The sequence below is a fragment of the Bacteroidales bacterium genome, from assembly GCA_021648725.1.
GTDB lineage: Bacteria > Bacteroidota > Bacteroidia > Bacteroidales > JAADGE01 > JAADGE01.
Genome location: JAKISF010000009.1, coordinates 57,672 through 108,130 on the forward strand (window position 1 = coordinate 57,672; position 50,459 = coordinate 108,130).

Genomic DNA, 50,459 nt, shown 5'->3' on the forward strand with positions numbered 1-50,459 from the left:
CGCACAAAGATGCCCTTGTGACAATAAAAATCTCGGTAATTTTCCGAAAATGTTTAGTTCTTCAAAGTCATTATATGCTTTTTCAACCGCAAAAGGTCCCGTTCCGCCGCTTAATGCTTGGATGTAAACGTCAGGTGTTTTACCCGTTACTCGCATCATTTCAAATACTTGTGTTTTTTTAGCTTCTAAACGTAAAGGGTCTAAATTTCCGCCGGTAATTAATAAACCGTGTTTCTTTGCATATTCTGCTGCTACTTTTTTAGCATAAGCATAGTCGCCTTTTACTCGAAATAGCTTTTGACCGTAAGTTCCGATATGTGCTTCGCTGTCGGGTAAAGAATCCTCAGGAACAAATACCGAACATGAAACTCCTGCTTTTGCTAAATAATGTGCAAATGCACTTGCCGTGTTTCCGGTGCTTACAACCACATATTCTTTAATACCTTGCTCTTTAAGAACTGATGCAGCAACCGCACCGCCTTTGTCTTTAAATGTTCCTGTTGCAAAACTTTTATCGTTTCTGTTAATGTAAACTTCAAGATTTAAATTGTACTTTCTTTTGGCATAATCTTCAAAAAAGTCCCAACGTTCAATCGGAGCAACCCCTTCACCTTCTGTTACAATATTTTCTTTGTTTTCAAGCGGTAAGAAATCGAAATAATGCCAAAGACTTTCAGGTTTTGCATCTTTACTGATAAGTTCTAAAAGTTTTTTCTTATCTGTATTATAAACTGTATTGATTTTATTATCCCCACATTTCGGGCATTTTTGTCCGTGTGAAAACCATTCTTTAAAGCCGTTTATTCTATGTCCGCATGTGCGACATTTGAAGTGGAATTTTTTGTTCATTTTATATTTGTTTTTTTGTTTATCTGCAAAGTTATTATTTTCAGAGTTATTCCAAAGGTTTTATTGAACACTGATTATTTCAACTTTGCTCAATATAAATTCAAAAATCACACTACCTTTTGACAATAAAATACGGATTTAAAAGATTCTCTTTATTATAAGCCAGCGGACTTCCGTCAATTTGTGTAAGTGTTGCTCCCGATGCGTTTAAAATGGCATGACTTGCAGCTGTATCCCACTCCATTGTAGGGCCGAAACGCGGATAAATATCGGCTTTGCCTTCTGCAATCATACATTGTTTTAAGGAACTTCCGACCGGCATCATCTCAATTTCTCCGTGTTCTTTTTTAAGTTCTTTTATGTATTCAACTGTCTCATCTGATAAATGAGAACGACTGCTGACAACTGTATAAGGTTTGTCTACTGAAGGAAGCGGTAATTTTACAGCATCAAAAGATAATATTGAGAAGTTTTCTTTTTTGAAACCGGCTAAATCAATGTCTTCAATTTTAAAGGCTCCGGTTTCATTATCACCAAAATAAAGTGCTTTTGTAACAGGCACATAAATAATTCCCATAATAGGATTTTGTCCTTTTATTAAAGCAATGTTTACGGTAAACTCTCCGTTTCGTTTAATGAATTCTTTTGTGCCGTCAAGCGGATCGACCAACCAAAAATAATCCCATTTTTTCCTTTCTTCATATGGTAAATGCTTTCCTTCTTCACTTAAAACGGGTATATTCGTTTCTTTTAAAAATTCAAGAATTTTAAGGTCGGCATTTCTGTCTGCTTTTGTTAAGGGTGATTTATCTTTTTTTGATTCAATTTGAAAATCATCGCTGTCATAGACATCCATAATTTCTTGTCCGGCATGAATTGACGCTTCAATTGCAATTTTTAAAAAATTGTTTAAATTCATTTTATATTCTGTGTGTATGTGAAGAATTTGCCTGGTCAGTCGGCATAATTAACATATCATTTATGGTTACGTGCTTAGGTCTGGTAACTGCAAATTCAACTGCATCTGCAATATCTTGTGCGTATAAAGGTGTTAAGCCGTCATAAACTGTGCTTGCTGCTTGTTTACTACCCAGTCTGACTTCCGAAAATTCGGTATCAACCATTCCGGGGCTAATTGAGGTTACTCTTATTCCGTGTGGTAACATATCAATTCGCATGGCTTTTGTAATAGAATCTACGGCATGTTTTGTTGCACAATATACATTGCCCTTAAAGTAAGTTTCCTTACCTGCAATTGAACTTATATTAACAATATGCCCGTATTTTCTTTCGACCATTCCGGGCATAATTGCACGAGAAATATAAAGCAAACCCTTAACGTTTGTATCAATCATTTTTTCCCAATCATCAATATCGCCTTCGTGTATAAAATCTAAACCTGATGCTAAACCGGCATTATTAACAAGAATATCAATATTTTGCCATTCAGAGGGCAAGTTCTCAATTTGTTTTTTAGTTTCTTCTCTGTTTCTGATATCAAAATTTAAAGAACGGACTTTTGTATTGAATTGTGTTTTTAATTCTTCTGAAAGTTTATTTAAGCGTTCTTCTCTTCTGCCTGTTATAATTATGTTATAATTAAGCTTTGCAAGCATTATTGCCGTTGCTTTACCGATACCGGAAGTTGCTCCGGTTATGAGTGCTGTTTTATTCATATTAAAAATACATTAAACTTAAAATTGTAATTGTAACTATCATATACAGTAATGTTAAAGGAGCGCCAATTTTAAAAAAATCTTTGAATTTATATCCTCCCGGACCGTATATCATTAAATTTGTTTGATAACCTATCGGTGTCATAAAATTTGCGGCGGCAGCATAAGCAACAACAAGAATAAACGGCATCACATCAGCATTTAATTCTAAAGCCAAGCTTAAAGACACAGGGAAAATTACTGCAACTGCAGCTTTGTTAGTAATATAAGCTGCAAGTATAGTGGTTATAAAATATATTCCGGTTAAAATACCAATTTTTCCGAATGGTCTGAAAACAGAAATAATCCCGTCTGAAAATAATTCTGCAACACCTGATTTCATCATTGCCATACCTAATGCCAAAGACAATGCTATCACAATAACCAGCTCATAATCAATGCTTTTTTCAAGATCTTTCGGTTTTGTAACTCCCATTACAACTAATCCGGTAATAAGAACAAGAAGTCCGTTAAAGAACTTTATTAAGCCGAATGCCGATAAGAAAATGACTAAAAATGTTCCTCCGACTAAAAATACAGTTCGGGGAATTCCCAACCGCCTTATTTCTTTAACTCTTGAAATTAGAATAAAATCGGATGTATCTTTTAAACGAGCTTCAAAATAAGTTCCGGCAAGAAGTAAAACTGAATCGCCTGCTCTTAATTCTTCCGAACCGAGTTTTCCGGCAACTGTTTCTCCGTCACGATTTATCGCAATTGCAGTTGCATCATATTTTGCTCTGAAATTAACTTCTTTAAGTGTTTTTCCTTTCAAAGTTGAATTATGTGAAATTACAATTTCAATAACTTCCGTATTCTTCTTTCGCGAAAACATACCGACTGACGGTATCTCAATCCCTTTTTTAGATTTTACAAAATCAGCAACTGCTTCCGTTGTTCCTGTAAACAAAAGAATATCTTCTTCAAGTAAAATTGTATCATGCGGAACAGCAGTTATTCTGATATCATCTCTTAAAATTTCAAATAAAAATAAACCTTCTAAGTCTCTTAAACCTGCTTCATTAATTGTTTTACCAATTAGTGAGCTGTTAGTTTTAATTCTTCCCTCAACTATATAATTTCTGGTAATAGAAGGCAGCTTATCAATTACATTTTCATGATCTGGCAACATTTTTTGTCCGAAAAATAAAATATATGCTATCCCGATTACAACCATCGGTAATCCGACTGCTGCAAAATCAAAAATACCTAATTCCGGTAAATTAGGAATGATTTTCTGATCTGTAACTAAGCCATTTACGATAAGGTTTGTTGAAGTTCCTATTAAGGTTGCACACCCGCCTAATATAGCAGCAAATGATAGGGGTATTAATAGTTTTGAAACCGGAGCTTTAAATCGTTGAGCACTGTTATGAACATAAGGCATCATAAGAGCAACCAAAGGAGTATTATTCAGAAAAGCAGATAAGGGGGCAACAATTAACATCATTCTTGCAGAAAAGTTTCTGACTGATTTTGATTTTTTGAAGATAAAATCGAAAAAAATATCCAAAACCGAAGTTCTTCTGTAAATATCACCTAACAAAAGGAGCATAACAATAACTGCAACTTGCTCGTTTGCAAAGCCTTCTAATATTTCAGACGGTTCAAGAACATGAGTAATCCCGAGTACTATTACTGCAATAATAAATGTCATTGCAGGACCTACAATTTCCTTATATAAGGATATCATAAGAAAAACAAGAACAATTATAACAACTATTGCATCAAATGACATTGATAGTAATATTTCTTCAATAAGAAAATACTAAAAGTTGAAACTTTATTAATATTTTGTTTCAACTTTTATATAATTTATGTCAAATTTAATTATTTTTTGTTAAAACTTTATTTTTTCGAGCCCTATTAAAAAAGTTTTAACATTTTTTTAGATATAGTACAAATTTAAATTCTTTCAACAATCATTCCTGCACCTACGGTTTCATTTGTAACTTCATCAACAAGAACAAAACTTCCCGTAAATCTGTTTTTTCTGTATGAATCAAAAAACAAAGGCTTTGTTGTTCTTAAATGGATACGTGCTATATCGTTCATCTTTATTTCTTTATCCTCATAATTTCTGTCAAGAGAATTAATGTCCATTTTAAAACGGACTTCTTTAATCATACATCTTACTTCATTTGTTGTATGTTTCAGTGCATATTTCCCCCCTATTCGTAACGGACGTTCATTAAACCAAGATATCATTGCAGTAATATCCTGACTTTGTTGCGGAATATTATTTGATTTTACAATCATATCTCCTCTGCTTACGTCAATATCATCTTCTATTGTAATAGAAACTGATTGGGGTGCAAAAGCTGTTTTTAAACTTTCGTTTAATGTATCAATGGATTTTATTTTTGATTCAAAACCGGAGGGTAAAACCTTAACTTTATCTCCTACGCTAAATATTCCTCCGTCAATTCTTCCTCCGTAGCCTCTGTAATCGTGATATCCATCGCTTTGAGGTCTGATTACGTATTGAACAGGGAAACGTGCATCTACATGGTTATGGTCACCTGAAATATAGACGTTCTCTAATAAATGAAGAAGTGTAGAGCCTTCATACCAATCCATTTTTTCTGAACGATCAACAACATTGTCACCATGTAAAGCACTTATAGGTATAAAATCAATATCTTTTATATCTAACTTAGGAGCAAAACTCATAAATTGCTTCTTAATTTTAGTATATGCTTTTTCATCATAATCAACTAAATCCATTTTATTGATACACACTACAATATGAGGTATCTGTAAAAGAGATGCGATATAAGAATGACGTAGAGTTTGTTCAATTACACCGTGACGTGCATCAATTAAAATAATTGCAAGATTTGCAGTTGATGCTCCTGTTACCATATTTCTGGTGTATTGAATGTGTCCGGGTGTATCTGCAATAATGAACTTTCTTTTTGGTGTTGCAAAATAGCGGTATGCTACGTCAATTGTAATACCTTGTTCTCTTTCTGCACGCAAACCGTCAGTAAGCAGTGCTAAGTCTGCTTCTCCGTTTCCTTTGTTCTTACTTGCTTTTTCAAGAGCCTCAATTTGATCCTGAAATATTGATTTACTGTCGTATAAAAGACGACCAATTAATGTACTTTTCCCGTCGTCAACGCTTCCTGCCGTTGTAAACCGAAGAAGTTCCATGTCAAGATATCCGTTGGTACTGTTATTTATATTATCTTTTACCATGTTTTTGTTTTTCCTGAATTAAAAATAACCTTCTTTTTTTCTGTCTTCCATTGCTGTTTCGGAACGTTTATCATCAAATCGTTGTCCTCTTTCTGTTGTTCTTTCTGCTGCTATTTCGTCAATAATGTCTTCCAAATTATCAGCTTTTGATTGTGTAAGTCCTGTATTTGTAATATCCCCTATTGTTCTGCAACGAACATCTAAGACTTCGGATTTTTCATTAGGTTTCAGTTGCATAAATGAAGCTGCAGCTAACAACACACCGTCTCGTTTAAATACTTCTCTTCTGTGAGTGAAATATAAAGTCGGAATTTCAATGTTTTCCATATAAATATATTGCCAAACATCAAGTTCTGTCCAATTACTGATAGGAAATACCCTGAAATGTTCACCCATTCTTTTTTTACCGTTAAATAAATTCCAAAGTTCAGGTCTTTGATTTTTAGGATCCCATTGTCCGAACTCGTCTCGGTGTGAGAAAAAGCGTTCCTTTGCTCTTGCTTTTTCTTCATCACGCCTTCCTCCGCCCATTGCCGCATCAAACTTATTTTCTTCAATTGCTTCAAGCAATGTTGTAGTTTGCAGCACATTACGACTTGCATTATAGCCGGTTTCTTCTTGTGCTTTTCCTTCGTCAATTGTTTTTTGAACTGAGCCTACATACAATTTTACTCCGTATTTTTCAACGAGGTCGTCTCTGAACTTAATTGTTTCATCAAAATTGTGACCGGTATCAATATGCAACAAAGGAATAGGTACTTTTGCAGGATAGAAAGCTTTTCTGGCTAAATGAAACATTATAATGGAATCTTTTCCGCCGGAAAACAAAATAACGGGGTTATCGAATTGTGCAGCAACTTCTCTGAATACAAAAATTGATTCTGCTTCTAATTCTCTTAAATGATTGAGGTTGTATTTATTCATTTTTAAAATATATTTTCTTAATTTATCTTTTTAATATTAAAAGAGGGTGTTTGGTCAATATGCAATCCGCACTCTTTTTTATCTTTGCTTTCCCACCACCAACGACCTGATCTAATATCTTCGCCTTCTTTTATTGCTCTTGTGCAAGGTGAGCAACCGATGCTTAAAAATCCTTTATCATGCAGTTCATTATACGGTACGTTGTTTTCTTTTAAATACTCTAAAACATCATTATACGTCCAGCCTGTAAGAGGATTAAATTTTATTGTGTCAAAACTTTTGTTTTCTTCTAAAAGTGCTAATTCGGTTCTGGTAACAGATTGCTCTGCACGAAGACCGGTTATCCACAAATCAACATCTTTTAAAGCTCTTGTCAAAGGATAAACTTTTCGGATGTTGCAACATTCTTTTCTGTCTTCAATTGAATTATAAAAACTGTAAATTCCTTTTTCTGAAATCATTTTTTCAACCTTATCTTTTTCGGGAAAAAATGCTGTTATTTTTTTGTTATATTTTTTATTTGTTATATTCCAAACTTTATAGGTTTCTTCAAACATACGTCCTGTATCAAGAGTAAAAACTTCAATAGGGATATTGTTTTTGAAAATAATATCAGTTATAACTTGGTCTTCTTGTCCGAAACTTGTGGAAAAAGCAATTTTTCCTTTAAATTCTTTTGCAAGAAATTCAAGTTGTTCTTTTATTGATTTTAATTTTATTTGTTGTGTTAATTTTTTTATCATATTATTAATTATTTTACTCTGTTCCAAGCCAATGTTTTCAACATCCAATCAGGCAAAGCTTTTTCAGGATTTCTTTTCATTAAATTAAGATTCCAACTTAACTTTTTAATAATAGGAATTTTATGCGTTTCAACAAATTCGATTAATGTTCCGTCGGGGTCTTCTGTATATGTAAAATGTCCGGCTGCATCTCCCATATCAAATATTTTTCCTCCGGTTTCATAAATTTCAGGATTGCTGTCTATTGTAAAAGGATGTCCGTTTTTTGCACAATGTTCTTTCAAAGCTTTCATGTTGCTTACATCAAAACAAATTTGAATGAAGCCGGGATCACCCCAATATCGCCCTTCATACATCTTTTTAGGTTCAGCATCATATATTTTCACAAGTTCAATTTGGCTTTTCCCCAACATTTTGCTGAATGCTCCTTTGCGAGCTTTGCTGTGTGATAATAATGCTCTGTCAAACTTAGAGTCTCCTCTTTTTAAACCGTTAAAATCTTCAAATATACCGTTTTCTTTATATTCAACAACATCGTATCCTAAAACATCGGAATAAAATTTTATTGATTTATCAATATCCGTTACTCCGATTATTGCTCCGTAAACACCGCCGTTTACTGAATCGTTTTTTGCAAAAACAGAATCTTCTTCCACAACTTCAAAAATATTGTTGTAAGGGTCTTCGAAAAAGAAATGTTTATTTCCTGCAGGGTCTTTTACAAGTTTGCTTAAAAGGTTAATGTTTTTTTCTTTAAAGTTGCTGTAAGCAAACTCAATATTTTTACTTTTAATTTTTGCGGCAAATATTCCTAAATCGCCAATTTGAATCTCAAAATCAGCATGTTGCGGCTCTCTTGTAAGATGTTGCCATACTTCTAAACCTCCGCCGCCCTGAATATTAAGTGCAATTATTGCATGTCTTTTTTGTGGTTTGTTTCCGGTATAACGTAACATTTTTTCAGCAGTGCCGAGATCATCAACAACAGGAATGTTAAAATCTAAATTTTCTCGATACCATTTCCATGAAATGTTAATATCTGTTACCCCTATTCCTACTTGCTGTATTCCGCTTATGATGTGCTTCATTTAATGTTCCTGTTTAAAATAATTCGCAAAGATAATAATTTACATTCTTACATAAAAAATTAACTTTCGATTATCATTCATTTAAGAAAAAAGTTTTTTTTATATTTGCAAATTCCTAATTAAAAGTAAGTATTAATATAAAAACGAAATCGTGGATATTTTCAAAAAATTAGACACATCAAAAACCGACTTGGGTAAATACCAAGCATCAGTACACGGATATATGACTTTTCCGAAACTTGAAGGAGAAATCGGACCGGTAATGAAATTTCAAGGAAAAGATGTAATTACATGGAGTGTAAATAATTATTTGGGTTTAGCAAATACTCCGGAAGTAAGAAAAGCAGATGCAGATGCAGCTGCAAAATACGGAATGGCATATCCTATGGGAGCAAGAATGATGACCGGAAATACAAAATACCACGAAGAACTGGAGCAAGCTCTTGCAGATTTTGTCAGTAAAGAAAGCGGTTATTTATTAAATTACGGTTACCAAGGAATGGTTTCGATAATTGACTCTTTGGTAGACAGAAATGATGTAATAGTTTATGACTCAGACTCTCATGCTTGCATCTTAGACGGAGCAAGATTACATATGGGCAAACGTTTTGTGTTTAAACATAACGATATGGATAGTTTGGACAAACAACTTGCTCATGCAACTAAATACTTGGAAGGTAATGATAAAGGCGGAATTTTAGTTATTACGGAAGGTGTTTTCGGAATGGAAGGAGATTTAGGCAACCTGAAAGCAATAACTGATTTTAAAGATAAATACGATTTCAGATTATTTATCGATGATGCACACGGAATAGGCACAATGGGTAAAACAGGTGCAGGAACAGGAGAACATTTCGGTGTTCAAGATAAAATTGATGTGTATTTCGGAACTTTTGCAAAAGCTTTCGCAGGAATTGGAGGTTTTGTTGCAAGCAATAAACAAATAATTGATTATTTGCGATATACAATGCGTTCACAAATTTTTGCAAAATCATTGCCGATGCCTATGGTTCTGGGAGCATTTAAACGTCTTGAAATGCTCAGAGATGAACCTAAACACAAAAAGAAACTTTGGGATATAGTTAATGCTCTTCAAAAAGGTTTAAAAGATAACGGTTTTAATCTTGGTGTTACAGAATCTCCTGTTACTCCTGTATTCTTTGAGGGAGATGATACTATAGTAATAAAAATTACAAAAGATTTAAGAGAAAACTACGGTATTTTTTGCTCTGCTGTTGTTTACCCCGTTATTCCGAAAGGTAAAATAATGTTAAGATTAATACCTACTGCTTCACATACACAAGAACACGTTGACATTACAATAAAAGCATTTTCTGAAATTAAGGTGAAATTGCAAAACGGAATGTATGATTAAAATCAAATCGGAAGAATAAAAAAAGCTGACAAAATTTAATATGTCAGCTTTTTTTATATCCTTTTTAAAGAATTTACAATTTTGTATCCTATCAATTCATCATACTGATTTGCAGGATTTCTGAAATAAACATAAATTACATAATTATTTTCTGTTTGATAGTGATTTCCTTCCGCATAAGAAAAGTCAATATTCTTGTTTTCATCATTTACAAAAACATATTGATAATTATAAAAACCCTGTTTTAACAACATTCTTAATTTATAAGATTGTTCGGAATAATCATAATACATTTCATTATTCTTATCATTATTCCAATCTGACAAAGCACCGAAAACATAAAACTTACCTGACACAACAGGATTATTATATTGTAATTTAAAATCAACATATACGTATTCCGCTTCAAGCTTATCATCACTTATATTATCTGCCGTTATTAACATTTCACCATTAATATCCTCTGCATAGGAATATGTATTAAAAGCCTCTCTTTTTTCACTTACTAACTCAAAAATATAATATGGCTCATTGTATTTTATTGTACTGATTCTGTCATTTACATATTTCGTATTCTTAACATTAAAATAACGGTATTCATTTCCTCCCTTAAATCTAAGCAATCTAGGGTTATTATACTCATATAAATTACCTTTAATATAATCCGGTTTTATATTGCTTATGTTAATTTCAGGAATATTATTCTGATAAATTATAACTTTTAAATTATCCTGAGAATCAAAAACAGATTGCAACTTATCGTTTAGCGTAAATACAAGTTCTTGCGAATCATCAATAGTATTTACAACAGAAGAACGTTTTACTTCAGCATCAATATCGACTTTAGAATCAACAACAAAAAATCTTCTGCTGAATACAATTTCTTCTCTGTCAAAATTTTCATAAACAAGCAAAATATAATTCCCTGATAATTTAGGCATAACATCTTCATTCGGGAATAAAAGTTCAAAATGTCTGTAAAAAACCAAAGTATTAAAAGAATCTTCAAAATCTTCAACTTGATTTTCCTCAAATCCCTCAATATATTCAATAGAATTCAAATTTGAAGGTTCCCAGTCAGAGTTGCAATGAATTATTGTATAAGAATAGTCGTTTCTTTCTTGACTCAAATCATCAAATTCTAAAAATAATTTATTCTGAACGGCTAAATCTATAATAGGGTAAGAAAATCTTTTTTCAAGTTGGTGGAATAAAATACTTTTTATATTTTCTTTATATATTCTGTTATCATATTGTAGCTCAATCTGCGAAAAAAGAGGATTGGTAAAGAAAAGAAATATAAATAAACAGGCATTCTTTATAAAACCCATGACATTTACGGAATAAAAATAACTATTAAATATTACTTAATAACACAAAATATTTGCAAAAAGTATAAATATTTCATATTTTGCAATAAAATTAATATAAAAATTTGATTATGGAAGGATTTATTTGTCTTGAAAAACAAGAAAGATTAGTACAATTTGAAACAGGCGGAAAAAAAATGAAAGAGCTTATTCTTTCTGATGCGAACCCTTACCCCGGATATTATTCAGAAACACCAGCCGATACGCAGGCAACTAAGCCTAAGTATATTTTTGCCGCAATGAAACAAGGCGACGGGTGTTATGAAGATATTGTTTTAAGAGCAGGTTTTAATTTAAAAAACAAAGTTGATTATGAATTTGAAGCTAATTACGGCAGAATTTCTTTGTTTAACAAAACAAAACCGTGTGTAAGAATAAAAATAGATGATTTATCAAAAGTTCCGGAACTTATTAAACTCCTGAAAGAAGAAGGCATTCAGTTTCAGCCTGCCGAGAAAGTAAGTCCGTATGACAGTATTATCAGAATCAGAAAGCACATGAGTTTTAACAAATTAGCAGAAGATGTTTATTCCGGAGATAAAGAAAACCATTACTACATTCAAGTTTCTGAAAAATTAGAATGGAAAGATTTTGAAAAACTAATTTTATCAATAAAAAGTTCCGGAGATTTCGGTATTTTTGATGCTGCTCAAACATCATTGTACCAAAAAGATGAAATCATTGAATTTGTCAGAATATATACTAAATCATTTAAAACAGAAGATTTTGTTAAATTAAAAGATGAAATTTGCAAACGAATTTCTTAGCTTTTTAAAAGCACCATATATAATATTAATAGAGATTGATTTTTCAGTCTCTATTTTTTTGCAATAAAAATAAAATTGATAATAAAAAGTTAATAACTTTTCATTCTAAGCCCTTTTAAGTATAAGATTTTTTGTATTTTAGCAGATTAAATAATTCTATCTGAAAACAGAACATAATGAATAATAATAATTTAATAAAAAAAATATTTTTGCCGATTGTTGTATTACTCGCATTTATACTTAGCACATCGGAAACATCTGCTCAACAGCACGATGCATTTAATTTCGGCATCTTAAAAAATAAAAGTTACTACACAACTGTATTCTCACAAGCCGAACAAATAGAATTGGCAAAAGCTGACGAAGACTATTTAAAAGGAAAAACAGAGTTGCTTAACGCCGAAAAAAACTTTAAAAAAGCTGACGGATATTATAAAATCTCTAAAAATTACGGAGGAAAAACAGAAAAAAAAGCAACCCGCTATGAAAAAAAAGCTATAAAAAGTGCTTTAAAGGCTTATGATTATTTCTTCAAAGCTTCTGACAGAAAATTCCACATTTATTCTGACAAGCTTAAGAAAATGGAAAACAACAACAGTAAAAAACATTTAAAAGCCGAAGAACTCGGCATTGATGCTCGCTCAATATATATGTCGGGGACAGAATTAAATACAGAAGCAAAATCTTTAAACGGAAAAACAAAAGTAAACAAACTTGAAGAAGCATTTAACTCTCACTTAAAAGCTATTAACCAACAAGAAACAGCTTTCGGAATATTCATGAACGACACCGATGTTGAATATAATGAAACAAATGATGCAGTTACAAACAACAACGATACATCATCTGACAATAACTTAAACGACAATACCGAAAACAATTATAAACCTGACAAAGATCCCAATATTTATATCTCAAAAGAAGAATCAATTATTGCAAAACTTAATATCAGCAATTCAGATAAATCATTGCTTGATGATGCATCCGACAAAAGAACATATGCAGAAACATTAATGAAAGAAGTAGATGCCGATTACTTAAAAATTGATAAAATAAGAAATCAAGCCGACAATATTGATGATGAATATGAAAAAGATTTAAAAAACAAAATGGCGTCCGGTTTGGAAAAAGTTCTTTTTGAAAAAATGATTAAAGCGGCAAAACTATTTTTTGAAGCTGGTAAAATGAAATACGAAGTATATGCAAAATATCTTCCGGAAGCTCGAAATTCAAAAAACTTTCAAGAAGGTAAAATATATGAGGACAATGCATCTTCTCTTCATTCAAAAGCATTAAAAATCTATAATAAAGCAAACTTTTATTCCGGGCATCAATCAAACCTGTATATTCAACTTATGAATGCAGTTCAAACCGAACTTTCGGCTATACAGGAACAGGAAAACGCATTCAGCACATATTTCAAACTTGAAGTTACACCTTTAGAAGAAAACGTTGAAGTTATTGTTGAAAATAATAACCAAGTTAAAACAAACGACAATAAAAATTCTTCTTCAAAGTTAACTTATAACTACAGAGGTTCATTTGTTTATTCAAAATACAATCCCGAACCGATTCCCTTAGTCCATAAAGAAGGAATCATATTTAAAGTTCAATTAGGACTTTTTAAAGGCTTGCTTCCCCTAAAAAAATACGGAAAATATTCTCCCATAAGTTACGACACCTTTAAAAACAACCCTTACAGAAGATTTCTGCTCGGAGAATACAGAAGTTACAAAGCCGCAGAATATGTATTAAACCAAGTGGTTACAAAAGGCTTGACCGACCCTTTTATTGTTACTTATGAAAACGGAGAAAGAAAAACGGCAACATACGGAATTTCAAAAATTGTAAGAAATGACGAATTTGAAAAAACAGAAGCAAAAGAAATGTCTTATCTTACCGGCAATGCAGTAGATATTAATACTGAAAATAACACAAATAATTATTCAGAGAATAATACCGATATTTCAATCGACAATACAAAAATCAATAAGATAAAAGAAGTTATGCAATTAGTATATTGTGTTCAATTAGGAAATTTTTCTTCCCAAAAAAAACTTGAAGATTTTAAAGGAGCTGAACCTGTATTTATTGAAAAAACCGAAACATCCTACCGATACATGACCGGAACTTTTTCAACATATAACGAAGCAAAAGAGAAATCGAAAGAATTAACAAGCAAAGGGTTTGAAGGAACATTTGTTATTGCATATTATAAAGGAGAAAAAATATCTTTAAACAAAGCAAAATCAGTTGCCGAAAATGAAACAATAGTCAACACACATACAAAAAAAGACGAAGTATATTTTGCAGTTCAAATAGGAGCTTATTCAAGTGAATTAGAGGAAAATGAAATGAATCAATTTGCAAGTGTATCAGGTAAATACAAAATAAATACAACTAAAATTGACGGCGGATTATACTTATACACAATAGGAAAATACAAAACTTACAAAGAAGCGGCAGAAGTTAAAGATTACATTAAAAGTATGAGTACTGACGGTTTCGTAATTGCATTTAAAAACGGAAACAGAATAAGTGCACAAGATGCAATTAAATTTCTTAAACATAATAAATAGTCAAAGTAAAAATGTCAAAACACAAAACCTTTAATCAAGAAGATGAAGTTACTTCAGTTCAGAAATCACTAAATAAATTTCTTATACTTCATAATGATGAGTATCATACATTTGATTACGTTATCGATGCATTAATTGATGTATGCCGGCATGAAGTTGAACAAGCAGTTCAATGCACATATATTGTTCATCATAAAGGAAAAGCTGATGTAAAAAAAGGAACTTACGACTTCTTAAAACCTATGATGAAACAATTAAAAGCAAAAGATTTAAAAGCAACTATTGAATAATATTAAATTAAATGTAAATGGACCTAATCATTATAATCGTTTTTATTATTTTAATATTATCATGTATGATTGCCGCTTATGTGCCGTATGAACTTCAACCTTTGGCAACCCAAGCAGGATTCAGCAAATTTTCACTTCGCTTTTTTTTATTACGAGTTCAAAAAGTTCCGATAAAATATTTATTCGAACAATACATTAAACTCATTGATTCTGATATTGATATTGAATTTGAAGAACTAAAAAAATATTGGTCGGCAAAACCCGATAAACTTGAAAGTACAATAAATATTATTATAAATGCGAAAAATGCAGGATTAGAAATACCCATAAACGAAATTGATAAATATAATTTAAACGAAACTAATTCTTTAAGTTTTTTCTCTGTATTAAAAAAACTGAAAAAATTCAAAATTACATTCTCCGATTCTGAGATTTTTGAACTGATAAATTCAGACATTAATATTGACGAATATTTTCAATGTATTACTAATGCAAAAAAACACAATATTAACCTTTCCGAGTACAATATTAAAGAAATTGACATTGACAAAATTAATGCCTACATTAACAATCTCGATGAAGTAATAAAACTTGGAAGTAAACCCGATTTAATTATTGAAAGCAACTTTTCACAGGAAATAAAAAACATTTTGCTTACAAACATTTTGCAAATTAATCGATTAAATATAAATATATCAGAAAAAGAGCTTATTGAAATATTCAATTCAGGAATTAACACAACAGAATATATCAAAGCAATTGAATTATTACAATCCGAAAAATTTGAAGGCATAAATCAAAAAAAAATAAAAGAACATTTTATAAAAGGCGGAAATGCCGCAGTTGTTTTAGATTCATTATTATATGCAAAAGCAAACCAAGCCGAAATAGACCCAAAAATCCTCTTTAAAATTGATTTAGATAAAAACGCAGACCTTCAAAATATCATTAAAAAAGCCGTTATTCCTTATGAAATTGATTTACTCGAAATATTACCTGTTGTTTTACCTGACGGCATACAAATTACCCCTAAAATAAAGTTAAACATAAAAAATAACATCAATGCCTATTCTTCTTATACTGACGAAACTGTTTTTTTTAATATGATTTATGATATAATTTCTGATGAAATTCTAAAATTTAAAACATATCAAGATGTTTTAGGCAATATAAAACCTATTATTAAAAATACTCTGAAACAAATTTCGAGTAAAATAAAAGAAACGGAAAATACGCCCTTTTTTATTACAAACTTAAAAATCATTGACATTGATATAAACTCAGATACATTGTCTGAAATAAAAGAAAAGGAAAATAAAGCAAAAAAAGAAGACGCAAGATTAAAAATTCTTGAAGCTAATGCAAAACTTCAAGAAAATATGTCGGAAGCATTAAAAAACGGAAGTATGAGTTTTAAAGATTATCAAAAAGAAAAACATATTTTCGGTTCTTTCGATAACGATGAATTACCTTACAGCGACTAAATCATAAATTAATACAACAAAAATGGTAACAGCATTAATTATTATACTTGCAGCATTAACAGCTCTTTTCTTTTGGTATTATGCACCGATAAATTTATGGTATGAAGCAAAATTATCGGGCGTAAATCCCGGCTTATGGAATATGACAAGAATGAGGTTGCAAAACATACCGCATAAATTAATAATTTCGACATTAATAAAAGCACATAATTCCGATTTAAAACTACTTTCAGAAGATTTAATGCGAAAATATCTCGCAGGTGTTGATATTGAGAACATTACAGACACTGCAATAAGAGCAATAAATTCAGGTTTAGATATTTCATATAACGAATTAGCAAAACAATATCTTGCAAAAGTTGATGTTGACCGAGTAATTCACGCATTAATAACTGCACATAACGCAGGTATTTCAATTAATTTTAATGAACTGTCATCTTTTTATCTTTCAAACGTTGATGTTATTAAAGTTACCGAAGCACTTGTAACCGCTCGTAATGCAGGTTTTGCCGAAATAACTTTAAATACCCTGAAAGAGCATCATTTATCAAACGGAAATGTTACAAAAGCTGTTAATGCCTATATTACTGCAAAAGAAACAGATGTTAAAGACATTACTTTCAAAGATGTAGCAGCAATAGACCTAACCGACATTGATGTAACCGAAGCCGTAAATTGGGCAGTAAACCCGAAAGTTATCGAAACTGAAACAATATCAGGTATTGCAGAAGACGGAATTGAACTTTTAATGAAACTGAAACTTACACTTCGTGCAAATATTAAAAATATGATTGGCGGAGCAACAGAGCAAACTGTTTTAGCAAGAGTTGACGAACATTTATCAACTGAAATTGGTCGTTCCGAAAATCATCAAAATATTTTAAGAAACCCTTACGAATTAGCTGAGAAAGTTCAAAAAAAAGAACTCGGAAAAGAAACTGCTTTTGAAATTTTATCAATTGATGTTTCAGAAGTTAAGGTGGGAAAAGACGTAAAAGCTGAATTACTGAAAGAACGAGCAAAAGCAAATGCAGAAAGAGCAAAAACAGAATATATAAAAGCCGAAGAAAAAGTTCAAAAAGCTATGGCAGCAGCATTTATTGACGGTAATTTGTCAATTCACGATTATCATAAAATTCAAAATACAGAAGCCGACACCGAAATGCGAAAAAAAATCGGAAATTCTGTTACAAAAGATAATAAAGAAGATTCAAAATAAAAAAAGCGGTACAAAAAATACAGCTTTTTTTATTTTATCAAATTTATCTGAAACATTATTTTAAAAGTCGTCTTAGCCACATTTCAGCAGCATATACTTTTCTTGTTGTCCAACTGTTTATAGGCACGGTTAAACCTGCTTTCAGCACTAATGTTCCGTTCGGTTGCCCTGTAAATGGTTTTAAAACACTTCCGTCAGGCAATTCTTCTTCATAAGTTTTGCTTAAGAAATTTCCGAACACATAGTCTGCTTCAAAATTAAAAAACATATAATTAAACCCTATAATACCGGCAATATTGCTTTTCTTAAGCATATCTTTGTAATTTTCAGGTTGTGTATTATAATTAACTTCCGAATAACTCACATCTTCACCTTTGGTCAAGAATAAGTTGTAGCTGTATGAAACACCGCCGTATATATACTTTTGCGAATCATAGAATTTCTTACCGTATTTAACATACACAGGAATAGTTACTTGTGACACTCTATATGTTTCTTTTAATGTATATGAAGGAATAGATTCAGTATAATAATTAGCTGCAATACCATACATTTTATATTCTATACCCAATGAAACACCTGCATTACCGCTCTTTAAATCATGGTTATAAATCAAAGAACCGTAATATCCCGGGGAATAATTCAGGTTAAAACCGGTATCAGGGAATAAACGCAAATGATCTTCTCCGTATTTCGATAAAAGCATCTGATTTAGTAATGTATCCGGTTGAGGAGTAAAAATAGTATTTGTTGCACCGAACTTTAATGAAAAATAATCATACTCACTGTCCCATTGTGAAAATGAATATGTACTGATAAAAATAAATATTAAGATTATTGACTTTTTCATGTCTTATTTTTTTGAACTTTTTATACTTTTAACTTTATGCTTTAAACTTTATCTTTCTAAGGTCTGTATTGCCAGAAATCACTAAACAAATGTGCATCTCCTGCAATACCTGCCCAACCTGTTCCTACATAACCTCTGTAATCGCTGTCACTTATTTTTATACCTACACCTACCGCCTCAAATCTCGGTAATCCTACAACTATCCAATCATGTACATCATCGTTAGGGTCAGGATCAATATCAACCTCGCCGAAATTTGCTCTTTGATCCCATTGATTTGTAAACGGGTTATAACGCCAAAAATCACTTAAAGCAACTCCTGCCTCATTTTTTCCGAGCCCCACATAACCTGTTTCTCCGAGAGCAAAACCTATTGCCTCAACTCTTGCTTCCGCAGGTAAAGATCTTCTTTGTACCCAAGTTAAATTATCTCCTGACGACTGCCTTGCCATCCATAAATCATTATAATAAACTCCTGAGTTATCTCTGCCGCCGAAAACATAAACATTATTTCCAATTGTAAAAGTTACCGCTTCCGTTCTTGTTCCTCCCGGAAAATCATTAATCTTTGTCCATGTTCCTTTATCTCTGTTTTCTCCTTTTTCATTTGGATCATATTTATAAAGCCACTGAACAACTTCGTTATTAAAATCATAAGTTCCAAGTCCTAAATAAGCTATACCGTTTATTGTAAATGCAATTGAATTTTCAGTAATAATTCCGGGGAAATCTTGTTCTGATGCAGCATTAGTAATGTTGTCCCATTCTCCCCATGAACCGATAGGATTATTTGAGTTAGCTTCTAAATCTAAACGGTAAAACTCTGTATTACCTTGATTTGCATCGCTTGTAATTCCTAAGCCTAAAAATAAACAATCATGATAAACACCGACTCCTGTTTCAACATCTTCAATAACAAAACAAACTGCATTAGTAAAAGTTGATAGTGACCCGATATTTAAAGATTTGTACGGGGGCGGGTCTGACCATGTATTAGTAACAGGATCATACCTTTCAACCACAATTTGATCTCCGAAAATTTCATCATGCCCTGCCAACACAAACATATAACCGTTGTATGAAAATGATGTTGATCCCCAGTTAAGTTGATCGGGAAATTCAGCAGGAGTTTCCTCAAAATAATCAGGTCCGCCGCCAATCCATAAATTATTAGGTTCGGCTGTTGTTACCTTTAAAATATTTTGATTATATGCAATATCTTTGTAAACAGGAGAACCGCTGCCGTCAAAATAACCGGTAACCACAAAAGAACGAACATAATAATCTTTTTCAAATTTAAGTCCGAAACTGTTTGTAAATTCAAAACCGGCATATAAATCATCCTCTGTCATAAATTCTGTGGGTTCGGATGTCGGATAAATTACAGAATTCTGATCAAGTCGAGCCAATAAATCAATTTTGTCGACAGAATCATAACCGCAAACAACAGGAATAGGGTCTAAAGAATAAACATGCCCGTATATCAATATACTGTCTGCTAATACGCCGTCACTGTTTTTCTTAACATAAGTTATATTTTCCCGCACTTCGGCATATACATCAGTAACCAGAATAAGGCTGTCCTTACTTCCGCTTATATATTTAACTTTTCCGTCCGGTGTAATGAATGTTCCTCCGTCAAATTCTCTTGTAAATGAATAAGGATTTTCATCGTATTTACAAGAAGAAATTGCTAATAAAAACAAGAGGAAATAAGTAATTTTTTTCATGTTTAATACTTTTAAATTATAAAACTGAAACTCAATGAGTTCATCCAAAAATATAAAGAATATACAAATATAACGAATATTTTAAAAAATTATTAGTTTTTTTTGATAAATGAACTTTAATAAAAGCTCTAACAACTAAACTTTACAAATATTATACCTAAGTTTACATACTTATATGACTTAACGGCTTATTTAACATCCGACATAAATGACAAATTGTCTTATATTATTATTTGGCAAATATTTTGACTGTCACGAAAATATAAGTTATAAATAAAATTATAAAATTAACAAATTTTAAATATCAGTAAAAATGGCAAAAAAAGAAAAAACAGATAAAAAAGTAAATGATAAAAAGCTGAAAAATCAAACTACTGATAATTCTAAAAAAGAGAAAGCAGAGAAGAAAGAATCTAAAAATAAAAAGTATGCTTCAAAGAAAAAAAAAGAACCCGGCTTTGAAGAAAAATATAATCTTTTAAATGATAAATATCTCAGACTTTCAGCTGAATATGACAATTATCGAAAACGAACTTTAAAAGAGCGTATGGAGTTAATGAAAAATGCCGGAGAGGATATACTTATCAACTTTCTTCCGGTTATGGATAATATTGAAAGAGCAAAAAACTCAATAGATGATGCAAAAGAAATTAATGCAATTAAAGAAGGGATTGATCTGATTTACAAAAGTATATACGACTTTTTGACAAATAAAGGAATTTCTGAAATTAATGCAAAAGGCGAAACTTTTGATACTGATTTACACGAAGCAATTACTAAAATACCTACACCCGAGGAAGATATGAAGGGTAAAGTTGTTGACGTGATTGAAAAAGGTTACAAAATGAAAGATAAAGTTTTAAGGTATGCAAAAGTTGTTGTCGGGGAATAAAAACAGTATTAAAAAATTAAACCTAATTTAAAATCTCAAGTTCTAAAATATGTCAAAAAAAGATTATTACGATATACTCGGTGTTTCAAAAAATGCTGATAAGGCTGAAATTAAAAAAGCCTACAGGAAAATTGCATTAAAATACCATCCGGACAAAAACCCCGACGATAAAGAAGCCGAAAACAAATTTAAAGAAGCGGCAGAAGCATACGAAATTTTGAGCAACGATGAAAAACGCGCAAAATATGACAGATTCGGTCATTCGGCATTTGACGGTGCCGGAGGTTTCAGCGGAGGCGGTATGTCAATGGATGACATCTTCTCTCATTTCGGAGACATTTTCGGGAACTTCGGCTTCGGAGGTTTCGGAGGAGGCGGAAGCAGCAGAAGAGGGCGGCGTGTAAATAAAGGAGCAAATTTAAGAGTAAAGGTAAAGCTTGAATTAAAAGACATATTAAACGGAACTACAAAAAAAATAAAAGTTAAAAAATATGTAGCATGTTCGCATTGCTCAGGTACAGGAGCAACAGACAGCTCTTTTGATAATTGTAATACATGCAACGGTTCAGGTCAAGTTATCAAAATTCAAAATACAATGCTGGGACAAATGCAAACTGCAAGACCCTGCCCTACTTGCAACGGAGAAGGAAAAATAATAAAAAATAAATGTAAATATTGCTATGGAGAAGGAATAGTAAAAGGTGAAGAAGTTGTGCAAATTAATGTTCCGGCAGGTGTTTCGGAAGGTATGCAAATGAAAATAGGAGAAAAAGGAAGTGCGGCAAGAAGGGGCGGTATTAACGGCGATTTAATCGTAATTTTTGAAGAACAAGAACACCCTGAATTAATAAGAGACGAAGAAGATTTATTATACAATTTACATATAAGTTTTCCGGAAGCTGCAATAGGTACTTCTGTTGAAATTCCTACTATTGACAGCAAAGTAAAGATAAAAATTGCTGCAGGCACACAGGCAGGTAAAGTCCTCAGACTAAGAGGCAAAGGTCTTCCTTCATACGGAAGCTACGGAAAAGGAGATATTCTTGTAAAAGTTAATGTTTGGGTGCCTAAAAACCTTGACAAAGACGAAAAAAGAATATTGGAAAAGTTACAAAATTCACCTAATTTTAAACCAAACCCCGAAAAAGAAGAACGTAACTTCTTCGACAGAGTAAGAGATATGTTTTAATAAAAAAAGTCTTGATTAACTTATCAAGACTTTTTCTTTTCAAAGCACTTTATAATTTTTATTGTAATTCTTTATAGTAAAACTTAACTTCTTTGCCGTCTTTATATTCGGTTATATAAGTTTCTGTCAAACCATAAGCATTTTTGTAATTCTTAGCTTCTTGAAATGTTGCAAAACTGCCTATCGTATATTTGTAATAAACCTTAGATTTGTATGTTTTTACAGAAAGTTCGGTAGGATTTAGCCTGCTGATTTGAGAATCATTTGCAGGTAAAATCGAAGTCCCTATTTGAATTCTGAATTCTGTTCCCTTTGAAACATTATTATTGTAATTGTTTGTATAAGTATTATCTGAATTATTTATATTATCGGTATAGTTTACATCATAAGAAACTTCAGTATTCCCTGAATTTGTATTTACTCTGTTAAATGAATAATTCTCCGGTAATGATGCATTACTTACAGAAAAATATTTTACATCAAAATTTTCTGTAACAGTATTATCATATTCTTCCTCTAAACTGTAATTTGTTTCCGGAATTGTCATATCCTCCGTAACCCAACCGTTAATTATTCCGAAGGCACGACTCTGAAAATCTATAGCATCAATCTCGTTTTGATGTGCAGATTTATAAAGTTCATTTGCTGTCTTTTTTTCTTTTTCCTCACCGGCAAAAACTCTGTCAGAAATTGACATCCGAAAACTGTTTTTAGCTTCATTTAATAAATAATCAACATAGCTGCCCATTTGCCCTTCTGCATCTTTTGAAATTTTTTCAAGTTTCTTTTCATATAACAAAAAAAGTTTTCTGTAATTTTCTTGAAAAATGCCGGCTGCCTTTTCATTTTTTGAAAAATCTGCCGATGAAAATAAAGGTTGAGCCTCTTTTATTTGTTTTGAAATTTTACTTAAGTCTTCTTGTTTACCTTTACTAAATGTTTTCTTTATTTCTTTAAAATGTTCATTCAACTGAGCCTCAGCAGATAAACATGTAAGCAATAAAAGAATTGTTAATATATTTTTAATCATAATTCTTAAATTAAAGTTGGTTAGTTTCGCAAAGTTAGGCTGTTTTTAATTATTACAGAATAATTTATTACAAATAATTTGCCGGAAGACAATATTTAAGTCATATTTTTTATTAATAAATTTTATTATCTTTCTTTTTCAAACGGTAATAATACTATTTTTGTCGTAATAATTCGTTTACATAATTAAAGTTTTAATGAAAAACAATATTTTTATAGTCGCAATTTTTATTCTTTTATCCTCTTGTTTTATAAAAAAAGATATTGTTGAAAAAGAGAAAAGTTCAGAAAAAACAGTTATTGAACTCGAAGCAAATTATTCTCAAAACATTAATATTAAAAGTTATGAAGCCCTTATCACAAATTACAAAGCAAGTAACACAATTATAAATGATTTAATTCATACAAAATTAAAGCTTTCCTTTAATTACAAAACAAAACAAATTTCAGGAAATGCAGAAATAACTCTGAAACCTCATTACTACAAAACTGACACTTTAACATTAGACGCACAACAATTTGACATTCATAATATTTCTATTGAAAAAAATAACGAATATAAAGAGTTAGATTATAAGTATAACAACTCCAAAATCTATATTCAACTTGATAAAACATATAACAAAAATGAAAAATATACCATCTCAATAAATTATACTGCAAACCCTGAACGTATTAATAAAAAAGGCTCATGGGCAATTACTGATAATAAAGGGCTATATTTTATTGATACAGATACAGAAAATCCGCAAATTTGGACACAAGGAGAAACACAATCAAATTCAGCTTGGTTTCCTACAATCGACTCTCCTAATCAAAAAATGACACAAGAAATATTCTTGACAGTCAAAAAAGAATTTAAAACACTTTCTAACGGAAAACTTACCGGCTCTTTACCTAATTCTGACGGAACCAGAACTGACTACTGGGAACAAAACAAACCTCATGCACCGTATTTAGCAATGATTGCAGTCGGCAATTTTAATATAATTAAAGATTATTGGAGAGATTTACCGGTTGATGTTTATATTGAAGAAGGCGATGAAACTAAAGCAAAAGGTTTATTTGAGAAAACATATAAAATGATTGAATTTTATTCTCGAAAATTAGATTACGACTACCCATGGAATAAATACTCGCAAATTGTCGTAAGAAATTTTGTTTCGGGTGCAATGGAAAACACGGGAGCTGTTGTTTTCGGAGATTATGTTTTAGATTATTACAACGAAGAACAAAGAATAGAATACGAATGCGTTGTTGCTCATGAATTATCGCATCATTGGTTCGGAGATTTAGTAACTTGTGAATCGTGGGCAAATCTTCCGCTCAACGAATCTTTTGCAACTTATTTCGAATACCTTTGGTTAGAACATGAATATGGACGTAATGTTGCAGATGCTCATTTAGAAGATGATTACAGTTCTTACAACTTTGAACGTTTATTCAAAGATGAAAATCTTATCCGGTTTTATAACAAGCACAGAGACAATATGTTTGATGCACATTCATACCAAAAAGGAGGACTTATTTTACACATGCTGAGATACACCGTCGGTGAAGATGCCTTTTGGGATGCTCTTGAATTATATCTTAAAAATAATGAATATAAAGCGGTTGAAATACATCATTTACGATTAGCTTTTGAAGAAATTACCGGTCAAGACTTAAATTGGTTTTTTAACCAATGGTTCTTAAACAAAGGAATTCCTGAACTAAAAATAACTTATTCGTTTGACAATAACACCAATAAAACAAACATTAAAATCGAACAAATTCAAAATTTGAATAAAACTCCTTTATATAAAATCCCGACTTACATTGATTTCTATTTTAAAAATAAAACAATAAGAAAAAAGATATTAATTGACGAACAAACAGAAAATTTCAGTTTCTATTTTGAAGAAAAACCTCTTGCAGTAAACTTCGACCCCGAAAACAGTATTTTATGTAATAAAAAAGAAAATTATACTATTGAAGAGTACATAACAATTTTAGATAAAGCACCTTTATATCAAGATAAAAATGAAGCTTTCAACAAACTGAAAACTTACAAAAGTTTAAAACTCGACAATATATATATTACATTACTGAAACATCCTTATTATAAATTCAAATATTTTGCTTTATCAGCTCTTAATAAATCCGGCAATGAAAATTGGACTGAAAATATGAAAACAGAGTACAAAAACCTGTTAAGTAAGCTGAGTGAGGATAATGAATACTCTCGAATTAAAAGTCTTGCTTCAAAAATCCTGAAAAACTATTAGCCTTAGTTCACTTTCATAAAATAAATCTTGTTTACAAATAATTTAATTCGTAAATTTAACTTCTGTTTATCTATTTACTTTTAATAACACTATTATTATGAAAAACAAGAAGATTATATTTTATGTATTAGGATTAGCAGCAATTGTTGCTGCCGTAGTTCTGATAACCACTAATTTTAAAAAACGAAATGTAAATTCTGATAATCCTGAATTTGCAAAATATATAACTGCATATACTTCCGGTGCAATTTCAAAAAATTCACCTATTCAATTAAAATTAACAAGTGCTGTTATCGATCAAATAAAAGATAAAGATAACCTTCCGGAAGATTTGATAAACATAAGACCCAAAGTAAAAGGAACTTACAAATTAATAAACAACGAAATAGAATTTACACCTGCCGAACCGTTAAAATCAGATAAAGAATTCTATGTAGAATTTAATCTTAATAAACTTATTGATGTTGAAAGTGAATTAGAAGCATTCAACTTTCAATTTAAAACCATTAAACAAGCCTATGACTATGTAATTGAAGAACAAAAAACAATAGATAAAAAAACTTTAAAATACCAACAAGTTAACGGATATGTTAATACTGCAGACGCTGCCGATCCCGAAAAAATCAAAGACTTGCTGAAAGCCACACAAGAAGGAAAAAAACTTTCAGTTAAATGGTCATCTGATGTTGATTTACAAAGACATTTTTTTACAATTGACAGCATTGTCAGAAAAAAAGAAGCATCTTCAATAAAATTAAAATGGAACGGAGATGTTATTGATGTTGATAAAGATGAAGATTCTGAAATAGAAATCCCCGCAATAGGTGATTTCAAACTTCTTTCTTCAAAAGTTATACATAACCCCGAGCAATATTTACAACTTCAATTTACCGACCCGCTTGACGAAAAACAAAATTTAAGCGGCTTAATCTCTATCCAAGGTGTATATAATTTAAAATTTGTTATTGATGATAATATAATAAAAGCTTATCCTGCAAACAGATTAGAACAGGTAAAAAAAGTATCTGTATATCAAGGCATTAAAAATGTTCTCGGATATAAATTAAAAGACGATTCTAATTTTGAACTTGCATTTGAATCCATAAAACCGGAAGTAAAAATTGTCGGAAACGGAACAATCCTTCCGTCAAGCGATAAAGGATTAATATTTCCGTTCGAAGCTGTTAACTTAAAAGCTGTTGATATAACAATTATAAAAATTTACGAAAGCAACATTCTGCAATTTTTGCAAAACAATGAAATCGACGGAAGTTATAATCTGAGACAAGTCGGAAAACCCATAATCCGAAAAAAAGTAGATTTAAGCAAATTCAATATCATTGATTACGGTGTTTGGAACAGATTTTCATTAGATTTAAGCGATATTATTCAAGCAGAACCGGGAGCAATTTATCGAGTAGAACTTAACTTCAGAAAACAATACTCTTTATATCAATGCGATGAAGAAGATTCTGACAATGCAGAAGAAGTTGAAGACAGTTGGACAGAAGAAGAAAACGAATCAACAAATTGGGATAATTATAATGACGGATACGATTACGACTACTACTACGGATATTGGGAAGACAGAGATAATCCTTGCAAAAAAGCATATTACGGCAACAACAGAAAAGTTGCAAGAAATATCATTGCTTCCGACCTCGGTATGATTGCAAAACAATCAAACAATAATAATATAAATGTTTTTGTAACAGATTTACAAACCACAAAACCGAAAGCCGGTGCAAGTGTTGAAATATTTGATTACCAACAACAACTGCTTGCAAGCGGCGAAACCGATAACGAGGGAAAAGTAAATTTGGGTATTATCAAAGATCCCTATTTTGCAGTTGCAAAAATAGGTAAGCAAAGAGCATACCTTAAACTTAGTGATGGCAACTCCTTGTCATTAAGCCGATTCGACATATCAGGAGAAGAAGTTAAAGAAGGAATAAAAGGTTTTATATACGGCGAAAGAGGTGTTTGGCGTCCGGGGGATAAAATATATTTAACATATATTCTTAAAGACGACCTTAACTCAATTCCTGACGGTCATCCGATTGTCTTTGAATTTAAAAACCCGCAAGGACAAATTATAAAAAAAGAAGTTCAAACAAAAAACAATACTAATTTTTATTCATTCCGTACAGAAACTGAAAGCGATGCCGTAACGGGAAATTACAGCCTGAAAGTTTCAGTAGGTTCTGTCGATTTTTATAAAACCGTAAAGGTTGAAACCATTAAACCAAACCGTTTAAAAATTGCCCTTGATTTCGGCAAAAAAATGATTAAAGAAGGAATGAGTGAAAGCACAACCTTAAATGTAAAATGGTTACACGGTGCAATTGCCAAAGATTTAAAAGTTAAAGTTGAAGGTTCTTTACAGCCGATTACAACAAAATTTGACAAATATTCCGATTATACATTTGACGACCCTACAAAAAATTTCTATTCTTCAAATGAAGTATTATTAAATGCAAAAACAGATGCAAACGGAGACGTTCAATTAACCGCTGACTTTACTACCGACAATGAAGCACCCGGAATGATGAATGCTGTTTTCTTCACAAAAGCATTTGAAAAAGGAGGAAATTTCAGCGTTGACCAATATACCGTAAAATACTCACCTTATGTTGCTTACACAGGAATAAAACTTCCTAAAGGCGATAAAATGAGAGGTATGCTTCTAACCGACAAACAACACAAAGTTGAAGTAGTAACATTAACTCCCGAAGGCAGAGTTATGAAAGAATCTCACAAAATTAAAATGAAATTCTATAAATTAAGTTGGCGTTGGTGGTTTGATGCATCAAGCAATACCGTTTCTTCATATAACTTCCGAAATTCATCAACTTTATTAAAAGAAGCAGTTATCACAAGTTCCGGAGGAAAGGCTAACTGGAACATAGACGTTAAATATCCCGACTGGGGACGATATTTAGTTATTGCAGAAGATATGCAAACCGGACATTCAACAGGAAAAATCGTTTATATAGATTGGCCCGGTTGGGCAGGCAGAGCTCAAAAAGGAGATTCAGAAGGTGCAACAATGCTTAGTTTTATTTCTGACAAAGATAAATACAATGTAGGCGAAGAAGCAAAAATTACTATTCCTACCGGAAAAGACGGAAGAGCATTAATAAGCATTGAAGACGGAACAGATGTTTTAAAATCTTATTGGGTACAAACACAAGAAGGAGAAACCGAATTTAAGTTTAAACTTACTAAAAAGATGACTCCAAATGTATATGTTCACGTAAGTTTATTACAAGCCCACTCTCAAACGGCTAATGATTTACCGATAAGAATGTACGGAACAATTCCTATTATGGTTGAAGACCCTGACACAAAATTAGAACCTGTTATTACAATGCCTGATGAAATTGAAAGCGGAAAAGATTTTACCGTAACCGTTTCCGAAAAAAACAAAAAAGGAATGACATACACATTAGCAATTGTTGATGAGGGTCTTTTAGACATAACAAGGTTTAAAACTCCTAATCCTTGGGATAAATTCTTTGCAAAAGAAGCTCTCGGCGTAAAAACATGGGATATGTTTAACGAAGTTATAGGTGCAGATGCCGGACAAATTGAACGCTTACTTGCAATAGGCGGAGGCGGAGAAGAAGAAGGACAAAAAAATAAAAAAGCAAACAGATTTAAACCGGTTGTTAAATTTTTAGGACCTTTTACAATAGGAAGCGGAGACAAAAAAACACATAATATTAATATCGACAAATACATAGGTTCGGTAAGAACAATGGTAATTGCCGGAAATGATAAAGCATACGGTTCTTCCGAAAAGGCAGTTCCCGTTATTAAACCTTTAATGATTATAGGAACATTACCTCGAATATTATCACCGGGCGAAACCGTAAAATTACCGGCAAGTATTTTTGCAATGAAAAGTAACATTAAAAATGTTACGGTTAAAGTAAAAACAAACGGTTTATTTACCGTAAACGGAGAAAGTTCAAAAACATTAAGATTTGATAAACCCGGAGAAGAAAATGTTAATTTTGAACTTACCGTTAATAATACAATAGGGTTGGGAACAGTTGAACTTATTGCAAGTTCAGGAGATAAAACTTCAACTTACAGTATTGAAATTGATGTCAGAAATCCGAATCATTTAACAACAAATGTTATTGAAAAAGTTCTTACGGCAGGCGAAACATGGCAAACTAATTATACTCCCACAGGAATTGCAGGTACAAACAACGGAGTTATCGAAGTTTCATCAATTCCGCCGATTAATTTAAAAAGCCGTTTAGATTATTTAATTCAATATCCTCACGGATGCGTTGAACAAACAACCTCCTCGGTATTTCCGCAACTTTATGTTTCTAATTTAATTGAACTGAATTCAAAACAAAAAACCGAAATTGAAAAGAACATTAAAGCCGGAATTAAAAGATTAAACTCATTTCAACTTTCAAACGGAGGATTTTCTTATTGGCAAGGCGGAACAAACGCAAGTATTTGGGGAACAAATTATGCCGGACATTTCCTTGTTGAAGCAAAGAAAAAAGGTTATCCTGTTTCTTCTTCAACAATTCAATCTTGGCGAAAATATCAAAAAAATAAGGCTAAGAAATGGACAAACGACGGTTCATCTTCTCAACTTGTACAGGCTTATCGTCTTTATACTCTTGCACTTGCAGGTTATGCAGAAAAAAGTGCTATGAACCGCATGAAGAATATAAGCAATCTTTCAAGTGCAGCAAAATGGAGATTAGCTGCTGCATATTATCTTGCAGGAAAACGAACAACTGCTGAAAACATGATTGCAAACTTAACAACCGATGTAACAAAATACATTGAACTGTCTTATACCTACGGAACAGATTTGAGAGATAAAGCAATGATTTTAGAAACATTAACTCTGTTAGGAAAAAAAGCAAGAGCATTTAAATTATTGAAAGAAATTTCCGATGAACTTTCAAGTAAAAAATATTTGAGCACGCAAACAACAGCATACTCGTTAATTGCAGCTTCGCTTTATGCAGAAAATAATACAATTTCCGGAGCATTGAAATATCAATATTCGTTAAATTCAGGAAGCATGAAAAACGTTTCCGTAAAGAAAAGCATTTCGCAAACCGATATGAATATAAAAGGTACAAAAGCAGGAAATATTACGATAAAAAATACAAGCTCGAGTATATTATATGCACGAATCATTTTACAAGGCGTACCCGAAGTAGGAACTTCGCAGGATTCACAAAAAGACTTAAAAATGACGGTGAAATATACTTTAACCGACGGTTCTTATCTTTCTCCGAAAAACATTCCGCAAGGAACTGATTTTGTTGCAGAAGTTACAGTAACACATCCGGGAATTTTAAAAGCTTATAAGGAAGTTGCATTATCGCAAATATTTCCTTCGGGTTGGGAAATTATAAATACAAGGTTGTACAATGTAGGTTCGAGTTCATACACAGCAACACCCGAGAACATTGACATCAGAGATGACAGAGTTTATACATATTTTGATTTGGCAAGAAGCAAAAGTAAAACCTTTAAAGTATTGCTGAATGCAAGTTATGCCGGCAAATTTTGGATGCCGCCTACATATTGCGAAACAATGTATGATGCAAGTATTTATTCACAAAAAGGCGGAATGTATGTAACGGTTGAGTAGTACTGTGTTTATTTATAGGTTTGCGGGATTATAAAAAAAGAGGAAAACACTTGACTTTTATACCAATAACTTGGTATCTTTTAAAGCAATTCAAGAAGGTGTTGAAAGTGGAATAGCTCTTGATTTTACCCAAAGACACATTTGGAAGAATTAAAAGCAAAAAAGGAATTGAATGGCTAAATATTATTTGACTAATAAAGCCGCAGAAGACTTATCCAAGATTTGGAATTACACCTTTGATAATTGGTCTGCAAAACAAGCTGACAAATGTTCATGAGCATGTTGACCACCTCTGCTAATCGAAGTTTATACCGATTTTTACAGTAGTTTTTAACTATTATCCGTTTAAAATTGAATTTATACTTATGATTTTTTGCGTTTTAACAGTTAAGTAGTATTCGTTTTTATTTATGAGTTAGAGGTAATATATACAAAAAAGTCAAATAAACAATTAACAGTTGGAAAATATGAGAACTATTTTAATATTTACAGTTGGTCTTTTTCTTTGTAGTGCTTATTCAATACCAAAATATGACATGAAAAAGTCAATGGATAACTATGAGGAATTTAAGAGTCTGGAAATTCCTCTATACTTTGATGCCGGAATTTACCCATTTATTTATGTGAATATACAAGGTAATAAAATTCCTGTGCATGTAGATATTGGAGATGAAACAGGAAATTTTTCTTTTGACGAGAAATCTCTGGAAAGTATTAAATATAAATCTGTTAGTGAAAGCAACTATTCTACGGGTTTCAACGGTATAATTAAAAACAATGATTATTTTAACATCAATGAAATAGATATAGAAGGAATAAAGTTTAGAAATATTGTTTGTAAGAAAGACAATACAAAATTACCGAATTATCTAATGGATATTGGAAATGTTGGTCTCAATTTCTTGAAAGAATTTAATTTTAAAATAGATTATAAAAATAAATTGCTAACTTTATATAAAAAAGGATTCATTCCTGATGATATTACTAATTATTGGACAAAAATTATTTTAAATAAAAAACCTTTATTAACTTTTAATGGTCGTATTCAAGGGTATAATAAAATACTTCAAGTTGGTATAGATACCGGAACAATTATGATTGGTAAAGATATCGTAGAAAACTTAATAAGAATCCCCTTAAAACATAGCTTTATTTCAAAACAAAAAGTTGACTATATAAATGATGAACTGAAATTAAAAGTTATCAGAGAATTATCTATAACAAATGAAAACAGCCTTATTGACAGTTTAGATTTCCTAATATATAAAACGAAACAACCGAAAGATAGGGATATATTTTTAGGAGGAGATTTTTTCTTTAAGTATAATACTTTTTTTGATAATAAAAATAACATTTTATACATTAGTAAAAATAAAACCTAATACCACCTACAATAAAGCACATAAATCATTGGGCAATAAGTGATTAAGATGAACTTTTAGAAATATAAATATTACGGTAAACTGAAAACGAAGTGCTTTGAAATGCCGCTAATACCTTATAAACAAATCGTTAGCAGTAGTTCCCTGCTAATCGAAGTTTGCAACTTCGATTTTTCATTACAGTAGTTTTCAACTATTATCAGGTATGTGTGATTTGATTAACAAAAGAGAAGATTTTTTTTGAGAAATATGAATTTGCAGTTAAAACTTATTTTTAGAAACAGAAATGAATAAAAGTTGAGAAGCTAAATAAGAACTTTACCCCTAAACCTCTCACAGAACCGGCTGTACGTGACACTTTTGCTTTACACTTTTTGAAAGCAGTATTGCCTGTGCGGAGCAGTTATACAGTTTTGAATAAAATTTTAAAATTTCTTACTTGTCCTTTTTCTGTTAAAATTCTTTTTTTTGTAATGCCGTTTTTTGTTTTTAGGTGTTTGTTTTCGAGTTTGCCATTTCGGTCCTTCTCCGATTTCTTCAGGCGGCTGAACTTTTGGTACCGTAATCTCGATTAATTGTTCAATTTTCCTAAGCTTGTACATATCTTTCGGGTTAACCAAAGTTAGGGCTTCACCCGTTGCATTGCTTCTCGCAGTTCTGCCTACACGGTGAACATAATCTTCGGCATCGTGCGGAACATCATAGTTTATAACCATGTTAATTTCCTTCACGTCAATACCTCTGCTCATTACATCCGTTGCAACTAATATACGAATTCGTTTTGAACGAAAACCGATTAACACTTCTTCACGTTGATCTTGTTCTAAATCGGAAGAAATACCTTTTGCATGAAACCCTGATTTGTTAAGCGACCTTACAATTTCATTAACTTTGCTTTTTGTAGAAGTAAAAATTAAAATGCTGTTATAATGTTTCCGTTCAGATAAATATTGATTTAATATTTCCTCTTTTTGTTCGTCATAGCATAAACACACTTTATGGTCAACGCCTTCGGCAGGTTTTGAAACTTCCAAAGATATTTCTGCGGGATTATTTAATATTCGTTTAGCTAATTGCTTTATGCTTTGGGGCATTGTTGCACTGAACATCAGGGTTTGATGCTTATTTTTCAGAAATGAAATAATTGCTTTTAAGTCGTCAATAAAGCCCATGTCTAACATTCTGTCGGCTTCGTCTAAAATTAAATGTTTGATTTTATCAAGTTTTACATATCCTAATTTTAAATGAGAAATTAATCTGCCCGGTGTTGCCACAATAATATCTACATTATTTGTCAGGGCTGTTTTTTGTTTATCCCATTCTTTGCCGTCACCACCGCCGTAAACAGCAATAGAAGTTGCCGAAACAAAATAGGAAAATCCTTGTATTTGTTGTTCAATTTGAATTGCAAGTTCTCTTGTGGGAACAATTATGAGAGTATCAGTGCTTTGGTCTTTTTTATTAATTAATTTATTTAAAACAGGCAATACAAATGCAGCTGTTTTTCCGGTACCTGTTTGTGCACAAGCAATTATATCTTGGTTTTTAAGTATTACGGGAATTGCTTGTTCTTGTATCGGGGTTGCTGCTTTAAATCCCATGTATGAGATGGCTTCTAATATTTGCTCATCAAGTTTAAGTTCTGTAAATTTCATATAGGACACGAAGGTAATAATTTTAGCTTAGAATAAAATATAAAAAAAGCCCGCAAAACTGTGAGCTGTTCTTAATAAATTAAAGAAGCTTATTTATAAATACATCGATATGAGGTGTCTCCTTCAAGTTTAACTTTAAATTTTACATCTTTTTCAACTCTGAAAGTTTCAAATTCTTTGTATGTTTTCCATTCTGTTTCTCCCGGCAACATAACATCCATTGTTCCGGAAGTTACGGTCATAAATTCTACTGTTGAAGTGCCGAATTCATATTCGCCTTTTGCCATTACACCGATTGTTGCATCGCCTTCACGTGATTTAAAAGCAATTGATTTTACTTTTCCTTCAAAATATTCGTTTGTTTTGAACATTGTTTTTTGTTTTTTGTGATTGTGTTAAATTATTAATTAGTACAAAGTTAATGTAAAAAATCCATTGTGTAATATCATTATTTTAGATTTATTTTATTTTTCCTTTAATCAAAATTGTTTCGATTTCTTCTTGTTCTGCTTCTGTTATATCATAAAGTTGATAAACTTTTTTATTAAGATTATCTTCTAACTCTGATGTTTCTTTATTTTTCTTTTTAGATAGAAGTATTTTATCAACCAATTCAATGTAAGGTTCATAATCCATTTTTTTTGTAGGAATTATAAACTTTTCTACATTTTTCTTTTTCAAAACATAAGCTCCGCCTGCCGTATATTCTCCTGTTTTGTCAAAATAAAACTGAAATAAACGACTATTGAACAATGCAAGTAAAAATTTTATTGGTATTTTTTCTGATGTTAAAAGAAATGACGCACTTGTTAAGAAATGTTTTTTATCATCGTAAGCAAAACCCCAAATGCCGGAAATTATTCCCCAAATCATTTTTTCTTTGTCAAAATCAAGGTAATATGCAATATTATCTTGAATTTCATACCATTTGTATTTACCTGGTTTTCTTCCTATTTTTTCATTTCCCGTTTCTCTTGGTTTTAGTTGGGCATAAAACTTTTTTAAAAATCGTTCAATTTGAGGCATTTCTTTTATATCTACACCACGTCTTGTAAATATTAACCAAAATTTTTCATGGTAATAATCAAACTTATGAATATCTTTACCACGCAAAAGTGGATTTAATGCTTTCTTATTTTTTGCAGTCTTTGATAATTTGTTAAATATTTGCTCATCAATAATGAAAGCATCATCAAAACCAGTTGTAACCCCACGTTTAATGTTAATAGTTGCAATTTCACCAAGTCGTTTACCTGCTTTTTTTATTTTCTCTAAAATTTTGTCTTCTGTTTGACTTGTAAATAACCAAGCTGGATTTTTCAAATAGTCTTTTGGGTAAATTTTAATTCGTTTTAATAGTTCTTTCTCAAATATTTCACTGGTTACAAGCTCTTTGTAAAATTCGGCATATTTTAAATCTGTTTTAGGTTCTTGTTTATCGATATGGAAAATTGATGTTGAAACAAGTGCTTCATCAAAAACGGGAACTTGCTCGAAATTAATGTATTCGTTGTTTTGATATTTTGCCAAAAATGAGCGTAATTCTTTTCCGTATTCTGTATTAAAAAACTTATTGGTATTAATGTAGGCAAGTTGTCCGCCTTTTTTTGTGATTTCCATTCCTTTTTCAAAAAAATATACACTTATATCAGCTGTGCCTGAATATGTTTTGTGATAAATTGATTTTAAAAAAGGACTTATGTAACCAAGTTCTCGGTGTTGTATATACGGCGGATTTCCAATAACTATGTCAAAACCGGTATTATCTCCGTTTCCATTTTGAAAAGTGCCGATTATTTCGGCAAAATCAATATTCCAGTCAAACAGCACAATCGGTTTTCCGAGATCGGGACTGTAATCAATTTCTCTTTTTATTTTTTGTAAAAAAGCTTTCTTTTCTAATAATTCATTTCGCTGTTTTTCTTCTTTTTTGTTTAATTGCTTACCTAATCGTTGTTCGGGATTAAGCCCGCTTAAAATTTCATTAATTTGAACAATTTCAATTTCAAATTTTGCAATCAATAAATCCGCTTTTGCACGATTTATTTCAGATGTTAAACTTATTTTTTTATTATAATCTTTAACATAAAAGATTTCATGTTTTTTCTCTTTGATTGTGTTAATAGAATTATTGATAATCTCAACCTTATTGCTAATAGATTTAATACTGTTTGCAATGTTTTTTCTTGTCCAATCAATTATAATTGGCTGGTTTTCATATACAGGAAGTAAACTATTTCCTTCAATTATTTTGTAATCTAAATTTGGCAATGTTTCCATTAGCTGAAAATTACTATCGGCTGTATAGTAAGAATTTTTTAATAGTTCAATCCATAAACGCAATCTGCATATTTGCACTGAATTTGGATTAATATCAACCCCATATAATGAATTTTCAATAAAATTTTGTTTTTCTCTAAATAAAGTTGTTTGTATTTTTTGAAGTTCCGGATTAACGGTTCTTATTCCGTTTTTATATTCTGTTTTATATTCAAATTCTTGATTTGCAATTCGTTTATTAAATATTTTTAATTCGTCATTTTCAACTGAAATCCAATATTGAAGTGGTTGATTTTTGTTGTCGTATAAAATTTCTAATTCCGATTTTGCACAAATTAATTCGTTAAGAACAGATACGAGAAAATGTCCTGAACCCACGGCAGGGTCGCAAACCGTAATTTCATTTACTGTCTGATTAAAATTTTCAATATCTTCTGTTTTGTATTTAGACTTAGTAAATTGTTTAATTTCATCGAAATTACTTGCATTTAGTTCAAATTTTTCGTTAAATTTTCTAATTATCGCATTACGAACAACTTTACGGCTCATATACATTGTTATGTAACTTGGGGTATAAAATGAGCCGTCTTTGTAACCATTTAATTTTTCAAATATTTTACCCAGAACCGATGCGTTAATTAAATCTTTGGTTTTGTGTTGAACGTCCTGTTTTATAGGTTCTCCAAAATTATAGGCATCAAGAAATAAAAGTAAGTATTCAAGTGGTGGCAAGTCATTAGATATATCTAAGACTGAATTTTTATAAATCGGCATTGTCAAATCATCACGTAATCCTGAAATTCTACCGTGAATAGTTTCGAGATATGTGATTTGAAAAAGGCTACTGTTTAAGTATGGAATGTTTTTAAAATCAGACTGTAAAGATTTACTCCTATTATCGTTAGGTGTATTTAAAACATGAAAAAATAAGGTGGCAAGTTTATTTCCGTTTTTTATTATTTCGGGTGTTAAAAAATGAAAGTTTTTTGTGTCGTTATGGTAACTTTCTAACTGACCTTCAAGCAATTTAAGGAATAAAATACGATTAATCCAAATAATGCATAATTCCAAAGCTATATCTAAATCTCCTGCTTGCTCAACAAAACGTTTTTCACCTTGTTCTTGCAAATGAATTGGTCGTTCAAAAATAATTTTTTCTATCGTATTTTCAATAAACGAACCTTCATTTCTGTCTTTTTTTGGCAAACGGTCTATTATATTATTGCCGTTTTTTTCATATTCCTTTAATCCAAGTATATAAAGTAATTCGTTATAAAATTTTTTGTTTAGTTCACTCCCGTCCTTTTCTGATTTTTCTTTTTGTAAATTCTGTGGCGAAAAGAACCGAAACGCATTTTTAATATTCCGGAACTTATTTTCTTTGTTAAATTCTTCTATTTCATTTGTTTGAAGTGCCTTATCAATTTCTACAATTAAATCATCAGTTAATTGAAAGTGTGAAAATTCAATTTCTAATTGTTCCTCACTATTAATATAATTTTCAACTTGTTGATAAAAATCTGTTATTGAAGTTCCACTTTGTGTTTTGAAATACCAGTTATCAAAATTCTGTCGTAAGCTACTTTTGTAAAATAATTTATGAAATTCAACGGCATCAAATAAATAAAAATCTTCGGTATCTGTAATAAGAATATTTTTGATGTTGAAATTTTGTTTTTCAACTATTTCGGTTAGAAAATAGGTTACAGCCTGAAAAAACGATTTTCTATTGAGGTCTGTTTTTGTAATAAAATCATTTTTATCCAATGGACTTTTTACTTCAATAAGAACAGATGTTTTAGAGGTCGCATTTTTGCTTTCTGCAATAATTAAATCTGCTTCTCCTTTTTTGTATGGTCTGTTTCCAATATAAGTTTCTTTGTAGAAAGTGTTTTTTAATAAACTTTTCAGTTCGCTTTCAAATGCCTTTTCATTTTTGCTACTTTGTTGTTTTAATATTGATTTTTGAGTAGCAAAGTCTTTTAACTTTGGTAAAAATGTATCCTTTAAACCTTCAAATTCAATTGATAAGTTATTATATATTTTTATTTTTTTAGTTATAATCATATTTAATTTTTCAATTTATTTGAAGCAAAGTTAATCATTATTTTGTTTTCTCGTATTTTGCAGTTGTGTATATTATAATGCTTGATGTATTACACAAATTGTTTATTGTAAGTTTTTCTGTTTTGTATAAATTGTTAATAATTAACATTGTAAGGGATTCACAAACAAAAAATCAAAAAAAAAGCCACACAAAAAGCATGGCATTCTTAAATTTATTTAATTTTTATTGATAATCTTTTACAGTTTCAATAAGTTCAGGTAAGTCCATTTTGATTTCTTTTAAGTATTCAATTTTCGGAACTCCGTTTTTTGTCCAACCTCTTCTTTCATAAACTGCATCTAACAATTTTTCGTATTGTTCTTCTTTATATTTTCTGAGTATTGCAACTTTTTCTTCGCTTGATTTTCCGGTTGGGTCAACATTAATTAAATCTTTTAGTTGACCATCGTATCTGTCTTGTCTTGATTCGTACTCTTCAACAGTAACAGGTCCTGCTGCTCTGTATGGTTGAGCATCATGCTCTCTGGTTCCGAATCCCATTCTTAAATTGAATATTCTTTGGAAATTATAAACACGTTCCGATTGAAGAATCATTTCTTTATTGCTGAATTCTTTACCTGTTACCGCCGTGTAAATCTTAACATAATTATCAACATGCTCAGGTACTTTTGCAGGTTCATCAGTTTCTGCGTTATTCTGTGGCTCAATATCGTTCCACGGTAATTTACATAAACCTTGTAAGCCGAACCAAGTTCTGAAAATCGGGAAATAATGTAATGCTTCCGCTTTATCTTCAAAAGTAGGAATTTGGTTATTAACCATATCCATAAAAATTAACCACGCTTCATCGTGTTGCGGTCCTTTGTTGGTCATCGCATATCCGCCTTGCTGTGCTAATGATTCTTTTGAAACATATTGCGAATATTCCAAACCTTTATTTTCCATTCCTATATCTTGCATAAATTGAGCATCGCCCCAACCTTGTGTTGCAAAATATTCTTTTAACTTACGAACGCCTTGTCCGCAAATTTTGCCAAAACCTTCGCCTTTTGCAACTTGGTGAAGAACTTTCATTGCTCCGTCTTCATTTCCGAAGTTCAATTTAATACCGCCTGTACGTTCTTCGTTAAGAATACCGTTTTCATAACATTCCATAACGAATCCCATAATTGTTCCCCAAGAAATTGTACAAATACCGTAAGTATCACAATAGAAGTTAGATTCAATCGTAAATTCAGGATTGAAAATTCCCATAATTGAACCGAGAGATGCAGCTGTTTCATATTCAGGACCTTCAACCAAAACTTTGTCGCCTGCATACGGTCCTGTTCTTAATGTGTAATTATCAACACCTTTTGCACATGACATATTACAACCGATCCAGCAACCGTCAGGCATATTTTGTGTAAAATACGAACGATAAATATCTGAATGAATTTTATCGGCATTTTTGTGTGTCCCGAATTTAAAGTTATGAACAGGAAGTATGTCATAATCACTCATAACATTTGTAAGGTGAGCCGTACCTTTCGACTTCATTTGAGCTTGCTCTTCATCAAACTTCATTTCGGCATTGAAATTTTTACCTTTTTCACGAATGGTTTTCATATCAACAACATTGTTTAAATCTCCTTTAACACCGGGAATTTTTGCAACAATTGCTTTTATTTTTTTATCTCTGAAAACAGTTCCGATACCGCCTCTTCCTGCTTGTTTTAATCTTACTTCTTTTCTTCGTAAATCAAAGAAACTGAAATTCAACATTCCTATTAATGAATTATCGGCAGCATCTCCTGCTGATACAACAGAAATATTTTTCCTGTCTTTCTCATCATCAGCATACATTTCTGTTAATTGATGTGCCAAAATATGACTGTCACCGGCTTCAGCAGGAGCTTCACAAATGGATATTTTATGATTAACGCCGTCTATAAAAACAATTACATCATTTTCAGCTTTACCTTGTAATTCAAGTGCATCAAAACCGCTGAATTTTAAAAACGGTCCGAAATAACCGCCTACATTACTGTCCATAATGGATTGAGTTTGCGGAGATAAAGTAACCACTAATGATTTTCCGGTTCCGGAATATTGTGTTATTCCGCAAAGAGGACCTCCTGAAATAATAATTTCATTTTCGGGGTCGTTCCACTTTGTTTCGGGTGTAATTGCATCCCAAAGGTATCTTAATCCGTATCCTTTACCGCCGATGAACTTTTCTTTCATTTCAGCAGGCACATTTTTTTCTTTTATCTCGTTTGTGCCGACATTAATGTATAAAGTCTTATCGGAATAACCTTTATCCAAAGGAGTGTGTTTATAACTCCATTCAGCCAATAACTTGTGTTTATTTCTTAACTCTTGGTATTTCATATCGTAATAATTTAAAAAATTCATACTTTTTGCAAAAGTACAAATTTATATTCTGTAATGTGCATATAAAATGATTAATGTCAATATGTTAAGTTTTGCATATCGCATTGTTTTTTTTCGATATTGAGATTCAATAAGTTATATAATTGAAATATTTTAATTAAATTTGTTCTTTGAAAAAATGTACAGTAATATTATCAGAAAAGTAAAATGACATTTGAAGAAATTAAGCATACTTTAAAATACAAAATTGTAGGAATTGCAGGAGCCGGAGGATTAGGCTCAAATTGTGCTGTTGCACTTGCTCGTTCCGGAATAGGAAAATTAATTATTGCTGATTTTGATGTTGTTAGTGAATCTAACTTGAATAGACAATATTACTTTTACAATCAAATCGGGCAAATTAAAGTTTATGCATTGAAAGATAATCTTGAATGCATAAATCCGGACGTAAAAGTTAACATTCATAATATTAAAATAGATAAAGATAATTTTAATTGTATTTTTTCAGAATGTGATATTATAGTAGAGGCATTTGATAAAGCAGAAGAAAAAGAAATGCTGATTGAAACGATATTAACAAAATTTCCGGATAAACCGATAATTTCCGGATTGGGAATGGCAGGATACGGGAATAATGATTCACTACATTCAAGAAAAATTGACAACTTATATATTTGCGGTGATGAAAAAACAGAAATTTCAGAAGATAATCCGCCGCTGGCTCCGAGAGTAGGAATCGTTGCAAATATGCAGGCAAATATTGTATTGGATATTTTATTAAATGAATAAAAAAGAAATGACTATTACTTTAAATAACAGAACAGAAAAATTTGACTTTGATGTTTTAACAATAACTGAATTGTTGAAAGTTAAGAATTACACTTTCAAATTTTTAGTAATCAAAATTAACGGGCAGCTGATAAAAAAAGACAAATATTCCGAAGCAAAAGTTTCTGAGGGAGATAAGGTGGATATTATTCACATGATTAGCGGAGGATAAAAATTAAGTTTTTAAAATGAAAAGATAAAAGTTTTAAGTTAAATTAAACTTAACAAACCACTAAAAAAAAGCATATTTGTTCAGTATACTTAACAGAGTTTCCGATTTATGGCAAATGAAAACGTAACAAGAAGTATTGCCTTACATGAAGAACTTAGGTCTTCAATAAAACTAATTAAATTAGGATTTGGAGAATATCAAAATTTAGATGTAGGAAATGATTTTTATTACCTCCCATTTCAGCTTATATCAAGTGGATTTGAAAGATTAATGAAATGTCATATTTGTTTAGGACATATTGAAAATAATAATACATATCCTAAACAAAGCCTTTTTACAAATAAGTTAGGACATGATTTACTTAAATTAAAACAACACATAATTGATAATTATTTTAAAATTGAAAACATCCCAGTTTTAAAAAATGATTTAGATTATTTAACCACTAATGAAGAACTAAAAAGATTATTATATTTATTATCAGAATTTGGAAAATTTGCACGGTACTATAATTTAGATGTAGTTACAGGAGCTATAAAACCAAGTATTGATGTTAACTCATTATGGCAGGAATATGAAACTGAATTAGTATTGAAAGATGACAACTTAATAAATCGGATAGGTAATTTTGAACTTCACGATGAAGCAATTTTCGAAATAACAAGGAGTATTATTATTAAATTAGAACGATTTACAAGAGCATTATCAAGGCAATTTACAATTGGGAGATTAGGAAAACAAGCCCAACAATTTTCACCTTTGATAAACTTTTTCCTAATGTTGGAAGATAAGCAACTTGGAAATACAAATTACAGAAATGAAACAACACAATATAAAGGGAAAGAAAAAAAAGTACACAAACGTACTTTAAAAGATGAGATTGAAAGGAAAACCAATAAAAAGTATTTTAACAAAAAGATTAGGAGAAGTGAATTTAAAGGAGAATGGCCATTTTATAATGATGAAATAATAATTGAATGTAGGGATAAACATTGGTGTGTTGTAACAATTAATGGTCATGACTATGCTCTAAATGGTTCTGCACAAGGTCGCTTTAAACTTGAAAGTGTTCATGATGCAGGAATGGCAATTCTTGGTAAATCAACAAGTCAATTTATTGAGATGGCATTAGAATTAAGAAATAAATAGAATTAATTTTTTACAGTAACTATAAAAAAAACTATTAATAGAAGATAAAATATTACCAATATGCAAGACCTTACACAAATATACGAAAAACTGGGACTTTTTTATCTCGGAAAAGAAGTAAATCAAGAAACACAAGAACTTACCGACGATTTATTGTTATATAAAAACAAAAATTTAACAACACATGCTGCATTAATCGGTATGACGGGAAGCGGAAAAACCGGTCTCGGAATCGGAATTATTGAGGAAGCCATCATGGATAACATTCCTTCAATTATTATTGACCCGAAAGGTGATATGGGAAACTTACTATTAACTTTTCCCGAATTAAAACCGAAAGATTTTGAACCTTGGGTAGATGCCGGAGCTGCTGAAAGTAAGGAATTAACCGTAAAAGAATTTGCAGCCAAAACAGCTGCAATGTGGGATAAAGGAATTCAATCGTGGGGGCAAGATAAAAGCCGGATTAAAGCATTGAAAGAAAAAGCTGAATACGTGATTTACACGCCAGGAAGTTCTGCAGGTGTACAATTATCCGTATTAAGCAGTTTTGATGCTCCTTCGGAAGATTTAATTGACGACCCGGACACCTTTACTTCTGTAATTAATTCAACGGTAAGCAGTTTATTAGCTTTGGTAAAAGTAAAAGGCGATCCTTTACAAAGCAAAGAATATCTATTGCTTTCCACTATTTTTATACATCTCTGGAAAAAAGGCATAAGTATTACATTAGAAGAATTAATAGGGTATGTAACAAATCCGCCTTTTGATAAAATTGGTGTATTACCGCTAAAAAGCTTTTATTCTCAAACACAGCGTTTGAATTTAGCAATGAAGTTAAATACAGTTTTGGCAAGTCCGAGTTTTTCCGCTTGGACGGAAGGCGAAGCACTTGACATTCAAAGTTTACTTTACACCAAAGAAGGAAAAGCAAAAGTTTCAATTTTGTCAATTTCGCATTTGGATGAAAGCCAACGCATGTTTTTTGTTACCTTGTTTTTAAATAAATACATCAGTTGGATGAGGCAACAAAGCGGAACATCTTCTTTACGTGCTTTATTGTATATGGACGAAATTTTCGGATTCTTTCCGGCAGTTTCAAATCCGCCCTCCAAAAAACCGATGTTAGTTTTACTGAAACAAGCAAGAGCTTACGGTATCAGTGTAATACTTGCGACACAAAATCCTATTGACTTGGATTATAAAGGCTTATCCAATATTGGTACGTGGTTTGTCGGGCGTTTGCAAACCAAACAAGATAAAGAACGTGTAATGGACGGTTTGCTGAAAAGTGATGAAGGTTCGCTTGACAAAAAAGAAATTGAAAGTTTATTATCCAACCTTCAAAGCAGAGTATTCTTATTTAAAAGTGCCCATGAAGATAAATTAAAATTGATGCAAACCCGCTGGGTATTATGCTATTTAAGAGGGCCGCTTTCTAAAAAAGAAGTTCGAACTTTGATGGCTGATAAAAAGAACTCTGCGGATGTGAAAAAAGAAAAAGAAACTCCGAAAACAAAACCTGAAAACAAAGTTGAAAAATCATCCGTAAAAACAGGAAATGTGGTGCAATCTATTGTTTCAAATGACATTCAACAATACTATTCGATGAATACACAAATAGGCGGTAATATTCTTTACAAGCCTTATCTTCTTACAAAAGGAAAAGTAAAATTTGTTAATGCAACAAGAGGAATTGATATTGAGAAAACAGTTTCCGGAAAGCAATTTTTAGAAAAAACTTTAACAAGTATCGATTTAGCAAAATCTGTGAAATACGATTTTGATGCTGATTTATTTGATAAAAGACCTGCAGAACAAAGTCGGTTTCATGATTTGCCCGGTTTTATCGAAGAAATGAAAACGTTCAAATCTGTTAAAAAACTGTTTTCAGATTATATATACAGAACAAAAAAAATAGAATTATATAAATGTACGGCATTAAAGGTCGAATCGAAACCCGGAGACACTTTAAACAATTTCAAAATTAAAATGATTGATGCAATTCGAGGCAAGAAAGCAAATGCTGTTGAAAAATTACGCTCAAAATTCAGCACAAGAGGAGACAAATTGCAAGCAAAATACGGAAAGCTAAAGATAAAATTGCATAAAGAGCAATCAGATGTTTATGCAAAACAAACCGACAGTGCCATGAATTTTGGGATGGCTGTTCTCGGTTCTTTTTTAGGTTCAAGTACAAAACGAAAAACAAACAGAGCAATCAGCAGTGCTTCAAAAGTATCCAAAGAAAGAGCAGATGTTCGAAGAGTTGAAAAAGAAATTATGCAAGTTCAAAGAGATATGCAAGAATTGAAAAGCGATTTAAGAAGAGAAATTGATTTAATTGAAAAAAAGTTTGCATTTGAAAATTACAAAATCAATACTTTTCATATTAAACCGAGAAAAGCAGATATATATGACATAAAAGTTGCATTGCTCTGGGAGGCTGAATAAAAATAAATATCGTGACAAGAAGTATTTTTATTTCTTCAAAAAATCCTTTTTAAATTCATCCAACAAATTCAAAGCATTATTCTCTTTAAGCTTTGCTTTTATGACTTTACTTTTCTTAACAAGTGATAATGAAAGTTCTGCAGTAAATTTAATACTGTTCATCTCATCCATTTCCTCTTGAGTAAAGCGACTTTTAAAATCGTCTTCAATCGGCTGAACAATGCAAACACATTTTAACGAATCATTTCTTTCTGATAAGTTCTCGCAATATTTATTATGCAAATCATCTATTGAGTTAATACCGTTTAAAAATAGGAATGCATAAATCCCTAAACCCACAACCAGAACAGTAATTAATACAAATTTTATAACTTTTTTAGCAAATTTTATTATTAAAATAAGCAATACAACAGCAACAACTGCAATAATAATCTGATTCGTATCCATAATATAAATTTTAATTTATCGTAAAATTAACAATAATTGTCTTTATTTTACCGAATTAATAAAAAATCTGATGGCATATAACAAAAAAAATACAACCGATAAACGGGATAATAAAAGAAGTAACGATAAAAAAAGTTTCGATAAACCTTATAAAAAGAAAGACTATAAAAGAAGTTCAGAGGCTTCTTCCGAAGACAAACATAAGAAGAGAGATTTTAAGAAACCTTACGATAAGAATTTCAAGAAGAAAGATTATAAAAAGAAAGACGAAATTAAAACGGACGAAATTCCTGTTGTTACAGAAAAACGTTTAAATAAATACATTGCAAATGCCGGGATTTGTTCCAGGCGAGAAGCTGATAAGTTGATTGAAGAAGGACATGTAACAATTAATAATAAGAAAGTTACAGAAATGGGCTTTAAAGTCGGCAGGAAAGATAAAGTAAAGGTAAAAGGCAAGTTGATTCATGCTGAAAAATCAGTTTATATTTTATTGAATAAGCCGAAAGGTGTATTAACAACCGATTCAGATAACAAAGGACGAAAAACCGTATTAGACTTTTTTAAAGGAAAGCTTAGTGAACGTATATATCCGATAGGGCGTTTAGATAAAGATACAACAGGTGTTTTATTATTGACAAATGACGGAGACTTAACGAAGAAATTGGCACAACCTAAAAAGAAAAAAAAGAAAATTTATCATGTTTTCCTGGATAAAGATATTCAAAAAGAAGATATGGAGAAAATTATTGCCGGAGCAGAATTGGAAGACGGTTTCATGAAGTTCGGCTCAATTGAATTTCCGAATCCCGAACACAGAAACGAAGTCGGTATTGATATGCATTCAGGCAAGAACAGAATAATCAGAAGAATGTTTGCACATTTCGGATTTGAAGTTATTAAATTAGACCGTGTATATTTTGAGGGTTTAACAAAGAAAGATGTAAAACGAGGAAAGTGGCGTCATTTAACAGAACGGGAAGTTTCAAACCTAAAAAGAGGAACCTACGAATAGTTTGGGACAGTATTTGTATATTCATCTTTAAAAATAAAACTGATAACAATGAAGAGATTACTTTTAATTTTGATTTTAGTAATTCCGATAAAAATGTTCGGACAATTACTTTATTATCCAATTACGGAGGCCAACATTAATGATAAACATAAGTTTTATCTTGAGGATAATCGTGAAACTATATGGAAGATTAAAATGAAAAAAAATGTTGTGCATTTTATTAAAGATTTACCTTATAATGAAATAAAATCATTTACATACATAGAAAAACGAGTTACCCCCAAAGAATATTTAATAACCGAAGATTATATTTATTTCCCGAACGATAAAAGCTTGTTGATTCTTGATAAAAAAGGAAAATTGGTAACAAACTTGGTAGAACCTCGCGTACAATTATTTGACAGTACGGAATACGGAGAATTTTCCATAACAACTCCCGGAGGAAAGTGCAAAGGAAACCCCGGCAAAGGATATTTTATGGAGTTTTGCGGTGATTTTTTATTTTACATTACCGGAAAAAAAGTAATTTGTATGGACAGAAATAATTTTGAAATTATTCAAGAATACAATTTCAGCGATTTCAGAAATATTGCAAAAATCCCGAATTATAAATATATTTTTGAAGCCGTTGAATTTAAACTCGAAATTCAAGGCAAAGATTTGGTTGAATAATTTTTAGAAGAATCTAGATTTTCTTATCTTTATTGCAAGAAATTATAAAAACTTTTGAGCACCTATAAACAAATATTAACCAAATATTGGGGTTTTTCAGAGTTTCGACCTTTGCAGGAAGATATTATAAAATCTGTTGCCGATGAGCAAAAGGATGTGCTCGGATTATTGCCGACCGGTGGGGGAAAATCAATTATTTTTCAAGTTCCCGCAATGGCAAAAAAGGGTTTTTGCTTGGTTGTAACACCGCTTATTGCTTTAATGAAAGACCAAGTTGAAAATTTAAACCGGCGTGGGATTAAAGCTGCCGCTGTTTACTCCGGAATGTCAAAAGATGAGATAGATATTACCTTAAATAATGCTGTTTTCGGAGCTTATAAATTTTTATACTTATCTCCCGAGAGGCTATCTACTCGTCTGTTCCTTACCCGATTACCCGACATGAATATCAACTATATTGCTGTTGATGAAGCTCATTGTATTTCTCAATGGGGTTACGATTTCAGACCTTCATATTTGAATATTGCTAAAATAAGAGAAATTGTTCCCGACGTTCCGTTCATTGCATTAACCGCAACGGCTACTCCGGAAGTTGCAAAAGACATTCAAGATAAACTTCAATTTAAAGAACATAATTTATTTCAAAAAAGTTTTGAGAGAAAGAACTTAATTTATGTTGTTCGAAAAGTTGAAGACAAATTAAAGTATTTATTAAAGATTCTTATTCGGCAAAAAGGAAGCGGGATTGTTTATGTAAGAAGCAGAAAAAAAACCTATGAAATTGCAAAATATCTTGTTCAAAAAGGAATCAATGCCGATTATTTTCATGCAGGACTTGATTCGAAATTAAAAGACTCAAAACAAAGACGCTGGAAAAATAATGAAATTAGAATTATCGTAGCAACCAATGCCTTCGGAATGGGAATTGATAAGCCCGATGTACGTTCGGTTATTCATTATGATTTGCCCGATTCGCCCGAAGCCTACTTTCAAGAAGCAGGAAGAGGCGGACGAGACGAAAAAACGTCTTATGCTGTTTTATTGTATCAAACCGCCGATAAATTAAACCTTGAAAAAAGAATTAAATCAACTTTTCCGGAAATAAAAGAAATTAAACAAATATATAATTCACTGTGCAATTACTATGAAATTCCGACAGGTGAGGGCAGAAACTTAATTCGACCGTTCAGCATACGAGATTTTGTGAGTAAATTCAAATTGCCGATTCATACGGTATTAAGCAGTTTAAAAATACTGAAACTCGAAGGATATATTGACATGACAGAAGATGATTTCACACCTTCAAAAGTGTTTTTTACAATCGGCAGAGATGATTTGTATAAATATCAAGTTGCAAATAAACAATTTGACAGTTTTATAAAATTGTTGTTACGATTATATACAGGTTTGTTTTCAAATTTTACTGCAATTGATGAAGAATATTTAGCAAAAAAGGCAAATACAAAACAAGATGTAATTTATTCTTACTTGGAGAAGCTTCATCAACAGGGAATTATAAAATACATTCCGCAAAGAAAAACTCCTTTTATTATTTTCACTTCGGAGCGTTTAGACAAAAAAAACATATTAATTTCAAAAGAAAATTACAAAGAACGTAAAAACAGATATCTAAAGCGAGCAAATGCAGTGTTGCATTATGCTGAAAGCACCGCAAAATGCAGAAGCCAAACATTGTTGACATATTTCGGTGAGAAAAATCCATACCGTTGCGGAGAATGTGATGTTTGCAGAAGACGGAATCAATTGAATTTAAGCACCTACGAATTTGACTTAATAAATAAAGAAGCCAAAGAAATTTTAAAAGAAAAACCCGTAAAAGTTGATGAGCTTGTTGACAAAATAAAATTTGATGAAAAAAAAGTTATTAAAGTAATTCGCTGGTTAATAGACAACAGTAAAATTGAATATACAATTGATAAACGGTTGGTTTGGGCGAAATAAAAAAGCTGACAAATTTTCAAAACGGGACAGGTCTAAGACGCGAACAGATGTAACACACTTATATACAGTTTAGTTATGTGTGTTTTGTTATAATATTTATATCAAATAAATATTCTGAACTGGGCAAGAGGGGATATAGAACCTGTTATTACAGGACCTCCTGCAAATTTATCTCCTGTAAAGCTAAATATAGATGCTTATTTGAACGATTTTTAAACACAAATGTCAATGAATAAAATATTAATAATAAGTTTTTTTACTCTTTTGCTTTCATATTCTTTTGCTCAAAATAATATAAAAGACAATAGCAATAATATAATTATATCTGGTACGGTTACATCTATTTCACTTATTGATGGTTCTTGTTACTATTATTGCAAATTGAAAAATATTTCCGTAATATATGGGAGTTATATAGAAGATACAGTTACAGTTAAAATAAACCCATGTGCTACAACATTATGGAGATTAAAGGAGAATGAACAAGTTATTTTAAGTGCACAATTCATAAAGAATATATATGAAATAAATACAGAATATTATGATTTCAGTCCATTTTATTCTGTTTTAAAACTAAACAACTCAGCTCTAAAACTGTATAATGAGAAAGATTTCAATTCTTTAATAAAATCTTATACAAATTATTTTAAAAAAACAAGAATCTTAATTCTACTTTACTAAGTTAAAATTTCCTGTTTTTCAGCTTGTTTCCTGTAATTTAGGTCAATATCGTATTTTCTTTTCTTGTGTCTTTTTTCCATTTGTTCAAGTCTAATTTCGACATCTTTTTTTGT

The 50,459-nt window shown here is 31.2% G+C and carries 37 protein-coding genes (1 of these 37 only partly in view); 20 read left to right on the forward strand and 17 right to left on the reverse strand.

The window, feature by feature from the left end:
* The 8 genes from L3J35_05310 to L3J35_05345 form a co-directional block, all read right to left on the reverse strand.
* A protein-coding gene (locus L3J35_05310; GenBank protein MCF6365603.1) for a pyridoxal-phosphate dependent enzyme crosses the window boundary here: on the reverse strand, positions 1-849 show its 5' portion. Its footprint begins 471 nt before the window's first position; only the first 849 of its 1,320 coding nucleotides appear in the window; it begins with the start codon at positions 847-849; its stop codon lies beyond the left edge, outside the window.
* A 112-nt stretch (positions 850-961) separates the two neighbouring features.
* Entirely contained in the window at positions 962-1,768 is an 807-nt protein-coding gene (cysQ, locus tag L3J35_05315; protein MCF6365604.1) for a 3'(2'),5'-bisphosphate nucleotidase CysQ, read from the reverse strand.
* 1 nt (position 1,769) lies between these two features.
* On the reverse strand, positions 1,770-2,525 hold the full coding sequence (locus L3J35_05320) for an SDR family NAD(P)-dependent oxidoreductase (GenBank protein MCF6365605.1): 756 nt from the start codon (positions 2,523-2,525) through the stop codon (positions 1,770-1,772).
* 1 nt (position 2,526) lies between these two features.
* Entirely contained in the window at positions 2,527-4,302 is a 1,776-nt protein-coding gene (locus L3J35_05325; protein ID MCF6365606.1) for an SLC13 family permease, read from the reverse strand.
* Between the two features lie 167 nt (positions 4,303-4,469).
* A complete protein-coding gene (gene cysN, locus L3J35_05330) occupies positions 4,470-5,765 on the reverse strand; it encodes a sulfate adenylyltransferase subunit CysN (protein MCF6365607.1) in 1,296 nt (431 codons plus the stop codon).
* Between the two features lie 18 nt (positions 5,766-5,783).
* On the reverse strand, positions 5,784-6,689 hold the full coding sequence (gene cysD / locus L3J35_05335) for a sulfate adenylyltransferase subunit CysD (protein MCF6365608.1): 906 nt from the start codon (positions 6,687-6,689) through the stop codon (positions 5,784-5,786).
* Positions 6,690-6,706: 17 nt separating this feature from the next.
* Positions 6,707-7,432 (reverse strand): phosphoadenylyl-sulfate reductase, encoded by a 726-nt coding sequence (locus L3J35_05340; protein ID MCF6365609.1) that lies wholly within the window; start codon positions 7,430-7,432, stop codon positions 6,707-6,709.
* An 8-nt stretch (positions 7,433-7,440) separates the two neighbouring features.
* On the reverse strand, positions 7,441-8,520 hold the full coding sequence (locus L3J35_05345; protein ID MCF6365610.1) for a VOC family protein: 1,080 nt from the start codon (positions 8,518-8,520) through the stop codon (positions 7,441-7,443).
* A gap of 148 nt (positions 8,521-8,668) precedes the next feature.
* On the opposite strand from L3J35_05345, the gene L3J35_05350 reads away from it, so the two are divergent.
* Positions 8,669-9,895 carry an aminotransferase class I/II-fold pyridoxal phosphate-dependent enzyme gene (locus L3J35_05350; protein ID MCF6365611.1) on the forward strand — a complete coding sequence of 409 codons (1,227 nt, stop codon included), beginning with the start codon at positions 8,669-8,671 and terminating at the stop codon, positions 9,893-9,895.
* Positions 9,896-9,948: 53 nt separating this feature from the next.
* Here the strand turns inward: L3J35_05350 and L3J35_05355 are convergent, their stop codons facing one another.
* Positions 9,949-11,226, reverse strand: coding sequence for a DUF5103 domain-containing protein (locus L3J35_05355; GenBank protein ID MCF6365612.1), 1,278 nt, complete (start codon positions 11,224-11,226; stop codon positions 9,949-9,951).
* Positions 11,227-11,336: 110 nt separating this feature from the next.
* Here L3J35_05355 and L3J35_05360 point away from each other — a divergent pair, with 110 nt between their 5' ends.
* From L3J35_05360 to L3J35_05380, 5 genes are all read left to right on the forward strand, one after another.
* Complete coding sequence (locus tag L3J35_05360; protein MCF6365613.1) at positions 11,337-12,032, forward strand: hypothetical protein; 696 nt, start codon at positions 11,337-11,339, stop codon at positions 12,030-12,032.
* 176 nt (positions 12,033-12,208) lie between these two features.
* Positions 12,209-14,611, forward strand: a complete 2,403-nt coding sequence (locus L3J35_05365) for an SPOR domain-containing protein (GenBank protein ID MCF6365614.1) — start codon at positions 12,209-12,211, stop codon at positions 14,609-14,611.
* A gap of 11 nt (positions 14,612-14,622) precedes the next feature.
* Complete coding sequence (locus L3J35_05370) at positions 14,623-14,901, forward strand: ATP-dependent Clp protease adaptor ClpS (GenBank protein MCF6365615.1); 279 nt, start codon at positions 14,623-14,625, stop codon at positions 14,899-14,901.
* A 17-nt stretch (positions 14,902-14,918) separates the two neighbouring features.
* Positions 14,919-16,385 (forward strand): flotillin-like FloA family protein, encoded by a 1,467-nt coding sequence (locus L3J35_05375; protein ID MCF6365616.1) that lies wholly within the window; start codon positions 14,919-14,921, stop codon positions 16,383-16,385.
* 22 nt (positions 16,386-16,407) lie between these two features.
* Positions 16,408-17,604 (forward strand): flotillin-like FloA family protein, encoded by a 1,197-nt coding sequence (locus L3J35_05380; protein MCF6365617.1) that lies wholly within the window; start codon positions 16,408-16,410, stop codon positions 17,602-17,604.
* Positions 17,605-17,659: 55 nt separating this feature from the next.
* Here the strand turns inward: L3J35_05380 and L3J35_05385 are convergent, their stop codons facing one another.
* Together L3J35_05385 and L3J35_05390 are read right to left on the reverse strand one after the other, a co-directional pair.
* Positions 17,660-18,454, reverse strand: coding sequence for a PorT family protein (locus L3J35_05385; protein ID MCF6365618.1), 795 nt, complete (start codon positions 18,452-18,454; stop codon positions 17,660-17,662).
* A gap of 56 nt (positions 18,455-18,510) precedes the next feature.
* A complete protein-coding gene (locus L3J35_05390; protein MCF6365619.1) occupies positions 18,511-20,184 on the reverse strand; it encodes a hypothetical protein in 1,674 nt (557 codons plus the stop codon).
* A 313-nt stretch (positions 20,185-20,497) separates the two neighbouring features.
* Here L3J35_05390 and L3J35_05395 point away from each other — a divergent pair, with 313 nt between their 5' ends.
* A complete protein-coding gene (locus L3J35_05395) occupies positions 20,498-21,076 on the forward strand; it encodes a nucleotide exchange factor GrpE (GenBank protein ID MCF6365620.1) in 579 nt (192 codons plus the stop codon).
* A 49-nt stretch (positions 21,077-21,125) separates the two neighbouring features.
* Entirely contained in the window at positions 21,126-22,265 is a 1,140-nt protein-coding gene (gene dnaJ, locus L3J35_05400; protein MCF6365621.1) for a molecular chaperone DnaJ, read from the forward strand.
* A gap of 58 nt (positions 22,266-22,323) precedes the next feature.
* Here the strand turns inward: dnaJ and L3J35_05405 are convergent, their stop codons facing one another.
* Complete coding sequence (locus L3J35_05405; protein MCF6365622.1) at positions 22,324-23,295, reverse strand: hypothetical protein; 972 nt, start codon at positions 23,293-23,295, stop codon at positions 22,324-22,326.
* A gap of 196 nt (positions 23,296-23,491) precedes the next feature.
* Here L3J35_05405 and L3J35_05410 point away from each other — a divergent pair, with 196 nt between their 5' ends.
* The 4 genes from L3J35_05410 to L3J35_05425 all read left to right on the forward strand — a co-directional run bounded on the left by L3J35_05410 (position 23,492) and on the right by L3J35_05425 (position 32,587).
* Positions 23,492-25,561 carry a M1 family metallopeptidase gene (locus L3J35_05410; protein MCF6365623.1) on the forward strand — a complete coding sequence of 690 codons (2,070 nt, stop codon included), beginning with the start codon at positions 23,492-23,494 and terminating at the stop codon, positions 25,559-25,561.
* A gap of 97 nt (positions 25,562-25,658) precedes the next feature.
* Complete coding sequence (locus L3J35_05415) at positions 25,659-31,205, forward strand: MG2 domain-containing protein (GenBank protein ID MCF6365624.1); 5,547 nt, start codon at positions 25,659-25,661, stop codon at positions 31,203-31,205.
* A 172-nt stretch (positions 31,206-31,377) separates the two neighbouring features.
* The gene (locus L3J35_05420; protein MCF6365625.1) at positions 31,378-31,482 is read left to right on the forward strand and encodes a type II toxin-antitoxin system RelE/ParE family toxin; all 105 of its coding nucleotides are present in this window, start codon (positions 31,378-31,380) and stop codon (positions 31,480-31,482) included.
* 190 nt (positions 31,483-31,672) lie between these two features.
* On the forward strand, positions 31,673-32,587 hold the full coding sequence (locus L3J35_05425) for a hypothetical protein (GenBank protein ID MCF6365626.1): 915 nt from the start codon (positions 31,673-31,675) through the stop codon (positions 32,585-32,587).
* Positions 32,588-33,012: 425 nt separating this feature from the next.
* Here the strand turns inward: L3J35_05425 and L3J35_05430 are convergent, their stop codons facing one another.
* The 4 genes from L3J35_05430 to L3J35_05445 all read right to left on the reverse strand — a co-directional run bounded on the left by L3J35_05430 (position 33,013) and on the right by L3J35_05445 (position 40,963).
* A complete protein-coding gene (locus L3J35_05430; GenBank protein ID MCF6365627.1) occupies positions 33,013-34,242 on the reverse strand; it encodes a DEAD/DEAH box helicase in 1,230 nt (409 codons plus the stop codon).
* 89 nt (positions 34,243-34,331) lie between these two features.
* A complete protein-coding gene (locus L3J35_05435; protein MCF6365628.1) occupies positions 34,332-34,613 on the reverse strand; it encodes a pyrimidine/purine nucleoside phosphorylase in 282 nt (93 codons plus the stop codon).
* An 88-nt stretch (positions 34,614-34,701) separates the two neighbouring features.
* Positions 34,702-38,589: an Eco57I restriction-modification methylase domain-containing protein gene (locus tag L3J35_05440; GenBank protein MCF6365629.1), complete on the reverse strand. Its 3,888-nt coding sequence runs from the start codon at positions 38,587-38,589 to the stop codon at positions 34,702-34,704.
* 223 nt (positions 38,590-38,812) lie between these two features.
* Positions 38,813-40,963 (reverse strand): hypothetical protein, encoded by a 2,151-nt coding sequence (locus L3J35_05445; protein ID MCF6365630.1) that lies wholly within the window; start codon positions 40,961-40,963, stop codon positions 38,813-38,815.
* Positions 40,964-41,173: 210 nt separating this feature from the next.
* On the opposite strand from L3J35_05445, the gene thiF reads away from it, so the two are divergent.
* From thiF to L3J35_05465, 4 genes are all read left to right on the forward strand, one after another.
* Positions 41,174-41,755: a sulfur carrier protein ThiS adenylyltransferase ThiF gene (thiF, locus tag L3J35_05450; GenBank protein MCF6365631.1), complete on the forward strand. Its 582-nt coding sequence runs from the start codon at positions 41,174-41,176 to the stop codon at positions 41,753-41,755.
* Positions 41,748-41,966, forward strand: a complete 219-nt coding sequence (thiS, locus tag L3J35_05455; GenBank protein ID MCF6365632.1) for a sulfur carrier protein ThiS — start codon at positions 41,748-41,750, stop codon at positions 41,964-41,966. The genes thiF and thiS overlap by 8 nt, the downstream gene beginning before the upstream one ends.
* Positions 41,967-42,236: 270 nt before the next feature.
* The gene (locus L3J35_05460; protein MCF6365633.1) at positions 42,237-43,115 is read left to right on the forward strand and encodes a hypothetical protein; all 879 of its coding nucleotides are present in this window, start codon (positions 42,237-42,239) and stop codon (positions 43,113-43,115) included.
* 60 nt (positions 43,116-43,175) lie between these two features.
* Entirely contained in the window at positions 43,176-45,569 is a 2,394-nt protein-coding gene (locus L3J35_05465; GenBank protein MCF6365634.1) for a DUF87 domain-containing protein, read from the forward strand.
* 27 nt (positions 45,570-45,596) lie between these two features.
* On the opposite strand, the gene L3J35_05470 is transcribed toward L3J35_05465, so the two are convergent.
* Positions 45,597-46,016 (reverse strand): hypothetical protein, encoded by a 420-nt coding sequence (locus L3J35_05470; GenBank protein MCF6365635.1) that lies wholly within the window; start codon positions 46,014-46,016, stop codon positions 45,597-45,599.
* A 70-nt stretch (positions 46,017-46,086) separates the two neighbouring features.
* Between L3J35_05470 and L3J35_05475 the strand changes: the two genes are divergently transcribed.
* From L3J35_05475 to L3J35_05490, 4 genes are all read left to right on the forward strand, one after another.
* Positions 46,087-47,031 (forward strand): rRNA pseudouridine synthase, encoded by a 945-nt coding sequence (locus tag L3J35_05475; GenBank protein ID MCF6365636.1) that lies wholly within the window; start codon positions 46,087-46,089, stop codon positions 47,029-47,031.
* Between the two features lie 48 nt (positions 47,032-47,079).
* Positions 47,080-47,703, forward strand: coding sequence for a hypothetical protein (locus L3J35_05480; GenBank protein MCF6365637.1), 624 nt, complete (start codon positions 47,080-47,082; stop codon positions 47,701-47,703).
* A 54-nt stretch (positions 47,704-47,757) separates the two neighbouring features.
* The gene (locus L3J35_05485; protein ID MCF6365638.1) at positions 47,758-49,665 is read left to right on the forward strand and encodes a RecQ family ATP-dependent DNA helicase; all 1,908 of its coding nucleotides are present in this window, start codon (positions 47,758-47,760) and stop codon (positions 49,663-49,665) included.
* 228 nt (positions 49,666-49,893) lie between these two features.
* Complete coding sequence (locus tag L3J35_05490) at positions 49,894-50,346, forward strand: hypothetical protein (protein MCF6365639.1); 453 nt, start codon at positions 49,894-49,896, stop codon at positions 50,344-50,346.
* Positions 50,347-50,459 lie beyond the last annotated feature (113 nt).

Coding starts and splice junctions, on each gene's coding strand:
- cysQ (MCF6365604.1), bottom strand. CDS start 1,768: ATGAATTTAAACAATTTTTTAAAAATTGCAATTGAAGCGTCAATTCAT.
- L3J35_05320 (MCF6365605.1), bottom strand. CDS start 2,525: ATGAATAAAACAGCACTCATAACCGGAGCAACTTCCGGTATCGGTAAA.
- L3J35_05325 (MCF6365606.1), bottom strand. CDS start 4,302: ATGTCATTTGATGCAATAGTTGTTATAATTGTTCTTGTTTTTCTTATG.
- cysN (MCF6365607.1), bottom strand. CDS start 5,765: ATGGTAAAAGATAATATAAATAACAGTACCAACGGATATCTTGACATG.
- cysD (MCF6365608.1), bottom strand. CDS start 6,689: ATGAATAAATACAACCTCAATCATTTAAGAGAATTAGAAGCAGAATCA.
- L3J35_05340 (MCF6365609.1), bottom strand. CDS start 7,432: ATGATAAAAAAATTAACACAACAAATAAAATTAAAATCAATAAAAGAA.
- L3J35_05345 (MCF6365610.1), bottom strand. CDS start 8,520: ATGAAGCACATCATAAGCGGAATACAGCAAGTAGGAATAGGGGTAACA.
- L3J35_05355 (MCF6365612.1), bottom strand. CDS start 11,226: ATGGGTTTTATAAAGAATGCCTGTTTATTTATATTTCTTTTCTTTACC.
- L3J35_05360 (MCF6365613.1), top strand. CDS start 11,337: ATGGAAGGATTTATTTGTCTTGAAAAACAAGAAAGATTAGTACAATTT.
- L3J35_05365 (MCF6365614.1), top strand. CDS start 12,209: ATGAATAATAATAATTTAATAAAAAAAATATTTTTGCCGATTGTTGTA.
- L3J35_05370 (MCF6365615.1), top strand. CDS start 14,623: ATGTCAAAACACAAAACCTTTAATCAAGAAGATGAAGTTACTTCAGTT.
- L3J35_05375 (MCF6365616.1), top strand. CDS start 14,919: ATGGACCTAATCATTATAATCGTTTTTATTATTTTAATATTATCATGT.
- L3J35_05380 (MCF6365617.1), top strand. CDS start 16,408: ATGGTAACAGCATTAATTATTATACTTGCAGCATTAACAGCTCTTTTC.
- L3J35_05385 (MCF6365618.1), bottom strand. CDS start 18,454: ATGAAAAAGTCAATAATCTTAATATTTATTTTTATCAGTACATATTCA.
- L3J35_05390 (MCF6365619.1), bottom strand. CDS start 20,184: ATGAAAAAAATTACTTATTTCCTCTTGTTTTTATTAGCAATTTCTTCT.
- L3J35_05395 (MCF6365620.1), top strand. CDS start 20,498: ATGGCAAAAAAAGAAAAAACAGATAAAAAAGTAAATGATAAAAAGCTG.
- dnaJ (MCF6365621.1), top strand. CDS start 21,126: ATGTCAAAAAAAGATTATTACGATATACTCGGTGTTTCAAAAAATGCT.
- L3J35_05405 (MCF6365622.1), bottom strand. CDS start 23,295: ATGATTAAAAATATATTAACAATTCTTTTATTGCTTACATGTTTATCT.
- L3J35_05410 (MCF6365623.1), top strand. CDS start 23,492: ATGAAAAACAATATTTTTATAGTCGCAATTTTTATTCTTTTATCCTCT.
- L3J35_05415 (MCF6365624.1), top strand. CDS start 25,659: ATGAAAAACAAGAAGATTATATTTTATGTATTAGGATTAGCAGCAATT.
- L3J35_05420 (MCF6365625.1), top strand. CDS start 31,378: ATGGCTAAATATTATTTGACTAATAAAGCCGCAGAAGACTTATCCAAG.
- L3J35_05425 (MCF6365626.1), top strand. CDS start 31,673: ATGAGAACTATTTTAATATTTACAGTTGGTCTTTTTCTTTGTAGTGCT.
- L3J35_05430 (MCF6365627.1), bottom strand. CDS start 34,242: ATGAAATTTACAGAACTTAAACTTGATGAGCAAATATTAGAAGCCATC.
- L3J35_05435 (MCF6365628.1), bottom strand. CDS start 34,613: ATGTTCAAAACAAACGAATATTTTGAAGGAAAAGTAAAATCAATTGCT.
- L3J35_05440 (MCF6365629.1), bottom strand. CDS start 38,589: ATGATTATAACTAAAAAAATAAAAATATATAATAACTTATCAATTGAA.
- L3J35_05445 (MCF6365630.1), bottom strand. CDS start 40,963: ATGAAATACCAAGAGTTAAGAAATAAACACAAGTTATTGGCTGAATGG.
- thiF (MCF6365631.1), top strand. CDS start 41,174: ATGACATTTGAAGAAATTAAGCATACTTTAAAATACAAAATTGTAGGA.
- thiS (MCF6365632.1), top strand. CDS start 41,748: ATGAATAAAAAAGAAATGACTATTACTTTAAATAACAGAACAGAAAAA.
- L3J35_05460 (MCF6365633.1), top strand. CDS start 42,237: ATGAAATGTCATATTTGTTTAGGACATATTGAAAATAATAATACATAT.
- L3J35_05465 (MCF6365634.1), top strand. CDS start 43,176: ATGCAAGACCTTACACAAATATACGAAAAACTGGGACTTTTTTATCTC.
- L3J35_05470 (MCF6365635.1), bottom strand. CDS start 46,016: ATGGATACGAATCAGATTATTATTGCAGTTGTTGCTGTTGTATTGCTT.
- L3J35_05475 (MCF6365636.1), top strand. CDS start 46,087: ATGGCATATAACAAAAAAAATACAACCGATAAACGGGATAATAAAAGA.
- L3J35_05480 (MCF6365637.1), top strand. CDS start 47,080: ATGAAGAGATTACTTTTAATTTTGATTTTAGTAATTCCGATAAAAATG.
- L3J35_05490 (MCF6365639.1), top strand. CDS start 49,894: ATGAATAAAATATTAATAATAAGTTTTTTTACTCTTTTGCTTTCATAT.